Below are 57,671 nucleotides of genomic sequence, written 5' to 3'. Positions count from 1 at the left end.
CATGGAGCCCGTGCCGGCTGGAGCCTTGGCGGCGACCTTCCAGGGAGTCCACATCTCGCCGTTGGCCTGGGCTGCGTAGAGGCCCTTTTCAAGCTTGATGAGCGCGTCGGCCATCAGCCAGTACACCTCGGTCCAGGCCTCGGCGATTTCCGGGGTGATGACCTCGGCCAGGTCTTCGGCGATGGCAGCGAAAAGGTGCTCGTAGACCACCTGGTACTGCGGCTCGGTGATGCCGAGGGAGGCGTGGCGGTGGGCGATGCGGGACAACACAGTCTCCGGCAGAGTGCCCGGGTTGCTCACGAGGTGGCTCGCGAAAGCGGCGATGCTCCCGGCCAGGGCCTGCTGCTGGTTACCGTTGCGCTGGTTCGAGCGGCTGAACAGCCCGTCCAGCAGCTCGGGGTGCGCGGCGAAGAGGCGGGCGTAGAACTTGGGGGTGATCTCCCCGATGCGGGAACCGACCAGCGGCAGGGTGGCCTCGATGACGGGGAAGGACTTGTCCGAGAGCATGCTGACTCCTGAGATAGTGGCCCGGCGTCTTCAACCGGGCCGCGATGAATACCTGCATTTGGAATACGAGTATTTATATCTCTGTTCTACAGGGCGTAGAAAAGTTATCCAAATCGGCGGATTTCCCGGGCGCGGCGGCCGGAGACAATCGGGGTGCCGCGGGGTGCAGTAAGGCAGGGGGCCGAGGTGTGGGGCAGCGGTGTGCCGTGTGGCAGGGTGCCGTGGGTCAGCGGTGCGGGGGTGAGCCCTAGAGCCCGGGGCGCAGCCCGATTGACTGCAGGACCGGGGCCATCTGCCGGGACGTGGGCAGGGATGCGACGACGATGTCATCGAGCTCGCGGTAGAAGGCCTCGCGGGCCCGGGCCAGGGCGCCGCGGAGGCGGCATTCGGTGATGAGGGGACATGTCCCGCCGGTGCCGATGCAGTCGGCCGGGTCCAGGCGGGTGTCCAGTTGCCGCAGGAGCTGTCCCACGGTGGCGCCGCGGCCGGCGCGGCTGAGGCGCGAGCCGCCGTTGCGGCCGCGCTCGACGTCGATCATCCCCAGTTCACGCAGCTTCGCCATCGCCTTGCTGACGTGGTTGTAGGGCGTGCCGACGGCGTCGGCGATGCTCTGGGTGGTCAGCAGGCCGCCGTCGGGAGCGGCCGCGAGCACCATCATGGCTCGCAGGCTGACGTCCGCGAACGCGTTGATCTTCATGACATCAGCTTACGGCCGGTCTAGTCCACCCAGACGACGGCTTCGTTGGTATCGGCGGACAGCTGGCCGAACTCCAACTCGTGCGTCGCGGGATTCGGAGCGTAGGGAAGGACCGCGGCGAAGACGGAACCGTCCCGGTGTTCGGCGGCGACGTGGATGGCGTCCGAGTCTTCCTCCAGCAGCGTGATGTCGCAGACGACGGCCGCGGCACGGAAGTCCTCCCGGTTCTGCCGGAGCAGCTCGTTGAGGTCGCGGATCATCGAGTCGGCATCGAAATCGGCGTCCTCTCCGTCCGCCGCATCGGCCGGGGTCACGGCGACCAGCCGGACCTCGCCGTCGTTCTCGACGACCAGCGCGAACGGCAGGAAACCGCCGTTGCGTTCCAGTTGCTCCTGCGCGGCCCCGACGCCGGTCCCGAGCAGGTTCTCCAGGTCGGTGGCACTGGCTTCGGGCACCGAATCGCGCCAGGAGGCGTGACGGTCTGTGGCTGGTTTGGAGGTTTTCGCCATGGCTTAGCCCCGGACCAGCGCCAGGACGCGGTCACGAACGCGTTCCATGGTGGCGGTGTCCGTGGCTTCGACGTTCAGGCGCAGGAACGGCTCGGTGTTGGAGGGGCGCAGGTTGAACCAGTAGCTGCCGTCCGTGGCGATGAAGGTGCTGCCGTCCAGGTAGTCGACCTCGACGTCCTCGGCGTGGAAGTCGTCCCGGACCCGCTCCACGGCCGCGGTCTTGTTCTCGATCTCGGAGTTGATCTCGCCGGAGGACATGTAGGGCTCGTATTCGCGGCCGAGTTCGGACAGCGGACCGTCCTGCTCGCCGAGCGCCGCGAGCACGTGCATGGCGGCCAGCATCCCGGTGTCCGCGTTCCAGAAGTCGCGGAAGTAGAAGTGGGCCGAGTGCTCGCCGCCGAAGATGGCACCTTCCGCGGCCATGACGGCCTTGATGAAGGAGTGGCCCACGCGCGTGCGGACGGCGCGGCCGCCGTGGCGCTCCACGAGTTCGGGCACGGCGCGGGATGTCAGCAGGTTGTGGATGACGGTCGGGTTTTCCTCGCCGAGGCCCTGGGCACGGGCAATCTCGCGGCGCGCCACCATGCCGGTGACGGCCGACGGCGAGACGGGGTCGCCGTTCTCGTCGATGACGAAGCAACGGTCGGCGTCGCCGTCGAAGGCCAAGCCGATGTCGGCGCCGTGCTCGACGACGGCGGCCTGCAGATCGCGCAGGTTCGCCGGTTCCAGCGGGTTGGCCGGGTGATTCGGGAAGGACCCGTCGAGCTCGAAGTACAGCGGGACGATTTCGAGGGGGAGCTTGGGCAGCAGGGCATCGCCCAGGACGGCCGGGGTCGTCATGCCGGCCATGCCGTTGCCGGCGTCCACGACGACCTTGAGCGGCCGCGATCCCCGGAGGTCCACCAGGCTGCGCAGGTACTCGGAATAGCCCCTGAGCACATCGTGGACACTGATCAGGCCACGGGTTCCGCGGGCAGGGATGGTGCCGGTGTTCAGGTATTCCTCGGCGAGGGCCTGGATTTCCTTGAGCCCGGTTTCGGAGGAGATCGGCACAGCGCCTGCCTTGGCCATCTTGATGCCGTTATATTCGGCCGGGTTGTGGCTCGCCGTGAACGTGGCGCCGGCCGCGTTGAGGGCGCCGCAGGCGTAGTAGAGCTCGTCGGTGGAGATCAGGTCCAGCAGCTGGACGTTGGCACCGCGCGTGGCGGCCCCGTTGGCGAAGGCCTTGGTGAACTCGGGGGAGGAGGGGCGCATGTCGCCGCCCACCAGCACGGTCTGGCCCGCGAGGTCCAGTACGTCGACGAACGCAGCACCGACGGCTTCGACGATTTCCGCGGTGATGGATTCGCCCACAATTCCGCGCACGTCGTAGGCCTTGAACGAAGCCGAGAGGTCAAAAGTCTTTGTCTTGTCCGTAGTCACGCGTCTTATCTTACGGTGCAGTGTCTCGGTTCAAAGGGAATGCCCCTATGAGCCTGGCGGCCGTCCCTGGGGAGCGGGTTGTCCACATGGCGGGGCAGGGGCTGCGTGAGCGTCGGAGCAGGCTGGGATACTGAATCAATGGCCAATAACCAGAACGCTTCAGTCCTTTCCGATTCCGTCCCTTCGCCCGCACCTGCTTCCGCGGCCGGTTCTGCGGGAAACCCCGGGACGCGGGAACAGGCCCAGGAAGTACTGCGGGAGCTCGTCGGCCGCCCGGAGGCCGAGTTCCATGACGGCCAGTTTGAGGCCATTGAGGCGCTGGTCGACGGCGGCCGACGGGCCCTGGTGGTGCAGCGCACCGGCTGGGGGAAGTCGGCCGTGTACTTCGTCGCCTCCCTGCTGCTGCGGCGCCGCGGCGCCGGACCCACACTGATCGTCTCCCCGCTGCTGGCGCTTATGCGGGACCAGGTGGCTGCCGCCGCACGGGCCGGGGTCCGGGCCGTGGCCATCAACTCCGCCAACCAGCTGGAGTGGGACTCCGTCCGCGAGCAGCTCGCCGCTGACGAGGTGGACGTCCTGCTGGTGTCCCCGGAGCGGCTCACCAATCCGTCCTTCCGCGAGAACCAGCTGCCCGAGCTCATCCGCCGCACCGGTCTGCTGGTGATTGATGAGGCCCACTGCATTTCGGACTGGGGCCACGATTTCCGCCCTGACTACCGGCGCATCGCGGACCTGATCACCCGGCTGCCGGACACCGTGCCGGTCCTCGCCACAACGGCCACCGCCAACTCCCGCGTGGTCCATGACATCGAGGAGCAGCTCGGCGCGGGGGTGCTGACCATCCGCGGCGCACTGGGCCGCGAGTCCCTGCGCCTGGGGGTATTGAACCTGCCGGATTCCCGCCAGCGACTGGGCTGGCTGTTGACCCACCTTTCGGACCTGCCCGGCAGCGGCATCATCTACACCCTGACAGTCTCCGCAGCCGAGGACACCGCCCGGCTCCTGGCCGAGGCCGGCCACGAGGTGCTCGCCTACACCGGCCGCACCGACCCGGCCGACCGGGAACGCGCCGAGCAGCTCCTGAAGGACAACCAGGCCAAGGCCCTCGTGGCCACTTCGGCGCTCGGGATGGGCTTCGACAAGCCGGACCTCGGGTTCGTGGTGCACCTGGGGGCGCCGTCGTCTCCCGTTGCCTACTACCAGCAGGTGGGCCGTGCCGGGCGCGGGGCCGCGAATGCCGACGTCCTGCTGCTGCCCGGCTCCGAGGACCGGGACATCTGGCAGTACTTTGCGACCGCGTCCATGCCTTCGGAGGAGAAGGCCGCCGCCGTGCTGACTGCCCTCGCGGAGGCCGGGACCGCGGTGTCCACGGTGGCGCTCGAGGCCCGCGTTGACCTGCGCCGGACCCCGCTGGAGCTGCTGCTGAAGGTGCTCGCGGTGGACGGGGCGGTCGAGCGCGTCGGCGGCGGCTGGCGCTCCACCGGCCAGCCGTGGACGTACGACGCCGAGCGGTACAGCCGGATCGCGGAGGCCCGTGTGGACGAGCAGGATTCCATGGTGATCTACCAGGACACAGCCGGCTGCAGGATGGAGTACATCACCTCGGTCCTGGACGATGAAACGGCCCACGCCTGCGGACGGTGCGACAACTGCGCCGGGCGCTGGTTCCCCGCCGACATCGCCGAGGCCGCCAGGGAAGCTGCCGGCCAGACGCTGAGCCGCGCCGGCGTCGTCCTGGAACCGCGGCTGCAGTGGCCCAGCGGCATGGACCGCCTGGGTGTGAGCGTGAAGGGCAAGATCAAACCCGAGGAAAGCCTCGCCAACGGAAGGGTGCTCGCGCGCCTGACGGACCTGGGCTGGGGCGGTGCCCTCCGGGAGGCCTTCGCTGCCGGCGCGCCGGACCGGGCCGTGGACCCGGGAATGCTGCAGGCCTGTGTCCAGGTGCTGCGCGAATGGGGGACCGGCGGCGCCCGCACCCCGGGCTGGAGCGGAGCAGGTCGTCCCGCCGCCATCATCAGCATCCCCTCGCGGGGCAAACCGGAGCTGGTGGATTCCCTGGCCCGGGGCATATCGGACATCGGCCGCATCCCTTACCTCGGCCAGCTGCAGCTCCAACACGGCGGACCCACGGGCGGCCGCGGCGGCAACAGCGCCTACCGGCTCGCCGGGGTCTGGGACCGCTTGGTCGTGGGGCAGGAACTGGAATCGGCACTGGCCGGAATCCAGGGCCAAAGCGTGATGCTCATTGACGATCTCGTGGACAGCCGCTGGACCGTCACCATCGCCGGACGGGCGCTCAGGCTCGCGGGCGCCGGGGCGGTGCTGCCGCTGGTTCTTGGCCAGGCCGGCTGACCGCGGCTCCGGCATGGCGGGGCAGGGTCAGGCTGTCCACGGTGCTCAGGAGCATGAGGGCGGCAATGGCCAGGAACGCGCCGCGGTACGGTGCGGCCGGATCCGCCTCCCCCGCCGCCGTGCCGGGAAGCGTGCCCGCGAGCGTGCCCGCTGCGCTGAAGATCCGCAGGAACAGGGCGCCGATGGCGATCCCGGTCCCGGCGGCGAGCTGGACCAGGGTGGCGGAGATGGCGTTGGCGGACGGCAGCTGGGCCGGAACGACGTCGGCGTACTGCACGGAGGCGTAGGCCGAGAATCCGATGGACCGGAAGGCTCCGCTGGCCACCAGCAGCGCGACGATCAGCGGCTCCGGAGTTCCGGCGTCGAGCAGGGCGCACAGCGCAAAGGTCGCTGCCGAGGCGAGCGAGGCAAACACAAGGACGGGCCTGAATCCGACGCGGCGGATGATGGGCGTCGTGGCCGGCTTGATGCCGATGTTGCCCACGAACACGGCGGCCACCATGATGCCTGCATGCAGGGGGTCCCAGCCGAAGCCGTTCTGGAACATCAGCGGCAGCAGGAACGGCACGGAGCTGATGGTCAGGCGGTAGATGAAGCCGCCGGTGGCTGTCGAGCGGAAGGTCCTCGTGGCGAAGACGGACAGGTTGAAGAGCGGGGCCCGGGCCCGCCGCATCCACGCCACCGCTCCGGCCAGGAACACCACTCCCGCGGCGACGACCACGGCTGCCGGTGTCCCGGAAGGATGGCCGCCCGCGAGTTCCAGTCCCACGACCAGCGCGCCGACGCCGAGGGTGGTCAGCGCCAGGCCCGCCCAGTCCAGGCGGCGGGTGCCGTCAGCCGCGCCGGCCGGGACCAGGCGCAGGGCGGCCGCAAACGCCGCCAGGCCCAGCGGGATGTTGACCAGGAAAATCCAGTGCCAGGACAGGTATGTGGTCAGGGCGCCGCCTACGAGGGGTGCTAGGACCGGTGCCAGCAGCCCGGGCCACACCAGATAAGCCGTGGCCTGCAGCAGGTCCTTCTTCGGGGTCCCCCGGAGCACCACCAAGGTGCCCACAGGAACCATCATGGCTCCGCCGGCGCCCTGCAGCACCCGGCTCAGGGTCAGGAGGGGGAGGTCCTGGCTGAGCGCGCACAGCAGGGACGCCGCGGTGAACGTGGCGATGGCCAGGCAGATGACCCGGCGGGCGCCGAGGCGCTCCGCCAGCCAGCCGCTGATGGGAATCCCCATCGCCACGGTCATCAGATAGGCCGTCATGGTGATGTTGACGTCGGCGGCCGCCACCGAGAAATCCTTGGCGATGCTGGGAATGGCAGTAGTGAGGACGGTCCCGTCCAGGAACTCCATGAAGAATGTCGCCGCCACCAGAAGGGCCAGCCGCGGGCTCCAGGCCCCAGGGTCGGGGGCTGCGCTGTCCGGGGGCGCGTTCACGTGCGCGTATCCATGTGCCGTTTCAATTCCGGGGGAGCGGAGGACCGGATTCGAGCACGGCACTGGCCGCGTTATGTCCGCCGATGGCACTGACTGCGCCGCCGCGGCGGGCTCCGGAGCCGCATAGCAGCACCTGGGGATCCGCCGTCGCGACACCCCAGCGCCGGGCCGGGGTGTCCAGCGGCGTGCCGTCTTCAACGAACGGCCAGTCCAGGCCGCCATGGAAGATGTTTCCGCGAGGCATGCCGAGGGCCCGTTCGATGTCCAGCGTGGTCTTGGTTTCGATGCAGGGCCGCCCGTCCGCGTCGGTCAGCAGCAGGTCCTCGATGGGCTCGGCCAGGACCGAATTCAAGGACTTCAGGACGGCCGCCTGCAGTTCTGCGCGTCGGTCGTCGTTGTTCTCGGGCGTGATCAGCCGGTCCGGGACGTGCAGGCCGAAAACAGTGAGGGTGTGCGCGCCGGCCGCCTGCAGCTCGGGGGACAGGATACTGGGGTCGGTGAGGGAATGGCAGTAGATCTCGCAGGGCAACGGATCAGGAACGGTGCCGGATGCGGCGGCGACGTAGGCGGCGTCGAGCTGGGACCATGTCTCGTTGATGTGGAAGGTTCCGCCGAAGGCCGCGGCCGGGCTGACGCTGCCATCCAGGAGCCGGGGGAGCCGCTTGAGCAGCAGGTTTACTTTGACCTGGGCGCCTTCGCGCAGGTGGTTGGGGTTCGCCGTGGTGCCCGGTGTGGGGACGCCGACGGCGGTGCCGGTACCCGCGCCCTGCAGCCGGTCCAGCACCACGGGCGCCACGTTGGAGAGGATCCACTGCGCTGCCGCTGTGTGGTCCTGGCCGGCGTGGCGGTACTCCACGACGCCTCCGGCGCGAACGGCTGTCACGTCCGCGGACGTCAGAATGGTGGCACCGGCCTCGCGGGCGGCGCGCTCCAGCTCTCCGGACACGGCGCCCATGCCGCCCACCGGGACGTCCCAGTCGCCCGCCCCGCCGCCGATCAGGTGGTACAGGAAACAGATGTTCTGCTGGAGGTCTTCGTCGTCCGCCCGGGCGAACGTGCCGATCAGGGCATCGGTCAGGACCACGCCGCGGACCAGGTCATTGTGCAGCTCCTTGGCGATAGTGGTCCCGATCGGCCGTTCGATCACCGCTTCCCACGCGTCAGCCGCTCCGGCCCGGGCTGCAAGGGACCTCGCCTCGGCCCGGGTGGGCAGCGGCGAGGTCATCGTGGGCCACAGGGCCTCAGTGAGGGTCCTGCAACGGTCGTAGAACCTGGTGAACGCGGGGAACTCGCCGTCGGGAGCGCCGACAGCGGCAAAGGACGCTGCCGTGGCCGCGGCATTCTCGTTGTCGACCAGGAGCGCACGGCTGCCGTCCTGCGGGTCCGGGGTGTAAGAGGAATAGCGTCGCCGTGCCAGCCGGATCCGCAGGCCGAGGTCATCGATGATCTGCTGCGGCAGGAGGCTGACCAGGTAGGAATAGCGCGAGAGGCGGGCGTCAACGCCGTCGAACGCCTGTGCCGACACCGCGGCGCCGCCGGCGTGCTCCAGCCTTTCCAGCAGCAGGACTTCACGGCCGGCCTTGGCCAGATAGGCTGCCGCGGCCAGGCCATTGTGGCCGCCGCCTACGATGATCGCGTCAAACGCGGGTTTGCTCGACATGGGCCTATCCTGCCATCCGGGCCGGTGAGGAGGCGCCAGGCGTCCGGCACCCGGACAGCGTGGGGACAGGACAGGGCTGGCGCACGGCCGGGGAACGCAAAAGGCCCCGGTCCAAGGACCGGGGCCAAACGCGGAGACGGGGGGATTTGAACCCCCGGTGGAGTTGTGCCCCACACTTCATTAGCAGTGAAGCCCATTCGGCCGCTCTGGCACGTCTCCATTTGCTATGGAACTAGCCAACCAAGGATACGCAGAAGGGGCCATGCAGTGCAAAACGGCCAACGCGGGGTCACTCCGCGCCCATGACGGAGCGCCGGATGGGCCGTAGGTGACCCCGCGTTGCCCCCAGGTGCAGGGATGCAGGTCTAGGCTTCCGCACCGGCCAGCGAACGCCACAGGAAGTGCTGGCTTCGGCTCTGCAGGGCGGCCGCCTGGCGGTTGTCCGAGGCCCCGGCGTGGCCGCCTTCGAGGGCCTCGTGGAACCACACGTTGGGGATGCCCATGGCCTGCATGCGCGCGGCCATCTTCCGGGCCTGCACGGGACCCACCCGGTCGTCCGAAGTGGCCGTCCAGATGAACGTCTCGGGGTAGTCCACCCCGTCCTTGAGCAGGTGGTACGGCGAGAACTTCTTGATGAACTCCCACTGCTCGGGGACGTCCGGATCGCCGTATTCGGCAATCCAGGAGTACCCGGCGGACAGCTTGCTGTAACGGCGCATGTCCAGGAGCGGCACCCCGCAGGAGACCGCGCCGAACAATTCCGGGTACTGCGTGAGCATGTTGCCCACCAGCAGCCCGCCGTTGGATCCGCCCACGCAGCCGAGCCGCTGGCGCGAGGTGACGCCACGGGAGATCAGGTCCTTCGCGACGGCGGCGAAGTCCTCGTAGGCCCGTTGCCGGTTCTCCTGCAGGGCGGCGCGGTGCCAGGACGGCCCGTACTCTCCGCCGCCGCGGATGTTGGCCACCACGTAGACCCCGCCCCGGGTGTGCGGGGCGTCCCCGCCGGGGCCGGCGGACTCCGCGGTGCGCCGTTCCAGCCAGGCCCGGCCGATCGCACCGCTGTACGCAGGGGTCCTGGAAATCTCGAAGCCGCCGTACCCGGAGAGCTGCGTGGGATTCTGCCCGTCCAGCACCAGGTCTTTCGACGCCACCTGGAAGTAGGGGACCCGGGTCCCGTCCTCGGACACGGCGAAGTGCTGCTGGACCTCGTAATCCGCTTCCGTGAAGAACGACGGCGAGGACCGGACCACCTCGTGCGCGCTGACCACGCTAGCGCCGTCGTCGGCCCGCCGGAGAGTCCCCCTGGTGAGGGTGCTCGGCGTCGTGAACCCGGTGGCCACGAGCCAGAAGTCGTTCCCCGCGCCCGGGGCAACTTCCTCCGCCACCTGCCCGCTGCCCCCGGTGCCGTCCTCGTCCGAGTCCTCGGCGTCATCTTCGTCATCGACGGCAAAGGCGTTGACGTCGTGCAGGGGCGGGCAGGCCTCAAGCACGCTGGAGGCCCAGGCGGCGTCCGTGCCGGGCCGCTGCGGATCGAGGACCCGAATCTCTGAGGAGACGTCCCGGAGCAGGTTCAGCAGCAGGAAGTCCCGCGTCCAGCTCCAGGACTGCAGCGAGGTGTGCGCGTCCGGGGCGAACAGCACAGCAAGCTCCCGGCCGCCGGCCAGGAAGTCCTCGAAGTCGGCCACGAGCAGGGACCCGGCCGGGTACGTGGCCCCGTTGAGCGTCCAGTCCTTCTGCGGCCGGAACAGCAGCCACTCGCGGTGTGAGCTCAGGTTCACGTCGGTCGGAACGTCGAGCCGGAGCCACCGGCCGGCGCGCAGCACCGAGGTGCTCCGTTCAAAGAAGCTGATCCAGTCCACGGCAAAGGTCCGTTCGAAACCGGGCGTGGAGTCGTGGGCCACGAGGGCCATCATGTGGTCTTCGGGGATCTCGAAAATCCGCTCGGCCTGTGCCAGGGACTCACCGCGGGCGAGCTTCACCCCGGTCCTGGCGTACGAGGACGTGGTGCGCGGCAGGTCCGCCGCCGTCGTGGCGACCAACAGGGTGTCCGGGTCCAGCCAGGAGGCGTTGCCCTTGGCCGTTGGGAGGTCAAAGCCGCCGGCGGCAGGGTCCACGAAGCTGCGGGACTCGACGTCGAACTCGCGGTACCGGTTCGCATCGCCGCCGTCGGGGGAAAGAGCAAGCAGGGCCCGCCTGTGCGGCTCACCGGCGGCCGGGCGGAGGAAATTGGCGCCGTGGAAAACCCAGTCCTGGCCGTCCGACGCGGCCAGCGCATCCACGTCCAGGAGGATGTCCCACTCGGGTGATCCGTTCCGGTAGCTGTCCCAGGCGGTCCGGCGCCACAAGCCCCTGGGATTCTCCCGGTCTTTCCAGAAGTTGTAGTACCAGTCGCCATGTTTGCCGACCATCGGGATCCGGTCGGTGGAGTCGAGGACCTCCAGGATGCTGGCCTCAAGCGCGGCGTAGTCCGCATCCTCGAGCAGCTCCTCGGTGCGGGCATTCTGCTCCCGGACCCAGGCCAGTTGCTCCTCTCCGTAGATTTCCTCAAGCCAGATGTTCTCGTCGACGGGCTCGGGGGCGGTTCCGCCCGCAGGTCCGGGGCGGCCGGACGCGGGCGGCTGAGCAGCTTCTGTGGTGGTCATTTTTCCATCCAAGCAACATCAGAGCGGCGCTAGCAAGTCACACGGCCGGTAAGGGGCGAATGCCTGATGCCGATACGCTGGATGCCGTGGGCACATCGCATAGCATCCGGACGGCAGTGATAGGCGCCGGACCGCGGGGCACGAGCGTGCTGGAACGGCTGCTGGCCAACTGGGCGCCGGCAAGTCCGGCGGAAACCCTTCATATCGACGTCGTCGACCCCTATCCGGCCGGCCCGGGACACGTGTGGCAGCCCGGCCAGTCCCGGCTGTACCTGATGAACACGCAGTCCTTCTACCCCACGATCGTGCCCCAGGACCCGGAGCTCGCCCCGCCGCTGGCCGGGCACACCTTTGACCGCTGGCGCGAACTCCAGCGGCGGGGCCCACAGGCCCCGCTCACCGCCGAGGAGCGGGCCGCCGAAGCCCCGCTCACCGCCGAAGAGCGGGCCGAACTGGACGTGCTGGGCCCCGCGGACTTCCCGAGCCGCGCCCTGTACGGCCGCTACCTCCGCTCTACGCTCGAACAGCTGCTCACCAGGCTGCCGGACGGCGTCACGGTGGACTTCCACCAGGCGACGGCGACGTCCGTCCGGCACGCCGCGGCCGCAGGGGACGGCGGCACCGGGGCCGCCGGGCATGGCGACGCTCGGGACGGAAGGGGGCGGTTCGACGTCGGGCTCGATGACGGTAGGGTGCTCACCGCAGACTCGGTGGTGCTGGCCCTGGGCCATCTCCACGCGCGGCTGAACGCCGAACAGCGGGACCTTTCGGCCGCCGCGGAGGAACTCGGGCTCCTGTACGTTCCCCCTGCTGCGCCCGCCGATGTCGACTGGTCCCGGGTACCGGCCGTCAAACCGGTCCTGGTGCGCGGCATGGGCTTGAATTTCTTTGATGTGATGGGCCAGCTGACCGAAGGGCGCGGCGGCAGCTTCCTTGCGGGGCAGGACGGCGGCGAACTGAAGTACCTGCCGTCCGGACGCGAACCGTTGATCATTGCCGCCTCACGCCGCGGCACCCCGTACCGGGCCAAGGCCACCCTGGCGGGGTACTACCCTGCCGCGGTGTCGCTGCGGTACTGCACCGAAAGCGCGATCGCGAAGTTCACCGAGGCCGGAATCCGGCCGTCGTTCGATCACGACCTCTGGCCGCTCCTACACCGCGACGCCGTCTGGGCCTATTACTCGACGCTCGCGCGCTCGCAGCCCGGTGCCATCCTGACCGACCAGGCCGAATTCCTGCGGGCCCTGGAGGAGGCGCTGCATCCGCACGCGCACTCCACGGGCAAGTGGGAGGACGCGGCGGAATCGGTAATCGATGTGCATGTCCGGCCCGCGCACCGGCTGAACCTGCTCGGCCTCGCGTCGCCTCTGGCCGGACGGTCTTTCAATTCCCGGGCCGAGCTGGACGCCGCCGTCGTCGATTATCTTCTCGATGATGCCCGGCGCTCGGCGCTCGGCGAGGACGATCCCGTGAAGATGACCATCGGCGCCCTGCACCACGGCCGGGCCGTGCTCAAGACCGCAGTGGCCGACGGCGGCATCACGGACGAATCGTGGGTGGCCGGGCTGCGCGGCTGGTTCGAGTCGTTCGTGGAAGGTCTTGCGAGCGGGCCGCCGGCGCTGCGGTCCGAACAGCTTGCGGCACTTGTCCGCGCCGGCATTGTCCGGTTCGTGGGTCCGGACCCCAAATTCGGTGTGGACCGCAGGGCCCGGACATTCACCGCGGCATCTCCGTGGGTGGGCGGGGGCCCGGACGGTGGGTCCGGGGGAAGCGGGGTGGCGGGCGATGCCGTGGCGGCCGCGGCCATGATCGAGGCCCTGGCGCCGGCCAACAAAGTAGCCGTGAATTCCTCGCCGCTCCTGGAACAGTTGCTTGCCGAGGGGCTCGTGCGTCCGCGCCTCATGATGACAGTGGAAGGTGCCCCGGTGCAGACCTCCGGCCTGGATGTGGCTCCGCACCCGTACAGGCCGCTGGGCGCGAACGGTTCGGTAACGGCCGGCGTCTACGTTCTGGGACTCCAGCTGTCCGCAACCCAGTGGGGCACGGCCATCGCAGCCGAGGCCCGGCAGAAGACCGGCCCCGTCTACCGCAGCGGGCAGCGCACCCTGCGCGACGCCGACGAGATCGCCCGCGACATCCTCGGCCGCTAGGCCACTTCCGCGGCACGCCTTCCGCTCCGCCGCCCGCCCGGAGCCTTGCTCAACGCCTTCCGCCCCGTGGCTTTCGTAAGGAATGGACATGCCCCGTGCCTTCCGCTCCGTGGCTTTCGCAAGGAATGGACATGCTCAACGCCCGGGCTGAGCAATGGGCATACGGGTCTTATGTCCATTGCTGCAACTCGGGGGAGAGCATGTCCAGCGGTGCGCGGCTACAGCTACTGCTGGACGTCTCCGCTGACGCCGTCGCCGCCGTGGCCGCCGCCCTGTCCCGTGTCCTGCACGATCTTGAACATCGCACCCGTGGGATCAGCAAGCGTGGCGAGCCGCCCGAACGGCGTGTCGTCCGGTCCGTCCATGACCTGCGCGCCCAGAGACACGGCCTTGGCTATGGTGGCGTCGGTGTCCGTGACGCCGAAGTAGACCTGCCAGTTGGAGGGAACCTCCGCCGGAAGGTAAGCCGAGGCGTCCATGATGCCGGCCTTAGCGGCGGCCCCGGCGCCCAGAGTCGTGTATCGGAATTCGGGGGTGTCGCTCATGACGTCGGTGTCCCAGCCGAACACGTCCTGGTAGAACTCCACGGCCTTGGCGTAGTCCTTAGTGTGGAGCTCGTGCCAGGCCGGGGCTCCGGCTTCGGCGGCCAGCTCATAGCCCTTCATTTCGGCCGGTTCCCAGATGCCGATGGCCGCCCCGGTGGCATCTCCGATCATGGCCATGCGGCCCTGCTCCGGCACGTCCATGGGTTCCATGTAAACCTGTCCGCCGTGCTCGGCCGCGGCTTTGACGACCGCCCCTGCGTCATCTGTCCGCAGGTAGGTGGACCACATGTCCGGCATGCCCGCCTGTGCCTCCTGCTTCTGCATCATCCCGGCTACGGACTTGCCGTCCTTTGCGGCCGTAATGTAGCCGCCGTATTTCTCCTGGTCGCCGGTCTGGAACGTCCAGCCGAAGACCCCGCCGTAGAATGCTTTGGCCTTCTCAGTGTCCGAGGTCATCAGGTCGATCCAGCATGGTGCACCGTTCGAGTGTTGGGGTGTTGGCATTGCGGGCTCCTGCTCTGTTCGGCGGCAAGTGCCGGCTAAGGCGGCCGCGCTGTGGGTGGTGGAGACAACAGAGAGACTATGCCGGGGGGCGGAGGGTTTCAATGGTCCCGGGGCTGGCGCTGCACTTCGCTCCTGAGCCGCAAGTCCTGAGTCTCGGTGGGACAACGACGGCGAGTACCGCCGTCGTTCCGTGGGCAGATCATGGCGGATGTGCCTGCGGCATTCGCCCTGATCTGCCCACGGAACGGGGCCCCGGGCCCACGGTGGAGGGCCGGGGGCCCCTGGCCTGGTGACTTGGTGCGCGGCGGGCCTACCGGACCTCGCGGGGGCTGTGGATAACCCGCCGCGCCGGCGCCCGTGTTGTGGCCTAATGGTGCAATGGCGACGGCCAAACCCTTACCCGCTGCACTGGCGGCAGGCTCATTCACCCTCGACGAGGCACGGCAGCACGGACTTTCTCCGTGGCGTGCCAAGGCCAAGGACATTCATGTTCCGAGCCGGGGCATCCGGGTTCCCACCCTGCAGGAGCAGTCGATGCTGGCGCGGGCGAGGCCATACACGCGGCTGGGGACCGCCGACACCGTCAGCTTCTACTCGGCCGCGGCAATCCACCACTTCAAGTTGCCCGCTGGCGCCGAGGGCTCCCGGTTGCCGCCCTCGGCCAGGCTCCTTCACCTGACCCGGAGCGGGTCGGCGGCTCCCCGCCGGAAGGGCGTCGTCGGCCACCGCAGCCACTTGCCGCCCGAGGATATCGTGATGCTGCAGGGGGTTCCCGTGACGTCCATGCCGCGGACCCTGCTGGACCTGGCCGGAACGGGAAGCCTGAGCTGCGATGACCTCGTGGTTATTGCCGACGACCTCGTCTGTGAGCATCCTCGGTATCAACACCGTCGCACCGCCGCGCTTCCGTTGAGTGAACTCCTGCTCTACGCCGACCAGAAACGCCATGCCGCCGGTCTTCCACTTCTCCGGAGCGCCCTCGCGCTGGTTTGCGTCGGCGTCGACTCACCGCCGGAGACCCGACTCCGCCTGCTGCTCGGGCGATCAGGACTGCCGCGCTTTGAGCCGAACTACGTCCTCTTGGACGCACTGGGCCTTCCGCTGTGGATCGATCTTGCCTGCCCGGAATACCGGCTGGCCGTGGAGTACGACGGCGGCCACCACCTGACGCCGGCCCAGCAACAGTCCGATGCGCTGCGGAACGAGAGGACCGCCGACGCCGGCTGGCGGCAACTGGTTATCAACCGGCTCGACGTCAGAAACGGGCCGGACTGGGTGCTGGCACGGGTGCGGCAGGCACTGCGCGCGCAGGGCTGGGACGGCTGAACCGTGCCTGAGACGGGGGCGTGGGCAGATCAGGGCGTATGTGCCTCCCGCATCCGCCCTGATCTGCCCACAATCCGGCGCGCAGCGGCCCCAGCCTGCCGCATCCGCCCTGATCTGCCCACAATCCGGCGCGCAGCGGCCCCAGCCTGCCGCATCCGCCCTGATCTGCCCACAATCCGGCGCGCAGCGGCACCGCACCGCATGAAGGGCACCCACAACGCCGGGACGCAAAAATGCCCCCGGCTCCTGCGTCAATCGCAGTAGCCTGGGGCATTTTTCGCGGAAGGTAAGAGATTCGAACTCTTGGTACGGGGTTACCGCACACTGGTTTTCAAGACCAGCTCCATCGGCCGCTCGGACAACCTTCCCTAACCAGTAGTCTTTCATAGGCAGTCGGATGCCACAAAAACGCCGCAGGGCTCGCGGGCGTGTGCGGTTGCCCCCCATATCGTTGCTCCCCATAGTCTGGGAGAAGTTGTTGTCGGAACCTGGGTAGTACCGCGCACCCGCGCACCAGGCCAGTTAGGAATCGGGAGTTCTCCATGAAGGCTGTCTACATCTCAAGGCCCGGCGGACCCGAGGTCCTGGAGGTCCGCGAGGTCCCGGCACCGGTGCCCGGCCCCGGCGAGGTGCTGATCGACGTCGTGGCCGCCGGCCTGAACCGCGCGGACGTCCAACAGCGGAAAGGCCACTACCCCCCGCCCCCGGGCGCCTCGGAGATCCCCGGCCTGGAAGTTTCCGGCAGGATCGCCGGTTTCGGCACCGGCGTGGCCAAGCCGTTTTCCGCGGGGGACAAGGTGGTTGCCCTGCTCTCGGGCGGCGGCTACGCCCAGCAGGTGGCAGTTCCCGCCGGCCAGGTCCTGAGGATTCCCGACGGCGTGGACCTGGTCACCGCCGCATCGCTGCCGGAGGTCGCGGCCACGGTCTATTCCAACCTGATCATGACCGCGCAGCTCCAGTCGGGCGAAACCGTCCTGATCCACGGAGCCACGGGCGGCATCGGCACAATGGCCATCCAGCTGGCGAAGGCCCTCGGCGCCCACGTGGCCACGACGGCGGGCACCGCCGAGAAGGTCGGTACCGCGAAGGCATTCCTCGGAGCGGATATTGCCATCAACTATGCCGAGGAAGACTTCCCTGCCAGTCTGCGCGCGCAGAACGGCGGCAAGGGGGCGGATGTGATCCTTGATGTCGTCGGCGCCAAGTACCTTCAGCAGAACATCGACGCCCTGGCAGACTATGGCCGGCTCGTGGTGATCGGGCTGCAGGGCGGGTCGAAGGCCGAGCTCGACCTCGGACAGCTGCTTAGGAAGCGGGCTGCCATCATTGCCACTGCGCTGCGCCCGCGCCCCGTCGAGGAAAAGACCGTCATCATGACCGCGGTCCGGGACGCCGTGTGGCCGCTGCTGGCCGACGGGCGGATCCGGCCGCTCGTGGCCAAGACCTTTCCCCTCGACCAGGTCGGCGCCGCCCACCGGTACTTCGATTCGGGTGACCACGTCGGCAAGGTCCTCCTGGTGATGTAAGGAGGGTGGGTCCGGCTTCTCGGTGCCGCCGTGACGCGGGTGAGCCATGCCGTGCGGAGCATGCGCGTTTTGCTGCAGGGACGCAAATACCGATAATGTAATTCCATACGCGGTATACACGCGTCTTGGGGCGCGTGTATGCTGTGTCGTTCTGCGATCTCCGGGAGCACAATGTCTATCCGCCACAGCCTCCTCGCACTGCTGCAGGACCGGCCGCGCTACGGCTACCAGCTCAGAATCGAGTTCGAGGACCGCACCGGTTCGTCCTGGCCGCTTAACATCGGACAGGTTTACACCACCCTCGATCGTCTCGAACGTGACGGCCTCGTCCGCAAAGAAGGCGGCGACGGCGACGGTCACGTAATGTACAGCATCACCCAGGCCGGCCAGACGGAAGCCAGCGCCTGGTTTGCTTCTCCTGTGGCCCGCACCAACCCGCCACGGAACGAACTGGCGATCAAACTCGCCCTCGCCCTAACCATCCCCGGGACCGATGTCGGGGCCATCATCCAGGCCCAGCGTGCCGTCTCCATCCGGGCCTTGCAGGAATACACCAAGGCCCGGCGTGACACCGCGGCCCTGCAGCGACCTGCCGACACCGCCCGGCTCCTGGTCCTGGATTCACTCATCTTCCAGACTGAAGCCGAAGTCCGCTGGCTTGATCTCTGCGAAGCCCGCCTCCTGCAGCTGACCTTACCGCCGCGATAACGCCGCTGCGCGACCGCTCCCGCCGCGATAACGCCGCTGCGCGACCGCTCCCGCCGCGATAACGCCGCTGCGCGACCGCTCGCCGCTCCAACCCCGCCGCCCGGCGCACCGCCGTCCCCGTGGCAATGCCACATTGGTAGGGTGCTTGGGGCAGTTCTGTATCGGCAGGTTGCCCAGCAGGGTTTCTCAAGGAGGAGACATGGGCACAATGCCAGATGGCACGCCAAACACCACACAACTCGACGACGGACTCACCCCGGACCCGGCGCTTCCGGCCACCTCCGTGGACCAACCCGTCCAGGACGCAGCAGAGCGCAAGTGGACGCCTGGCAAGATTGCGCTGTGGGCCGCCATCGCGCTGCTGGGCGGCGTCGCCTGGTTCATGCTCGCGGTCATCCGCGGCGAGACCGTCAACGCCATCTGGTTTGTGTTCGCGTCGGTCTGCACCTACTTGATCGGCTACCGCTTCTACTCCAAGGTCATCGAGCGGTACCTGCTTAAGCCGAATGACCGCCGTGCCACCCCGGCCGAGTACAAGGCCGACGGCAAGGACTACGTCCGCACTGACCGCAACGTCCTGTTCGGCCACCACTTTGCCGCGATCGCCGGCGCCGGACCGCTCGTGGGCCCCGTCATCGCGGCCCAGATGGGCTACCTCCCCGGCACCATCTGGATCATCATCGGCGTCGTCCTCGCAGGCGCGGTCCAGGATTACCTGGTTCTGTTCTTCTCCATGCGCCGCGGCGGCCGTTCCCTGGGCCAGATGGCCCGCGAAGAACTCGGCGTTATCGGCGGCACCGCAGCCCTCGTGGCCACCCTCCTCATCATGGTGATCATCGTTGCCATCCTGGCCCTCGTCGTCGTGAACGCCCTGGGCGAAAGCCCGTGGGGTGTGTTCTCGGTCGGCATGACCATCCCGATCGCCCTGTTCATGGGCGTGTACCTGCGCTACATCCGGCCCGGCAAGGTCATGGAAGTGTCAGTGATCGGGTTCGTGCTGCTCATGGCCGCAATCATCGGCGGCGGCGCCGTGGCCGGTACCGAATGGGGCGCCGCGTTCTTCCACCTCGACAAGGTCACCATCGCCTGGGGCCTCATCATCTATGGCTTCATCGCCGCCATCCTCCCCGTCTGGCTCCTGCTGGCCCCGCGCGATTACCTCTCCACGTTCATGAAGATCGGCGTGATCGTGATGCTGGCACTGGCCATCATCGTCGTCCGCCCCGAAATCACGGTTCCGGCCTTCAGCGAGTTCGCCGGCCGGGACAACGGGCCCGTCTTCTCGGGAGCCCTGTTCCCGTTCCTGTTTGTCACGATCGCCTGCGGCGCGCTGTCCGGCTTCCACGCCCTGATCGCCTCGGGCACCACGCCGAAACTGATCGAGAAAGAACGCCAGACGCGACTGATCGGCTACGGCGGCATGCTGATGGAGTCCTTCGTGGCGATCATGGCCCTCGTGGCGGCAATCTCCATTGACCGCGGCATCTACTTCGCCATGAACGCCCCCGTGGCGCTGACCGGCGGAACCGTGGAAACAGCGGCGCAGTGGGTCAACAGCCTGGGCCTGTCCGGAGTGAACATCACGCCGGGCGAGCTCGCGCAGACGGCCAAGGACGTGGGGGAGCAAAGCATCATCTCCCGCTCCGGCGGGGCGCCCACCCTCGCCGTCGGCCTTGCCCACATCATGCAGCAGTTCATCGGCGGCACCGCGATGATGGCTTTCTGGTACCACTTCGCCATCATGTTCGAGGCACTCTTCATCCTGACCGCCGTCGACGCCGGCACCCGGGTGGCGCGGTTCATGCTGCAGGATTCCATCGGCAACTTCGTCCCCAAGTTCAAGGAACACTCGTGGCGTGCCGGTGCCTGGATCTGCACGGCGGTCATGGTGGTTGCCTGGGGCGCCGTGCTCCTGATGGGTGTCACCGACCCGCTCGGCGGCATCAACACGCTGTTCCCCCTGTTCGGCATCGCCAACCAACTGCTGGCGGCTATCGCACTTGCGGTCTGCCTGGCCATCGCGGCAAAGCGCAGCGCCCTGAAGTACGTCTGGATCGTCGCGGTGCCGCTGGCATTCGCTGCCGTGGTGACCATCACCGCCAGCTTCCAGAAGATCTTCTCCCCGGTTCCCGCGGTGGGGTACTTCGCGAACAACGCAGCCTTCGCCAAGGCCCTCGCGGACGGCAAGACCTCGTTCGGCACGGCCAAGACCCAGGCCGCCATGGAAGCCGTGGTGCGCAACACCATGGTCCAGGGCTGGCTGTCGGTGATCTTCGTGGTGCTAAGCATCATCGTCATCATCACCGCGGTGGTGGCAACTGTCAGGGCTGTCCGCAATACCGCCGCCGGAATCGCCAACGCGGAACACGAGGACCGGCCGCAGCCGTCCCGGGTCTTTGCGCCGGCCGGCATCATTCCCACCGCCGCCGAGCGTGAGCTCATGGCGGAATGGAACAAGCTGCCGGCAGCTCAGCGGCTTGAAAAGTCCGGGCACCATTGATGAATCCACTGATCGGGGACAAAAATGAACCCCGTCGTGGCAGGGCTCCGCAGTTTTTCCGACTACCTTAGCGGTGTCCTCGGTGCCGATGCGTACAAGAAGTACCTGGAGCACCATGAGGCCTCCGGGCATGCGGGCCTTCCCTTGACGGAGCGCGAGTTCTGGCGGGACCGGAACGACCGCCAGGACAGCAACCCGCAGGGGCGGTGCTGCTGAGCCGCTCTGGCGACAGCAAGGACAGGCGGAGGGCGTCGCGGGGCACGAGACTGTCCTGCGGCGCCCTCCTCCGCCGTCGATGCGCCGTTGCGATTCCGCGGCAGCTGGGGCAGGCCCGGTCCCCGGTCCCTGCTCATGAGAGTATGAAGCCATGAGCGATCAGAACGACACTCAGTCCGCTGAAGATGTGCCCGTTGAAGGGACCACGCTGGATGACGGCCCGCCCCTGGCAGGCGAGGCGCAGACGACGCGGGCCGACGGTCCGGGCCAGGCAGCCGGGGGAGTGCCGCCCAGGCCCAAAGGCAGCCAGCTCCAGGACCTCGTTGACCAACCGGCCAAGGTCATGCGGATCGGCACCATGATCAAGCAGCTGCTTGACGAAGTGAAGTCGGCGCCGCTGGATGATGCGGCACGTGTCCGGCTGGCCGAAATCCATGAACGCTCCATCAAGGAGCTGGAAGACGGACTGGCTCCCGAGCTCGTGGCCGAGCTCGAACGGATTAACCTTCCATTCTCCGAGGACGCCACCCCGTCGGACGCTGAACTGCGGATCGCCCAGGCGCAGCTGGTCGGCTGGCTCGAGGGCCTCTTCCACGGCATCCAGACCGCCATCGCGGCGCAGCATGCGGCCAGGGAACACGCCTATGGGCAGATGCAGCTCCGCCAGCTGCCGCCCGGAACGGTGATCGCGCCCGGCGTCATCATTGGGGAGAACGGGGAACCGGTTCGTGCCGCCGCGCCGAAACCCGGAGCGAACCCGTTACATCCGCCCGAGCCGGCTGATCCGGACCACGGGCCCGGCCAGTACCTTTAGGCATCCTTGGGATTCTTCAGCACCGCCCGGCAGGGACGCAAAGATGACGCGGAGCTCGGCAAAGGCCTCTGGCGGCGGGCCAACGATCGCTTCAACCGGGGACTGGACCGCTATCACCAGGTCCTGGAAGGCGTGGAGGACGATGTCCTGTATGGCGAGCTCGTGGACGTCGCCAACGAACTTTCCGCCCTGTCCGCGAGGGTCCGGGAGATCTGCGTGGAGGCCCAACGGCGCTCACCCAGCGACGGCCTGGACATCCCCGGAGCGCTGTCCGGTGTCCACCGCTCCCTGTCCACGGCGGGCAATTCCGTCGCGACGACGGCGGAAGCGGCGGCGATGCTCCGCCTCGCCGTCGGGCCGGTGCCGGCGGGTGCGGCATCGGTGCGGCGGCGCGCAGAATCCGTGCTGCAACACGTCAATGACGCCGAACGCCGGCTTGCGGAGGATGCTCCGGGGGACCGGACGCACGGGTGAGTTATGCACCTGTGCTGCGTATTCCCGGTTAAGCGCCTAGCTTAGCTTCGCCCGGGCGCTGGCCGGGCGGCCGCGAAGTTGGCAGGATAAAAGAATGACTTTTTCTCCTGAACTGACTTTCAATGACGGCAACACCATTCCCCAGCTCGGCTACGGGGTGTGGCAGGTTGAAGACGACGTGGCTGAAAAGGTGGTCGTCCAGGCGTTCGAGGCCGGCTTCCGCCACATCGACACCGCGAAGATCTACGGTAACGAAGCAGGCGTCGGCCGGGCCATTGAGCGCTCCGGTTTGAAGCCGGAGGACATCTTCATCACCACCAAGCTGTGGAACGCGGACCAGGGCTATGAGTCCACGCTGAAGGCGTTCGAGGACTCCATGGAGCGGCTCGGCCTCCAGACCCTGGATATGTACCTGATCCACTGGATGCAGCCGAAGCAGGACAAGTACGTCGACACCTGGAAGGCGCTTATCGAGCTGCAGAAGCAGGGGCGCGTGAAGACCATCGGCGTCTCGAACTTCACGAAGGAAGGCCTGCAGCGCCTGATCGATGAGACCGGCGTGGTGCCGGCCATCAACCAGGTCGAGCTGCACCCGTTCTTCAACCAGGCGGCCCTGCGTGAATTCAATGCCTCCAAGGGCATCCTCACGCAGGCATGGTCGCCGCTGGGCCAGGGCGGGGAGCTCCTGGAGAGCCCGGTCATCGCCCAGATCGCTGCCAAGCACAGCGCCACCCCGGCCCAGGTTGTCATCGCGTGGCACCTGGCGATCGGGAACGTCGTCATCCCGAAGTCGGTGACCGAATCCCGGATCCGTGAGAACTACGCGGCCCTTGACGTCGCCCTCGACGAGACCGACATCCAAGCCATCAACGGCCTGGACCGCTCCGCGGAAGGCGCCGGACGCATCGGCCCGGACCCGGCAGTCTCCGACTTCGCCTAAACGGCACCGGGCGCACGATCCGGATGTTCCCAGCAGGGCTTCACCCGCAAGGGTGGGGCCCTGCTGCCGTGTTCCGGGCGTTGCCCGGTCCTTACGGGATCACAGACCCTGCGTGGTTCAGGCGGCCGCCCGGCCTGCTTTCACCGGCACGGCGTCGATGACAGCCCAGCCGTCCGCGTCCGCGATGCGCCTGCTGGCAAACCGGTCGGCCGCGGCGGCATCATCGAAGAGTTCGGTACGGATCCGGCCGCAGTCGGGGTCCAGATAGGTGACTTCATAATATTGGGTGCCGTGGTTGCGGGCACCTTGATATTGGGTGGCGTCGAAATCCTGGTTCTTCTCCATGATTCCAGTGTGCAACTGCCCTCTGACAGTAAGTCTTCATGACCGCGGCGTGTTGCCGAGCCGCAGCAGGCGTTCGCGGGCCAGCGCTTCTTTCCGCCGTTCCTTCCCCGCTGCCCGGGCCGCCTGTTGCGCCTTGGCAGCGGCAAAGTCCACGTGCTTCCGCACAGACTTGAGCTCGTCCTCGGTGCGGGCCAGCTGCTCCCTGAGCGCGCCGGCCTCCTCGGCCAGCCTCGTGGCCTGCGCCGTAGCATCGGCCAGCTGCCGGTCGCAGCGGAGCGCTTCTTCGGCCGCGGTGCGGGCCGTTTCTTCGGCCGCTTGCAGGCCGGCCCTCGCCCGCTCCACAGCCGACGGCGCGGCCAGCCGCGGTTCATCCCGCACGGCCCGCAACCGCGGCTGCGCCGGCAATGAGCCGGGTGCCGGCACGGATTCCGTACCGGTTCCACCGCCAGGCACCGCCACGGCACCCGCCAGATCGACGACGTCGACCCCGTCCGCGCGCAGCGTCCGGAGCAGGCAGCCGCTCCGCACGGCAGCCGCCGCCCCCTCATCCGCCGTGGCCGCCCGCAGGGTCTCCTCCACCTCCGTGGCGACTGCGCTGCTGATCTTCCGGCCCTGCTGCTCCGCCACGGCACAGGCCGTCTTCACTGCCCTGGAGAGCAGTTGCCGCCGCTCCTGCCCCAGCGTGCGCAGTGCCGCCGCCTCCAAGGAAGACTGCGCGGCGCGCATCGAGCCGCCCAGTTCGGCGAGCTCGGCGAGGGTTTCGGGCCGGTGCGCTGCGAGCATGTTCACTGCCCACGCGGCAAGGGACGGCTTGGGAAGGGACCGCACTTCCGCGGCCAGGGACCGCTGTTCCGGGGCGGCTCCGGCCGCTGTCAGTTCCGTCGCCGCAGCGGCCCGGGCGGCCACAAAAGCGCTGTACGGCAAGGCGTACAGCTGCGCCGCAATGCCCGGCAGTTCCTGCGCTCCCATGCAAGAATCATAAGAGCCCTGACCCATCCATGAGGCCGGTCGAGGGTACATCCACCCGAGGAGTGTTCACTTGATCGAAATAGGCGGCCTCCCGGCCCATATCCTGCTTGTCCACGCCGTGGTGGTGCTGGCGCCGATCGCCGGTCTCGGCGCGATCATCTACGCCGTGGCGCCGCGCTGGCGATCATACTTGGCATGGCCGCTGGGTGTGCTGTCCCTTGGGATGGTCCCGGTCTCACTCCTGACGGCGCAGGCCGGCGAACAGTTGCAGAAGACCAGCCCGGCGTCGGCCTTGGTCCACGAGCACGCACAGCAGGGGGACGTGCTCAAGGTCGTGTCCGTGATCTTCTTCGCCGTCGTCGCGGCGATGCTGATCGTCACCCATCAACCCTTCGGCCGGCGCCTGGGATTCCTCGGCGGACTGCGGGAGAACAAGGGTGTCCGCGTCGTGCTCCTGGCCGCAGGGGTTGCCGCTGGTGGATTCTTCATCTATCAGAGCATCGTCACCGGCCACTCGGGTGCGGCCTCGGTCTGGGCCGGCCGCTAGTAAACACGATCGGCACACCGCACACCGCACGCCGGGCGGGCGCCTTTCAGCCTGCCGGCGGCCGCCGGCGGGTGACGCCGGCTAGGACCGCACGCCCGTTCGCGCCTTCCTGAGGGTTAGGACGAGGAGAGCCAGGGCCGCAGCCTGCAGCACGGCCACCACAGTAATGAGCAGCGGCCGGACGCCGTACAACGCCCCGTAGAGAGCCCCGCCGGCCAGCGCTCCGGCCCCTTCGAACGCCGCGAACACTCCATAGGCTGTGCCCTGCCGGACTCCGGGCACCAAGTCCGCGATCAGGGCCTTGACCGTTGAATCCTGGATTCCGATGGCGGTGCCCCAAACCAGGACGCCGGCGAGGACAAGAGTTGCGTCCTGAGCCAGGGCGAGCACCGGCACTGCGGCGGTCAACACCGGCAGCGCCAGCAGCACGACGGCTCCCGAACGGTCGTACATGACGCCGCTTGCGAGGGCCCCCAGCGCGGCCGCGCCCATGGCGCCGGCATAGAGCAGCGGGATCACAGAGACCGGAACGGCCACGGCGGAGGTCAGGTGATACGAGATGACACCGAAGGCCACCAGGCCCGCACTCCAGAAAAGCGCCGCGACCGCAAACAGGGTGAAGTCGCTGGAGAAGACCGACGGCGGCCTGCCGCCCAGGGCGTGGGCCGGCGCGCCCGCGGCGGGGGAGCCGACGACGTCTGCCGCAGCCGCTGGCGGTCCAGCGCCCACGCCCGGACCCTGGACCCGGCGCCGCAGCCAGAGAAGCATCAACAATGCCGCCCCTGCCGGAATGGCCAGCACGGCAAGCGCCGCAGGCAGGACGCCGGTGGCAGCAAGCACAGCTGAAACCAGCAACGGCCCGAGCAGCGCCCCGGCCAGGTCCAGCGACTTGTGGACGGCGAAGCCGCGCCCCCGGCCTACGGGCGTGGCGACGGCGGCCAGGAGGACAGTCTTCGCCGGGCTCCGGACGGCTTTGCCGACCCGGTCACCGATGATGAGCGAGGCGGCGAGGACCAGTCCGGCGGCCCCTGCCGCGGGTGCCACTGCGAGCAGGGGGACGCAGACGGCGGTGAGCACGTATCCGGCCACGGTGAAAGTCCAGTACTTTCCCGTGCGGTCCGCCCACGGCCCGAACACCACCCGCAGCCCCTGCGCCGCGGCCTCCGCGCCCCCCGTGACCAGGCCCACCACCAGGGCTGAGGCGCCGAGCTGGACCAGGAGGGGACCCGCCAACGGGCGCGCGCCGTCGGACACCATATCCGTCGCCAGGCTGACGAGGCCGAACCCGACCACCGCGCCCCAGGTCAGGCGCCGCCGGCTACCGGGCAGGCCGGGCCCATCCGCACCCGGGACAGAGCCGTCCCGCGCACCGGACGGCAGCCTCGCAGCTGGCCTTTTCATGCCACAAGGCTTGTGGACCAGCCAATGAATGGCAAGGGGCTTTTGGACAGGCCGTACGCACGGGGTTCGGACGGGTCAGGCCCCGAGGGCCGCCGGGCAGGTCCCTTCGGAATCCGACGGCGACCCCGGCGGGTGCGCATGGCCCCGGGGGGACCGCTTGGACACGGCGGCAAGAATTCACCCGTCAGACGGGCGCCCGGCCCCACGCGGACCCTAGGATGAGGCTCGTCATCACTTGCGAACAATCAGGAGATCTCTATGACTTATCCTCAACAGACCGCGCCCGCCGGGGCAGTCCCGCTCTGGGCTCCGTATTACGGGGCCCCTATCGGAGAGGCCGCGAGGCGTTTCTGGAAGAAGTACGCCACGTTCTCGGGCCGGGCCAGCAGGAGTGAATACTGGTGGTGGATGCTCATCTCGGTCGGCGTATCCATCGTCCTGCAGATCATCATTGCTGCCGGCAACACCGGGTCCACCACCTCGGCTACCGGCGTAGTGACTGCCACCCCGGGCCCGATAGCCTTCATCGGCTTCATCCTGGCCTTGGTGTGGGGCCTGGCGGCGATCGTTCCGTCACTCGCCCTGACGGCGCGCCGCCTCCACGACGTCAACATGAGCGCGTGGATGATCCTCATCGTGCTCGTACCGTTCCTCGGCGGCCTGGCGTTGTTGGTCATGACCATCTTGCCGTCGAACCCCCAGGGCCAGCGGTTTGACCGGCCCGAAGGCGGCCCCGCCTACGCCGGCAAGGCCTAGGCTGGCAGGAGCGGGCCGGCACCAGGCAGCGCAAGAAAAGAACCCCCGGAAATCGTTGATTTCCGGGGGTTCTTCTCGAGCTTCCTGCCAGAATCGAACTGGCGACCTTCTCATTACGAGTGAGACGCTCTACCAACTGAGCTAAGGAAGCAACCGCATGAATTCCCGGCGAACCGGGCGGATCATGCAAGAGATAACTGTAATGGAGTCCCGGCGCCCGGGTCAAAATGAGCCGCAGGCCGGCGTGGCAGCTGGGCCCCTGCGGGCGCCGGCGGCTGGCGGCAGGTAGTTAGCAGACCGTGTTGTCCGCAGGTTCCTTGCCGTCGATCAGGTACGAGTCCACGGCGTTGCCGATGCAGCTGTTGGAGCGCCCGTACGCCGTGTGGCCTTCGCCCTTCCACGTCAGCAGCGCGGCATTCCCGAGCTGCTTGCGCAGCGCGCTGGCCCATTCCACAGGCGTGGCGGGGTCCCCGGTGGTTCCCACCACAACGATGGGGGCTGCACCCTTGTATTGCACCGGGGCAGGGGTCCTGGTGTTCTTGTACGGCCAGTCCTTGCAGTTGGCACCGCCGTAGGCGAAGTAGTAGCCGAGGGTTGGGGACTCCTGGAGCAGGTGCTGCTCTTCGGCCCGCATCGATGCAGTGTCCGCGTCCATCGGGTAGTCCAGGCAGTTGATGGCGTTGAAGGCGAAGGTGCTGTTGGACGTGTACGCGCCGTTAGGGCCCCGGTCGGCGCCGAAGTCGGCGAGTTGCATCATGCCGCTGCCATCGCCGGCCATGGCCTTGGCGAGGGCCTGGGTGAGGATCGGCCAGTTATCGCTGCTGTACAGGGGGATGAGCAGGCCGTTGACGAACGTGGTCCCCGAGACCAGCCGGCCGTCCTTGGCCCGCAGCGGGCTGGCCGCGGCTTCCTGGATGAGCTTGCCGATCTGCTGGACGCCGTCCTCGGTGCTGCCGCTGAGCGGGCATCCGCTGTTTTGCTGGCAGTTAGCCACGTAGACGCCGAGTTCCCTCTCGAAAGCCTTTGCCTGTCCCCTCGTGAGTTCCTCGTAACTGAGGGACGGGTCCAGGGCGCCGTCGAGGACCATCCGGCCCACGTTGTCGGGGAACATCGAGGCGTACGTGGAACCCAGGAGCGTCCCGTAGGAATAGCCAAGGTAGTTCAGCTTCTTGTCATTGAGTGCCCCGCGCAGGATATCGAGGTCCTTCACGGCGCTGTTGGTGTCAATATGGGCCAGGACCGGGCCGGTCTTCTCCACGCATTTGGCCGCGATGACCTTGTTGTCCGCAAGGCTCTCATCCAGCCCGGCGTCCGTGTCCAGATCGTAGGTCTTGGCCCGGTACGCGTCGCGTTCCTGGTCGGTGAGGCACGTGACCGGCGCGGACCGCTTCACACCGCGCGGGTCGAAGCCCACAACGTCGTAGTTCGCCCGGACCTTCTCGGAAATGCTGGTGGTGCCGGCATCCCTGACGAAGTCGTAGCCCGAGGCGCCCGGTCCGCCGGGGTTGACCAGGAGGCTGCCCTTCTTGTTGCCCTTGGTGGCGACTTTGAGGGCAGCAATTTCGATCGTGGCTCCGTCCGGTTTGCTGTAGTCCAGCGGGACCTTGATCTTGGCGCACTGGAGACTCTTCTCGCACGGCGTCCAGTTGACCTGCTGGGAGTAGAAGCTCCGGAGCTCAGCCGGTGCCGCGGAGGCGATCGACGGGTCGGCCTGCCCCGAATTCCCGGACGTCGTGCCGCCGTCTCCGCTGCCAAAGAGACTGCACGAGGCCAGCATCATGGCCAGGGCCATGGCGCCGAGGGCCCGCACGCCGATCGCCCAGGATCGGAATCTTGCGGGCTGGGGTCGAGCAGGCTTCATGCGGTTCTCCTTGGAGGATAGGAACGAAAGCGGTGGGGCTGGGCGGTTGGTTGGAGTGGCCCTGCGGGCGCCATGTGCCGTCCCGCGGGCAAGAGATCAGGCCGTCAGATGAGGCTGGCAGCCATGGACTCGATGGCCAGCAACGGGGCGACATTGGTGGTGGTGATGCGGTTGCGGGCCTTGTTGATGGCGTCCATGCGGGCGAGGGTGATCTCCGCTGTGGAGCGGGAAGCGAAGTCTTCGAGTTCGCTTCTCAGCTCAAGGTTGACCAGTTCCACGGAGTTCCCCATCTGGATGATCAGGACATCCCGGTAAAAGGAGAGCAGGTCTGTCAGCGTGCGGTCAAGGGAATCAGTGATGGAGCGCTTGGCGCGGCGTTTCTGGTCATCCTCCAGCTGCTTCACCTGGCCCCGCATGGCCGGCGGCAGCGTCCCGCTCTCCGGCGCTCCGAGGGTCGCCAGCAGCGCCGCTTTCTCAGTGGCGTCGCGCTCGTCATTGGAGCTGTTGGCTTCCTCGGTGGCGATCTTGACCAGTTTTTCCGCCATCAGGACCGCCGCGGTGACGCCGCGGAGGGAGAGCGGGAACCGCACGGTTTCAAGCCGGCGCTCCCGTGCCTCCGGGTCCCGGGCCAGGCGCCGGGCGATGCCCACATGGCTCTGGGCCGCGCGGGCCGCGCGGTCGGCGACAGCCGGCTCCACGCCGTCGCGCTTGACCAGGAGGGCCGCGACGTCGGCCGGGGGCGGAAGCCGCAGGGCCACGGCACGGCAGCGGGAGCGGATCGTGACGAGGACGTCGGCAGGGGACGGGGCGCAAAGCATCCACACGGTGCGGGGGGTGGGCTCCTCGATGGCCTTGAGCAGAACATTGGTAGTCCGCTCGGCCATCCGGTCAGCGTCTTCGACGACAATGATGCGCCAGCGGGCCGATGAGGGACGGTTCCCGGCGGTGGACACCAGTTCGCGCGCCTCATCGATGGTGATGGTGACTTTTTCGGTGCGCACGAAGGCGACGTCGGAGTGGGTTTCGCCGAGGATGGTCAGGCAGGCTGCGCACTCGCCGCACCCACGCAAGGTGACGTCCTCCTGATCGCAGTTCAGGGCAGCGGCGAAGGCCTTCGCCGCATTGGAACGGCCCGATCCGGGCGGCCCGGTGAAGAGCCACGCGTGCGTGAGCGCTTCGCCCTGGGCCGCTTGGCGCAGTTGCGCGACGACGGCGGCCTGGCCCTGGAGATCGTCCCAGACGCTCATGCTGTCCTGCTGTGGGGGAGTGCCAGCAAGGACTCGACGCGCTCAAGGATCTGCGCGGCCAGCTCCGCCACGGGAAGCTGCGCGGGCAGGACGAGGTACTTCCCGGGCCGGGCCGCCGCCAGGTCCAGGAAAGCTGCCCGGATCCTGGCGTGGAATTCATCGGCTTCGGATTCGAGGCGGTCCTCGGCGGCTTCCCCCGCGGTCCGCCGTCGTCGGCCGACCCCGGGGTCGACGTCGAGCAACACCGTGAGATCCGGCTGCAGGCCCGACGTGGCCCAGTGGTTGATGTCCCGGACGGCGTCCGCGCCGAGGTCCCGGCCGGCGCCCTGATAAGCGACCGAGGAGTCAATGTACCGGTCGGTGAGGACGACCTCGCCGCGTTCCAGGGCGGGCCGGATGACCTGGTCTGCATGTGCGGCGCGGGAGGCAGCGAAAATCAGGGCCTCCGTGCGGGCATCGATGTGGCCGTGGCCGTGGTCCAGCACCAGGGAACGGAGCTTCTCGCCGATCGGGGTGCCGCCCGGTTCGCGGGTCCGCAGCACCGTGAGGCCGCGCGACTCGAGGGCCCTGGCCAGTTCAGCTGCCTGTGTCGACTTGCCGGCGCCGTCGCCGCCTTCGAAGGCAATGAACAGTCCGGGCAGCGGTCCGGGGTGCTGGGTATTCACGCTCCTAGACTACCGACAATCACCGACGCTTTAGTGTGCGGCGTAACGCCTTGGCCGCCCTGCGGGGCTCCGAAGTACCCTGTGTCCATGAGTCTTTCCGAACAACAGGCAGCAGCGCTCTCCGCAGAAACAGTGGTTGTGGCCGCGGGCCGGCCGCCGCGCCAGCGCGATGAACCGGTCAACCCTCCGCTCGTCCTGTCCTCCACCTACTTCGGCACCGGACCGCTGGGCGACGGGGACCGCGGCTACGGACGGTATTCGAACCCGACGTGGGACCCGTTCGAGGAGGCCCTGGGCCAGCTGGAGGGGGCGGACCTGCCCGGCCTGCTGTACGCCTCGGGGCTGGCCGCCGTGAGCTCGGCACTGTCCCTGGTTCCGGTGCAGGGCGTGCTGGTAATGCCCTCCCACAGCTACGCCGGTTCGCTTGTCATGGCCACGGAACTGGCAGAAAAGGGCTTCCTCGAACTGCGGACAGTGGACATCGCGGATACGGACGCTGTCCTGGCGCAGCTCACGCCGGCCGGCGCGAAACCCGCCAGCATGCTGTGGCTGGAAAGCCCCACCAACCCCATGCTCGGTGTGGCGGACATCCGCGCCTTGACTGCGGCGGCGCATGCGGCCGGAGCAATAGTCGTCACGGACAACACCTTTTCCACGCCCCTCGTGCAGCAGCCCCTGGCCCTCGGATCCGACGTCGTGCTGCATTCGGTGACGAAGTACCTTTCCGGGCACTCCGACGTCGTGCTGGGCGCCTTGGTGACCTCCGACGCGGGGCTCCGCGCCACGCTGCTGCACCACCGCACCATCCACGGCGGAATCGCCGGTCCCTTTGAGGCATGGCTGGCGCTCCGCGGACTGCGCACACTGGCCCTGCGGATCGAACGCTCGCAGGCATCGGCGGCTGTCCTGGCGGAACGCTTGAGCCGGCATCCGAGGGTCGCCAGCATCCGTTTCCCCGGGCTGGCCTCGGACCCGGGCCATGAGCGGGCCACATCACAGATGAAAGGGTTCGGCTCCGTGCTCTGCATCGAGGTTGCCCCCGCGGGCGGCCTCAGCGGCGCCGACGCTGCGGACCGCGTCATCCGCGCCCTCCACCTGTGGCTGCCCGCGACATCCCTTGGCGGGGTGGAATCCCTGATCGAACGCCGGCGCCGGCACACGGCCGAGCCGGCCAGCGTTCCGGACAACCTCGTCCGGATGAGCGTCGGGATCGAAAACGTCGAGGACCTTTGGGCCGATTTGGAACAGGCGTTGGGCACTTTGGACAGCTAGGCTGGGGGAGTGGACGGAAGAATACTCATTTACTATGTCGAAACCGCGATCTACCTGATCCTGGCGGTGGTGGCTTTCGCCATTGAGGCGTGGGCGTTTTTCGACTGCCTCCGCCACAGGGCCAACGCTTTTGAAGCCGTATCGAAGCGGACCAAGACCTTCTGGCTTGCGCTGACCGGCGGCAGCGTGGCCGTCGGCCTGATTTCCCTGGTGTCCCAGCTCGGCGGCGGCGCGGGGGGCATCAGCACCCTGGGCCTGTTCGGACTCGCTGCAGTGACCGCGGCGTCGGTGTACCTCGCGGACGTGCGACCCGCCGTCAAGGACGCGGGCCGCGGCGGTAACCGCGGCTGGTGACCCCCTGACAGCCGGCCCCGAGCGTAGCTCCGCGGTCGTGGCGCCGCGGCACTAACTTCGCGGTCCTAACTCCCCGGGGCCACCGCTTCCCAACCGACCGTCACTTCGCCGAGCCGCCACCGGGACGGCCCGTCCTGGACCGGCCAGCCGCCGTCGAGCAGTGCGCGGCACATGGCTGAGAAGCGCTGCCGGTTTCCGAACGACGCGAGCGGTGCGGCCTCCAGCCACGCCTGGTCCATCGCCTGCAGGTAGGAATGGATCTTCTCGCCCGGCACGTTGCGGTGGATCAGCGCCTTCGGGAGCCGCTCCGCAACGTCCGAGGGCAGCGTGAACGCGCCGAACCGCAGGGACAGGCTCAGGCTCAGCGGCCGCCCGGCGTCGAGCGCCACCCAGGTGACGCGCCGCCCGATCTCGTCGCAGGTCCCGTCGATGAACAGGCCGCCAGGAGCCAGCCGCCCCTGCACGAGCCGCCAGATGTCCTGGACGTCGGTTTCCTCGTACTGCCGCAGTACGTTGAAGGCCCGCACGAGCACGGGGCGGCCGGGCACGGGAAGCTCGAAGCCGCCCAGTTGGAAGCTGAGACCTGGCCGCTCCAGTGACTTCGCCTGCCGGACACGTTCCGGTTCGATTTCGACGCCGGTCACCCGCACGTCCGGACGGACAACGGACAGGCGCTCGAAGAGTTCGACGGCGGTGGCCGGGGAAGCGCCGTAGCCCAGGTCGACCACGAACGGATCGGCCGCTTCACGCAGCCGCCATGCCTGGGGGCCGGCCAGCCAGCGGTCCACACGGCGCATCCGGTTCGGATTGGTGGTTCCGCGGGTCACGTTGCCCACCGGCCTGCCGCTTCGCCGTCCGGGGTTCCTGACCTGCTCCGCTCGTTGCACCACCGCTCCACCCTATCCTCCAACGCGGGGTCACCTACGGCCCATCCGGAGGCCTTGGATGGGTCGTAGGTGACCCCGCGGTGGGGTGGGGTGTGACGGGGATGTAATGCTCGGCGCGGCCAGGGGCGGCTCCGCTAGGATGAAAACCATGACTTACAAGCTGATTCTGCTGCGCCACGGCCACAGCGACTGGAACGCCAAGAACCTGTTCACCGGCTGGGTGGACGTTGACCTCAACGACCAGGGCCGCGCTGAGGCGGTTCGCGGCGGCGAGCTTCTCGTGGAGCACAACATCCTCCCCGACATCCTCTACACCTCACGGCTGAAGCGGGCCATCAATACGGCGAACCTGGCCCTCGAGAAGGCGGACCGCGGCTGGATCGACGTCAAACGCGACTGGCGCCTCAACGAACGCCACTACGGCGCCCTCCAGGGCAAGGACAAGGCGCAGACGCTTGCCGAATTCGGCGAGGAGCAGTTCATGCTCTGGCGCCGGTCCTACGACACCCCGCCGCCGCCCCTGGCCGACGATTCCGAGTTCTCCCAGGTGGGTGACCCGCGCTACAAGGACCTCGGCGACGCCATTCCCCGCACCGAATGCCTCAAGGACGTCCTGATCCGCCTCATGCCGTACTGGGAATCGGACATCAAGGAAGAACTCAAAGCGGGCAAGACCGTCCTGGTTACCGCCCACGGCAACTCGCTCCGTGCCCTGGTCAAGCACCTGGACGGGATCAGCGACGAGGACATCGCCGGCCTGAACATCCCCACCGGCATCCCGCTGGTCTACGAACTGGACGAGAACTTCAAACCGGTCATCCCGGGCGGCACCTACCTCGATCCCGAGGCCGCCGCGGAGTCGATCAAGGCCGTCGCCAGCCAGGGCAAGAAGTAACGCCCAGCCACCGGAAACGACGACGGCGGCCGGTCACCCCCAAGGTGACCGGCCGCCGTCGTTCTGCTTCGTGAGCTAGCTGAAAAGCTAGCTGTGTTCGATGCCGCTCGGCTGCCAGGCCCCTGTGACGAGGTAGGTGACCTTCTGGGCCACAGAGACGCCGTGGTCGGCGAAGCGCTCGAAGTAGCGGCTGGCGAGGGCGACGTCGACAGTCGTGGCCGGGGACTCCTGCCAGTCGCTGCGCGCGATCGCCTTGAAAACGCTCAAGTGGAGATCGTTGACGGCACTGTTGGCCTTCACGATGTCCCGGGCGACGCCGAGGTCGCGGGTTTCCAGCAGCACGGTGAGCTTCTGCGCGATCAGCAGGTCCTGCTGGGCGAAACTCTTGAACGTCGCCTGCAACTGGGCCGGGATCACGTTGGCCGGGTAGCGAAGCCGGGCGAGCTGCGCGAGGTGGCGGGCGAGGTCACCCATGCGCTCCAGCGAGGCACTCATCCGCAGCGAGCCCACGATCATGCGAAGGTCGCTGGCCACCGGGCCCTGCAGCGCCAGGATGTCGATGGCACGCTCGTCGAGGCTGTTCTGCAGGAAGTCGATCCGGGCATCGGCGGCAATGACGTCCTCGGCCAGGTCGATGTCGGCGCCTTCGAACGCCGTCGTGGCCTTCCCGATGGCCTCAGTGACCAGCTTGGAGATTTCTACGAGCTGTTCACCCACCTGGGCGAGCTCTTCCTGAAAAACCTTACGCACGTGTGCGTCCTTTCCTCGGAAATATTGCCTGCCACAACCGTGGCGGACGTATTTCGGTTCACCTCGCGGCGCTTCAACGGCCAACTCTTCCAGTGTCCGGTGAACTGTTGCGCCCCAATAGGTGAACGTTAGCTGAACCGGCGCCGGAATCGCAGGAGATTACGGTTGCGGCCCTGAAGCAGAGCCTAAGCTGGAAGCGTGGACCCAATGCTAATCGGCGTGATCGCCGGCCTGATCGGCCTCTCGCTCGGCATCTTCGGCGTGCTCGCGTTCCGGGTCAGCGAGCAGCAACGGCAGATCGTCGACGTCGACGTCGAGGACCCCTCGCTCCCCGAGGGTGCAGCCGAGGTTCTGGCCGTTGTCGGGAGGGCTTTCGTCGTCGTGGATGCCATCGACGGCGTTGTCCGCGCCAGCCCCGCGGCCTACGCCTATGGCCTGGTCCGCGGGCACACCGTAGTCCACCAGCAGCTGCTGGAAATGACGGCCAAGGTCCGGCGGGACGGCGTCATCCTCGAAAAGCAGCTTGAGCTGCCGCGCGGCCCGCTCGGCCAGGGAACCATCGTGGTCCAGGTCCGGGCAGCCATGATCGCCGAGGACTATATCCTCCTGCTCGCCGATGACCGCACCGAATTCACCCGTACCGAGGAAGTCAGGAACGACTTCGTAGCGAACGTCTCCCACGAACTGAAAACGCCGGTGGGGGCGATTTCCCTGCTGGCCGAGGCGCTGGAGTCATCCGCGGACGACGAAGAGGCCGTCCGGCGCTTCGCCAAGCGCATGCACAAGGAATCGGCCCGGCTCGCGGCACTCGTGCAGGACATCATCGAACTCTCCCGGCTGCAGGGCACGAATGTCACCCAGCAGGGACGCCCGGTGGACATCAACACCGTGGTGTCCGAGGCCGTGGACCGCTCCCAGCTGCCCGCGGAAAGCAAGAACATCCGGCTCGTCGTCGGCGGCCACGCGGACGCGATGGTCTACGGCGACCAGGACCTCCTGGTGACGGCGCTGCGCAACCTGATCGACAACGCCATCCGCTACTCCCCGGACAACACCAAGGTGGGCATCGGCGTACGGTCCAAGGACGGATTGGTTGCGGTGTCCGTCACGGATCAGGGCGAAGGACTCAGCCCGGAAGACCAGGAACGCGTCTTTGAACGCTTCTACCGCGTGGACGCCGCCCGGTCCCGCCATACCGGCGGCACGGGCTTGGGTCTCAGCATTGTCAAACACGTCATCTCCAACCACGGCGGCGAGGTGACCCTGTGGTCGCAGCCAGGGCAGGGATCAACTTTCACCATCAGGCTTCCGGAGATGGAAGGCCAGGACGACGGCGACACCCCCGAGGTCCGCAGACCCGCGGGCCGGCCAGCGGGGCTGCAACGGCCAGCCGGACCACACAGACGGGACGCCGCAGGCGTCCATGAGCAAGGAGCTAGCGCTTGAGCAGGATTCTTATTGTCGAGGACGAAGAGTCCTTCAGCGACCCGCTGTCCTACCTCTTGGGCAAGGAAGGGTTCGAGGTGGAGGTGGTGGACAACGGCCTCGATGCCATCACCGAATTCGACCGCAACGGCGCTGACCTGGTGCTCCTGGACCTCCAGCTGCCCGGGCAGTCCGGCACCGAAGTCTGCCGGCAGCTCCGGCAGCGGTCCAGCGTGCCCGTGATCATGCTGACGGCCAAGGACTCGGAAATCGACAAGGTGGTGGGTTTGGAGCTCGGCGCCGACGACTACGTCACCAAGCCGTACTCCTCGCGGGAACTCGTCGCCAGGGTCCGGGCCGTGCTGCGCCGCCAGGGCGAGCCGGAGGAACTGGTAGCAAGTACCGTGCAGGCCGGCCCTGTCCGGATGGATATCGAGCGGCACGTGGTCAGCGTCGGCGGCGAGCAGGTCTCCCTGCCGCTGAAGGAGTTCGAGCTGCTGGAAATGCTGCTGCGGAACTCCGGCCGGGTTCTGACCCGCGGCCAGTTGATCGACCGCGTCTGGGGCTCGGACTATGTCGGAGACACCAAGACCCTGGACGTCCACGTCAAGCGCCTGCGGAGCAAGATCGAGCCGGACCCCTCGGCGCCGCGGTATCTGATCACAGTCCGCGGGCTGGGCTACAAGTTCGAGCCCTAGCGCCGGAGGCCTTGTGCCGAAGACCCGAATGGGCACATAAAAGGAGGGGCACCCGGCGGGTGCCCCTCCTTTTGGCGAGTAAAGCTAGTGGCCTGCGGTGCTGCTCGGCGTCGGGGACGGCGTCGCGGTGCCGGAGGTGGCAGTCCCCGAGGGGGAAGCGCTCGAGGTGGCCGGGCCGGAGGAGGTGGGCTCCGCCGTCGGCAGGTACTTCTTGTAGTCAACGATCGTCGAGTCCATGACAGGAATCTTGAACTTCGCCTTCTGGCTGGTGCCGTCCTCGACGATGGTGACCTCGACGACGGTACCCGGCTTGCCGCCCGTGGTGCTGAGGATGGCAGCGTCCGTGGAGTCGTTGAGGAGGGTATAGGAGTTCTTCTTGACCGGAACCTGGGTCTGGGATCCGCCGGCGCCGTTGATGGTCAGCTTCACATCGTTCGACGACGAGTTGTACACCGCGCCGACCACGCGTCCGGGCTTGTTCTCCCCCTCGGAGATGATCAACATGTTGCGCAGCTGCAGCGGGCCGAGGTCCGTGCGGGTTCCGTCCGACGCCGAATACTGCTCCGAGGTCTGCTGGGGGTTGATGTAGCCGCAGCCGGTTACCGACAGCAGGCCAATGCCAAGTGCCGCCGTTGCCATTGCCAGCTTGCCGCGCTGGCCCCGGTTCATCGCAGTGAAACGCACGTCACGCACTCCTTGAGAGTCTTGGAACATTATTCAGCCATAGCCTAGCCGCAATCGGCCCCAAACGAGGATTCGGGCGGTACACAGGGCGGTCCGCAGAGCGCTACACCCGGACGTGCGCAGAGGAAGGGTCGGCCGGCTGCCCCGCTCCCGGCCGTGCAAGCCTAAGCCTCTTGGCAGCGGGTGGCCAATGCACTATTATCCGCATCCGTCAAGTAGTTTGAGGGGGTCGATTTGGGCCATTTTCCGCGGATTCATGCGGTTTCAGGGCACGATGCATGGCAGTTGTATGCCTTAATCGTGATAAACTGGTCTGCGGGAAAGGGGAATGTCCACATGGTTTTTGAGGTCGGCGAGACAGTAGTTTACCCTCACCACGGTGCAGCAAAAATTGAAGAAATCAAGATGCGCACTGTCAAGGGCGAAGAGAAAATGTATCTCAGGCTCAAGGTGGCTCAGGGTGATCTGACCATTGAAGTTCCAGCAGAAAACGTTGACCTAGTTGGGGTCAGGGACGTAGTGGGCAAGGAAGGCCTGGAGCACGTGTTTGACGTGCTGCGGGCTGAGTTCACTGAGGAGCCCACCAACTGGTCGCGTCGTTACAAGGCAAACCTGGAAAAGCTTGCATCCGGTGACGTCATCAAGGTGGCAGAGGTCGTCCGCGACCTGTGGCGCCGCGATCACGATCGGGGTCTCTCCGCAGGGGAGAAGCGCATGCTGGCCAAAGCCCGCCAGATTCTGATTTCAGAACTGGCGCTGGCGGAAAAGACGGACGAAGAGAAGGCCGCAAGCGTTCTCGACGAAGTCCTGGCTTCCTAAGACAAGAATCGAACCCCGGTGGCTTAGGCCGCCGGGGCTTCTTTTTGCCCTTTTTCAGCCCCCGCCGCCCCCGGATTTTCGCCTGCCGCCCCAAGTTGCGCGGTCACCTGGAGTCCCTCCGGGCGCCGAGAACGACCACAACCGATGGCTCAGTGGGACGAAGCGCGGCCGGGACGTAGTGTTGTGCGCATGAACACTGCATCGACACCCCCCGTCACCGCGGTCATCGTTGTGGCTGCGGGTTCCGGCCAGCGCCTGGGCTACGGCATGCCGAAAGCCAAGGTGCCGCTGGGCGGGGAGAGCATCCTCACCCACGCGCTGCGGGGCGTCGCCGCCGCCGGGGTTGCCCGGCAAATCTGCGTTGCCATTCCGCAGGGGGATGCCGAACTGCGCGCATTGTGCGAGGAGTTCGCCCGGGAGCTCAAGGCAGCGCATCGCCGCAACGCCGCGTCCGGGCACTCCCTGCAGGATCCGGTCCTGACCGTCGTGGACGGCGGCGCCAGCCGCGCCGATTCCGTCCGTGCGGCAATGGCTGCCCTGCTGCCGGGAACGGAGGCCGTCCTGGTGCACGACGCGGCCAGGGCCCTGACGCCGGAGTCCGTCTTTCACCGGGTGGCCGAGGCACTCGCCGCCGGCGCGGTCGCCGTCATCCCCGTGATGCCGGTGGTTGACACCGTCAAAACCGTCGAATCCACAACGGGCGACGGCGCCGCGGTTGCCCCCGAACTGGTCACCGGGACAGCCCCCCGCGAGACGCTCCGTGCGGTGCAGACGCCACAGGGATTCACCTTGGCCGCCCTGCAGCGTGCCCACGCGGCAGCAGCGGGATTCGACGCCGTCGAGGCCGCCGCCGTCACCGACGACGCCATGTTGGTGGAGCTCCTGGGCATCCCCGTCCACGCCGTACGCGGCGCCAGCCAGTCCCTGAAGATCACGACCCCGCTCGACCTGATCCTTGCCGAAGGACTCCTCGAAGGACCCCTCGGCGCACGGTGGGTGGAAGGCTGATCATGGCCGATACCCAGAGCCGAATGCGCCAAAGCGGCGCCCCCGTCATCCCCCGCACGGGCATCGGAATCGATGTCCATGCCTACGCTGCCGAGCACGAGCCGCGGCCCCTGTGGCTCGGCGGCCTGTTCTGGGACGGCGAACGGGGGCTGGCCGGCCATTCCGACGGCGATCCGGTGGCGCATTCCGCCGCCGACGCGCTCTTCTCGGCCTGCGGAATCGGGGATCTCGGTACGCACTTCGGCACCGACCGCCCGGAATACGCCGGCGCATCCGGAGTCACCCTATTGACCGAGGCCGCCAGGATCGTCCGCGCGCAAGGATTCGAGATCGGCAACATCGCGGTGCAGTTCGTAGCCAACCGGCCCAAGTTCGGCCCGCGGCGGGAGGAATCGCAGCGCGTCCTCAGCGCCGCCGCCGGGGCGCCGGTAAGCGTCACGGCCACGACGAGCGACGGGCTCGGATTCACCGGCCGCGGCGAGGGGATCTCGGCCGTGGCCACGGCGCTCGTCTACGCGGTCCGCTGATCCGCCCATGCTGAACGGCCCTGCTCGCTGGGCCATTCGTCCCCTAGGCTTAAGGGGCAACCCTTCCGGCAACATCAGGAGACTCCCGTGAATAAGCTGCTGCCCGCTGTCGTCGTCGTGGCGGGATTGCTGCTGACCGGCTGTGCCGGCTCATCGACGCCCGCCGCGACGCCGAGCCCGACGCCGAAGATGAGCGTCGACGAAAGCTGCAAGTTCCTCAACACCGATACCTTCGTGCCGACCGGGACTCCGAAGGAACAGGCCGGCCAGATCGGCAAGCACTATCAGGAAGTCGCGGACAAGGTGGCCCCCGAGGTGGGCGCGCCGATCCAGAAAATGGCCGACATCATGAAACAGGTGGCGGACGGTCCCGACGGAAGCAAGACCACCGACCAGACGGCCCAGCTCAAGGAGCAGATCGACAAGATCGGGCAGTACTGCAAATAGACGTTCCGGGTGCCCGCGTGGTGAACCATCACCGGCCGGTCAGGCCAGGAAGCCCCATCGGCTAATCTGGAGCGGTGACCCTGCGCTTCTATGACACAGCATCCGCCGAAGTCCGCGACTTCGTCCCCCTGGTACCGGGCCGTGTGAGCCTGTACTACTGCGGTGCCACGGTCCAGGGCATGCCGCACGTCGGGCACATCCGCTCGGCCATCGCCTTCGACCAGCTCACCCGCTGGCTGCAGTACCGCGGCTTCCGCGCGACCGTCGTCCGGAACGTCACCGACATCGACGACAAGATCCTGGCCAAGTCAGCCGACTCCTTTGAGCAGGGCTTTGACGAGCCCGGAGCCATCCCCAACGAGGAATGGTGGGCGCTGGCCTACCGCTACGAGCAGGAATTCCTCAAGGCCTACGACACCCTCGGCGTCTCCCGCCCCACCTACGAGCCGCGCGCCACCGGCCACATCCCCGAAATGCACGCCCTCATCCAGCAGCTCATGGACCGCGGGCACGCCTATCCGGCCCTCGATGATTCCGGCGACGTCTACTTCGACGTCCGCTCATGGAACAAGTACGGCTCACTGACGCGCCAGAAGATCGATGACATGCAAGGCGCGCCCGACGCCGACCCCCGCGGCAAGAAGGACCCCCGGGATTTTGCGCTGTGGAAGGGCTACAAGGAGGGCGAGCCGACGTCGGCGAGCTGGGCCTCCCCATGGGGCGCCGGCCGCCCGGGCTGGCACCTGGAATGCTCCGCGATGGTCACCAAATACCTCGGCACCGAGTTCGATATCCACGGCGGCGGCCTGGACCTGCGCTTCCCGCACCACGAGAACGAGATGGCGCAGTCCCAGGCTGCGGGCCACGGCTTCGCCAACTTCTGGATGCACAACGGCATGGTCACCTACGCGGGTGAAAAGATGTCCAAATCCATCGGCAACACTGTCAGCCCGGCCGAGATGCTGGAGCTCGCTCCGCCGCGCGTGGTCCGCTATTACCTCGGCCAGGCACAGTACCGCTCGGTGCTGGACTACCAGCCGACATCGCTGCAGGAGGCCGCAGCCGCCGTCGAGCGGATCGATGGATTCATCAGCCGCGCACTTCGGAGCACGATGACGCATGACGGCGCGTCCGTCCCCGAAGGCGCATCTGTCCCCGACGCATTTGCGGCCGCCATGGACGACGACCTGAACGTCCCCCAGGCCCTTGCTGTGCTTCACGAAACCGTCCGCGCCGGCAACACCGCCCTCACTGACGGGGAGCTCGACGCCGCCCGGGCGGCACTTGCCAGCGTCACCGGCATGCTGGAAGTCCTTGGCCTCAGCGCCACTGCGACGCCGGCAGCCGACGAGCAGGCCAACACCGCGCTCGGAGTCCTCGTCGAGGCGCAGCTCGCGGCCCGAGCCCAGGCCCGCGCCGGAAAGGACTGGGCCGCGTCCGACGCCATCCGGGACACCCTGGCTGCGGCCGGCGTCGTGGTCGAGGACGGTCCGGACGGCGCGATGTGGAGCCTCAAGCGCGGCTGACAACGCTCCGCCGCGCGGACTGACAAGCACCCCCGCCACACCCTGCGGTCGAGGATTTAACTCGAGTCAGTAGACTGGAGGTCAGACTTGTCAACAAATCGCGTATTACCAAAGCAGGGGTGGAACTCATGGCCAACAACGGTCGCCGGTCGGTCAAGATGAAGAAGGGCCCCTCCGTCGGAACCGGCGGTCACGGCCGCAAGGCTCTCGAGGGCAAGGGCCCGACGCCCAAGGCGGAGGACCGCCCGTACCACAAGGCCCACAAAAACAAGCAGCTCGCGGAACGTTCCGCGGCCAAGCGTCCGGGCGCCCCGCGCGCAGCCGGCGCCCGCTCCGGACCCAAGGGCCGTGCCACCGAGGAAGTTGTCACCGGACGCAACTCGGTTGTCGAAGCACTCCGCGCCGGCATCCCGGCCAAGGCACTGCACATCGCCGTCCGGATCGAGATGGACGACCGCGTCAAAGAGTCCCTCAAGCTCGCGGCCGAGCGCGGCATCCCGCTGCTCGAAACCGGCAAGCCCGAGCTGGACCGCATGACCGAGGACGCCATCCACCAGGGGCTCGTGCTGCAGATCCCGCCGTACGAATACCAGGACGCGTTCGAACTCGCCGAACACACCCTCGAGGCCTGGAAGAAGGGCCACGTCGCCAACGCTCCGCTCTTCGTCGCGTTGGACGGCATCACCGATCCCCGCAACCTCGGCGCGATCATCCGCTCCGTTTCGGCCTTCAGCGGCCACGGTGTCATCGTCCCGGAGCGCCGCTCCGTCGGCGTCACCGCCTCGGCCTGGAAGACCAGCGCGGGCGCCGCCGTGCGCGTGCCGGTTGCCCGTGCCGCCAACCTCAACAACACGCTCAAGGCGTTCAAGAACATGGGCATCTATGTTCTGGGTCTCGACGGCGACGGCGACGTCTCGCTGCCGGACCTCGCCCTGGCCACCGAACCGGTGTGCCTCGTTGTGGGTTCCGAGGGCAAGGGACTGAGCCGCCTGGTCCGCGAAAACTGCGACCAGATCGTCTCCATCCCGATCGACTCCGCCATGGAATCACTCAACGCCTCGATGGCCGTCGGCATCTCCCTCTACGAGATCTCCCGCCAGCGCGCTGCCAAGTAAGGTAGTTGCTTCTTCGGGTCGGGTCCGCCGGAACCGCAGTCTTCCCGTCGCTTAGGCACCTCCCGACGCTCCGCTCGGCCGCGGCCGGCCTCGCTCCGCTCTGGTCGGCGATGCGCTCCTTAGCAAGACTCCGGTTCCCCCTCTGACGCTCCCTCACCTTTTGCGGGTGGATGGCAAACGCTCCCTCACACCTTGTGAGGGAGCGTTCGGTTTGGGAGTGCGAGACCTGAGGGAGCGTTCGGTTTGGGAGTGCGAGAGGTGAGGGAGCGTCGAAGGTAACCGGGCTCAGAACTTGTGGCGGTTGGCCAGGACCGGGAGTTGGGTGCGGGCTTCCTTGACGACGGCGGTGTCCAGGTCCGCGAACAACAGGCCGGGGGCGCCGTCAAGTTCGGCCAGGATGTCGCCCATGGGCGAGACAACGACCGAGTGCCCGACGCCGGTGGGGGCGGAGCCTTTGACCGGGATGCCCTGGCTGGCGGGGTCGCCCTGGCCACAGGCAAGGACCAGGGTGGTGGAGTCCAGGGCGCGGGCGCGGGCCAGGAGCTTCCACTGCTCGGCTTTGCCCGGACCAGAGCCCCACGAGGCGCAGACGATGTTGACCTGGGCGCCGCGGTCCGCGTTTTCCGTAAACAGGTCGGGGAAGCGGATGTCGTAACAGGTGGCCAGGCCGAACCTCACGCCCCCGGCCTCGAACGTGACGGGCTCGGTGCCGGCGTCGACCGTGTCCGACTCCGCGAAACCAAACGCATCGAAGAGGTGGATTTTGTCGTAGCTCGCCTCCACTCCGGGGCCGGTGGCCAGGAGGGTGTTCCGCACTTTGCGGGCGCCGCCGTCGGTCACTGAGCCTGGCGTGAACATCCCGGCGACGATCACGATTCCGAGTTCCGACGCAATGGCGCGGAGGTGGGAGGCCCATGGGCCGTCCAGCGGCTCGGCAATGTCTACCAGGGAATTGCCGAAGGCACGCATTGCGGCCTCCGGGAACACCACCAGCCCGGCGCCCCCGGTCTTGGCCTGCCGGGCGTATTCCTCCACGAGGGCCAGATTTGTTCCAAGATCGCGTCCGGTGATGATTTGGGCCAGCGCAACTCGCACATTTACCTCCAATTCAGCGCTTCATTCCAGTATGAAGCGTTGCTATTCCGTAGACCGCACAGCGTCCGTACACTGCACAACGTCATGAAAACGAAAACGCGGGGCCGGTTGTCCGTCCCGGCTAAGCTTTAGGCAATGGTTATGCCTTTTGTAGATACAGCTTCCACCGTAGACGCCTCACGGGCGTTTCCGCTGGGGATCAGCGTTCCGCTGTCCGGGTCGCCGGCAATGGACGACCCTCGGGGTGCGTTCGCCAACGTCGCTGTCTACGCGCCCGCCGTGACCACCCTGGAAATCGCCTATCAGGCACCGGGGGGAACCTGGCAGGTGAAGACGCTGCCCAACGTCGCCTCCGGTGTCCACTACGGCATCGTGGAGGGCATCCCCGCAGGTACACGCTACGGTTTCCGGGCTTCCCCGGAACACGAGGCGCTCCCGCTGTCCATGCCCGCCATGGACTTTGACGCCGACGGCGGGCAGCCGCTGCTGCTGGACCCTTACGGGCGGGCCGTGGACGAACGCGACGGTTTCCTCACGAGCGTCCGGATGGCCGGCGGGTTCGACTGGGGCGCAGACGCCAACCCACACACGCCGTGGCGCAACACCATCATCTATGAGGCGCATGTCCGGGGCCAGAGCAAGCTGCATCCGGACATCCCCGAAGACCTGCAGGGAACGTATGCCGGCATGGCGCACCCGGCCATGATCGAGCACCTGATCTCACTGGGCGTGACAGCGGTCCAGCTCCTGCCCGTCCATTTCCACGTGGACGAGCCGCATCTGCAGAACCTCGGATTGACGAACTACTGGGGCTACAACACAGCCGCGTTTTTCGCCCCGCACCCCGGCTACGCCACCGAGGCCGCGCAGGCGGCCGGCGCGCACGCAGTCCAGGACGAATTCAAGGGCATGGTCAAGCTGCTGCACGCCGCCGGCCTTGAAGTCATCCTCGATGTCGTCTACAACCACACGGCCGAGGGCGGCACCGACGGCCCGACCCTGAGCTTCCGCGGCCTCGGGGAGATGCAGTACTACCGCAATGACGGCCACGGCAGGTATGTGGACACAACTGGGTGCGGAAACAGCCTGAACTTCGCAGAGCCACGAGTGGTCCAGCTTGTGCTGGACTCGCTGCGGTACTGGGTGTCCGAGTTCCACATCGACGGCTTCCGCTTCGACCTTGCGGTGACGCTGTGCCGCAACGCAGCCAACGAATTCGACCCCCGGCACCCTTTCCTGGTCGCCATCGCCGCGGATCCTGTCCTGTCCGCCACCAAGCTGATCGCCGAACCGTGGGACGTGGGCTACGGCGGCTGGCAGACGGGCCGGTTCCCGGCCGGCTGGGTGGACTGGAACGACCACTTCCGCGACGCCGTCCGCAGCTTCTGGCTCGCCGACCGCGCCGCGATCGACGCCGGCGGCCACGGCGGCTCCGTGGCCCGGCTGGCGGATGCCCTGTCCGGCTCCGCCAGCCTGTTCGAACCCTCCGGACGGTCCAGGCTCGCCTCGGTCAACTTCGTCGCCGCCCACGACGGCTTCACGCTGGCGGACCTGGTTTCCTACGACCGCAAACACAACGAGGCCAACGGCGAACAAAACCGCGACGGCCACGGCGACAACCGCAGCTACAACCACGGCTTCGAGGGCCGGACGGAAGACGAGGAAATCCTTGCCCGTCGGGCGCAGACGAGCCGCAACCTGATGGCCTCGCTCATGATCTCCCTGGGCGTGCCCATGATCAACGCCGGGGACGAGCTCGGCCGGACCCAGCAGGGCAACAACAACGCCTACTGCCAGGACAACCCCCTCGCCTGGATCGACTGGACCACCACCCCGGAATCCCACTCGATGCTGCGCACCACCAAGCGGGTCATCCGTTTGCGCAAGGAGTTCCTGGCCGGCCAGCCGCACGACTACCCGGCCCGCGAGAACCAGTCCTACCTGCACTGGTTCGATGCCAGCGGCAAACCGATGTCCGGTGAAAGCTGGCAGGATCCCCGCCACCGCGTGGTCCAGCTGCTGCTGGGCTCCGACGACGGCCACGTCGACGGGCTGGTGGTGGTCAACGGCGGCGGCGACGACGTCAAAGTCACGCTGCCCGCCCTCAGCAACGATGACGGCACCGGCCACCGGCTCTTCGAACTGCGCCTGACCACCTCGGAACTCCACGACCGGCGCCAGGGCGTCCGGGTGTCCTCCGGGGAACGGGACGTCGTCCAGGCCAATTCGATCAACATCTACCGCACCTAAGCCCCGCCGCAGGCACGTAAGGACACCATGAAGATCTTCTCTGCAGACACCTGGACGATTGACGAACTGAAGGACCAGGTCGACGACGCCGGCCGCCGCTCCGTCGTCGTCCCCGCCGCGGATACCAGGCCGGCAGTCCTGGAGACATTCCGGGAAATCCTGGACTTCCCGGAAGAGGACGGCGTGGACCTCGACGCCCTCAACGACTCGCTGCACGACTTCGCGGACGCGGTCACGGATGATGGCCAGCTCCCGGTGACGTTTATCTGGCAGGTGCCGGCCGGCTTCCGGGCGGACCGTTCCTTCGGCGTCATCTGCGAAACCCTCCAGGACGCCGAGGCTTACGCCGGCAAGAGCCTGGCCGTCATCGCCGTCTGCCTGTAGCCAGCGGAACCGGTAGCCGGCGGACCCTGGAACTGGGGGACGCTGTAGCCGGCGGACGCTGGAACTAACCGACCGGACGGCAACGACGCCGCAAACCGGTGACCGGTCCGCGGCGCCGCCGACAAGCTAGGCGTTGACGATCAGGCCAAGCTCGGCCTTGGATGCCAGGGCTTCGTGCTTCGGAAGCACGCGCACCGTGTAGCCGAAGGACCCGGAGCGGTCGATCACGAGGGTGCCGCTGAAGAGATGGCGGCCCTTGCCGAGGTCCTCCGCGGCTTTCAGCTCGGCAACTGTGACGTCCGCGAGTTCATCGCTGTCCTCGGCGCGGCCGTAGGCGACCTCCACGGACACATCATCCGGTGAAAGGTCGTGCAGGGCCACATAGGCGTTCACCTGGAGGAGGTCGCCGATCTGCGGGTCCTCCGAGACACCCACCGAGTCCACGTGCTCCACCTGGATCTGGGGCCACGCGGCCCGCACCCGGGAGGACCACGCCGCCAGGGCTTTTGCCTGTGCGTAATTCTCCGCCACGGCGTGGCGCCCGGCGATGGCCGCCGGCCGGTACAGCACGCTGACGTAATCCTTGAGCATCCGGTCCGCGGAGACTGCCGGGCCCAGGTGCGACATCGTGTGCTTGATCATCGAAATCCAGTGCGTGGGGACCTTCTGCGGGCCCGGCTGCGAGGGTCCGGCAGCGCCGGCGCCGTCGGAGACCGTGAGGCCGTAGAAACGAGGCGCCACCTGCGTTTCGAGCAGTTCGTAGAGCGCGGCCGCCTCGATGTCGTCGCGTTCCTCGGGGGACGCGTCGTTGTTGGCGGTCGGAATCGCCCAGCCGTTCTCGCCGTCGTACATCTCATCCCACCAGCCGTCCATGACGGAAAGGTTCAGGGAACCGTTCAGGGCCGCCTTCATGCCGGAGGTCCCGCAGGCCTCCAGCGGGCGCAGCGGGTTGTTCAGCCACACGTCGCAGCCGGGGAACAGGGTCCGGGCCATGGCGATGTCGTAGTTGGGCAGGAATGCGATCCGGTGGCGCACCTCGGGATCGTCGGTGAACCGGACCAGGTCCTGGATCATCTTCTTGCCCGCGTCGTCTGCAGGGTGCGACTTCCCGGCGATGACCAGCTGGATGGGGTGCGTTTTGTGAAGCAGCAGGGCCTTGAGCCGAGCCGGGTCGCGGAGCATCAGGGTCAGGCGCTTGTAGGTCGGCACACGCCGGGCGAAACCGATGGTCAGGACGTCCGGATCCAGCACCGAGTCGGTCCACGCCAGCTCGGCGTCCGCCGCGCCGCGCTTCTTCCAGGCCGCCCGGAGACGGCGCCGGACGTCCTCCACGAGGGACACGCGCATTTCGCGGCGGAGCGCCCAGAGCTCTTCGTCAGTGACGTTGTAGGCGAGGTCCCAGCGGCCCTGCGCCTCCGCCTCTGCGCCGAAGTGGTCCCGGGCCAGCTGGGAGACACGCGGGTCAACCCAGGTCGGGACGTGCACGCCGTTGGTGACCGAAGTGATGGGGATTTCCGAGTGGTCGAATCCGGGCCAGAGGGCCGAGAACATCCCGCGGGAGACAACGCCGTGCAGCTTCGCGACGCCATTGGCCCGCTGGGCCAGCCGCAGGCCCATGACCGCCATGTTGAACACGAACGGGTTGCCCTCGGCGAAGTCTTCCCGGCCCAGATCCAGGATCTTGGCCACCGGGACATCCGGCGCCAGACCGGCCTCGAAGAAATGCTGGATCTGGGAGATCTCGAAGCGGTCGATGCCGGCGGGGACCGGGGTGTGCGTTGTGAAAACGGTCGAGGCCCGTCCGGCAGCCAGGGCTTCGTCCCAGCTCAGTGGTTCCGCGGCCGACATCATTTCCTGGATCCGTTCGATGCCCAGGAAGCCGGCGTGGCCCTCGTTGGTGTGGAACACCTCCGGCGCGGGGACCCCGGTGAGTTTCTGGAAGACGCGCAGCGCCTTGACCCCGCCCATGCCGAGCAGGAGCTCCTGCTGCAGCCGGTGGTCACCGCCGCCGCCGTAGAGGCGGTCGGTGATGCCGCGGGCGGCGTCGTCGTTGCCCGGCACGTTGGAGTCCAGCAGCAGGAGTGGAACGCGTCCGACGTCGGCCCGCCACACGTGCGCCAGCAACCTGCGGCCCTGGGGGAGGGGCAGGGAGATCTGGATCGGCCTGCCGTTGCCGTCCGGGGAGGCCTCCCGCAGCAGCGTCAGGGGGAGCCCATCGGGATCGAGGACGGGGTAGGTCTCCTGCTGCCAGGCGTCGCGGGACAGCGACTGCTTGAAATAGCCGGCCTGATACAGCAGTCCGACGCCGATCAGCGGCACGCCGAGGTCCGAGGCTGCCTTCAGGTGGTCTCCGGCCAGGATGCCCAAGCCGCCGGAATACTGGGGCAGGACTTCGGTGATACCGAACTCGGGCGAAAAGTAGGCGATGCACGACGGCGCGCCGTCGCCCAGGCTTTGGTACCAGCGGGGCTGTTCGAGGTACCGGTCCAGATCGTCCGCAGCGGCGTGGACGCGCTGCACGACGTCCTGGTCCGCTGCGAGGCGCTGGAGTTCTTCCCGGCTGACCAGTCCCAGGAACGTGACCGGATCATGGTCGCTCTCAGCCCAGATCTTGGGGTTCAGCCCCTCGAAAAGCTCCCGGGTGGGCCGGTGCCAGGACCACCGAAGGTTGGTGGCGAGCCGGGCCAGCGGCCGGATCGACTCCGGAAGAACGGTTCGGACTGTAAATCTGCGGATTGCCTTCACCAGCGAAACACTAACGGACAACTCGGTGCCCGGGAACGGGTTTAGGATTCTTTCCGGTAAATGACGGTTTGCCCTCGGCGAAAACCCGAAACGCCCCTAAAAAACCTGAGCAGGCTTAGCATTCTGGCCGTTTTGTAGATAACGTCGAGCCTGTGACGAATAACTCGCGAACCAGTGCCGTGTCCAAGCAAAAGCCAAAGGCCCTGATCACGGATGGCCTGCAATTTGGCCGTTTTCCGATCACAGCCGTGCAGCCTGCTGTCGAGGGCGGGAAGTTCCCGGCCAAGGCCGTTGCGGGCGAAAGCCTCGTGGTCGGTGCCACCGCCTTCCGGGAGGGGCACGACCAGCTAGGCGTCAGCGCCGTGCTGCTCGATCCCCGCGGCAAGGAGCGCCAACGCGTCCGCCTCGCCCCGCCCCGCGGCAACAGGGGCAAGGGCACGGACCGCTGGGAAGGCCTCCTGACCCCGCCGGCCACAGGCAACTGGTCCTTCGTCATCGAAGCCTGGCATGACCGCTACGGCACATGGCACCACAACGCCGAGGTCAAGGTCGAAGCCGGCATCGACGTAGAACTGATGCTCGCCGAAGGTGCCGCGCTGCTTTCGGAAGCGTCCGAAGACCCGGCCCGCCCCTCGGCGGACCGGCGCACGCTGCGGATGGCCGTCGTCGTACTCTCCGACACCTCCCGGACGCCCGAAGACCGTCTTGCCGCCGGGTTCAGCACCGAGGTGGCCGACATCGTCGAACGCCAGCCCATCCGGGAGTTCGTAACCGTCTCCGAGCCGTACCCGCTGCTGGTGGAACGCGAACTCGCCGGCCGGGGCGCCTGGTACGAATTCTTCCCCCGCTCCGAGGGCGCCGTCCGCAACCACGAAACCGGTGAGTGGACCTCCGGAACCTTCCGGACCGCCTCGAAACGCCTTGACGCCGTCGCCGGCATGGGCTTCGACATCATCTACATGCCACCGATCCACCCGATCGGCTCGCAGCACCGCAAGGGGCCAAACAACACCCTCCTGGCCGGACCGCACGATCCCGGCTCGCCGTGGGCCATCGGCGCCAAGGAGGGCGGCCACGACGCCATCCACCCGGACCTCGGAACCTTCGAAGACTTCGACGCCTTCGTTGCGCGGGCGGGCGAACTGGGGCTCGAAGTCGCCCTGGACCTGGCACTGCAGGCCGCGCCCGACCACCCCTGGGTACAAAGCAACCCGGAGTGGTTCACCACCCGCGTGGACGGCAGCATCGCCTACGCCGAGAACCCGCCGAAGAAATACCAGGACATCTTCCCGCTCAACTTCGACAACGACCCCGAGGGACTCTCCAACGAGATCCTGCGCATCGTCTTCCTCTGGGTGAGCCACGGCGTCAAGATCTTCCGGGTGGACAACCCGCACACCAAGCCCGTGTGGTTCTGGGAATGGCTGATCGCCAAGGTCAACAAGAAGTACCCCGACGTCGTGTTCCTCGCCGAGGCATTCACCCGTCCCGCCATGATGCACGCACTGGGCCGCGCCGGCTTCCAGCAGTCCTACTCCTACTTCACCTGGCGGAACACCAAGGAGGAGCTGGAGGAGTACTTCCAGGAGGTCAGCCACGAATCCCCGGCCTATTTCCGGCCGAACTTCTTCGTCAACACCCCTGACATCCTCACCGAGTACCTGCAGTACGGCGGTCCGGCCGCGTTCAAGATCCGCGCCGCATTGGCCGCCACGGCTAGCCCGATCTGGGGTGTGTACGCCGGTTACGAGCTCTACGAACACGTTGCCCGCCCCGGAGCCGAAGAGTACATCGACAACGAGAAGTTCGAATACAAGGCCCGGGACTGGGACGCGGCGGCAGAATCCGGCCGGACGCTTGCACCGTACCTGACCAGGCTCAACGAGATCAGGCACACCCACCCGGCCCTGGGAGACCTGCAGAACCTGACACTGCACCAAAGCACGGACAACGCCACCGTGGTGTATTCCAAGCACAAGACGCTCCCCGACGGCACGAAGGACACCCTCATCATCGCCGTCAATGTGGACCCGCACGGCATCCGGGAGAGCACCGTTTCCCTGGACCTGGCCGCGCTGGAGCTGGATCCGGAGGACCTGACGCACAATGGAGGGTTCGTGGTGGACGATCTCTTAACCGGCGAGAGCTGGGAATGGGGGGAGTACAACTACGTCCGGCTGGACGCACATGTCGAACCCGCCCACATCCTTAGCATCCGGAGGCACCACCAGTGAGTTTCAGCCCGTCAAACCCCAACCAGCACTACAGCTCGAAGGGATCCTTTGAACTGAACGCGCCCGGCCTCCAACACGATCCTCTCTGGTACCGCAAAGCGGTGTTCTACGAGGTCCTGGTCCGGGGCTTTGCGGACGGCAACGGGGACGGCTCCGGCGACTTCCACGGCCTGATCGACAAACTGGACTACCTGCAGTGGCTCGGCGTGGACTGCCTCTGGCTCCCGCCGTTCTTCCAGTCCCCGCTCCGCGACGGCGGCTACGACATCTCCGACTACAACTCCGTGCTGGACGAATTCGGCACCATCAGCGACTTCAAACGCCTCGTGGCGGAAGCCCATGCCCGCGGCGTCCGCGTGATCATCGACCTCCCGCTAAACCACACCTCGGACCAGCACCCGTGGTTCCAGGAGTCACGCAAGGATCCCGACGGGCCCTTTGGGGATTTCTACGTGTGGAGCGACACGGACGAAAAGTACGAAGACGCCCGCATCATTTTCGTGGACACCGAGGAATCCAACTGGACCTTCGACCCCATCCGGCGCCAGTTCTTCTGGCACCGCTTCTTCAGCCACCAGCCGGACCTGAACTTCGAGAACCCCAAGGTCATCGACGCGCTCTTCGACGTCGTGCGGTTCTGGCTCGACCAGGGGATCGACGGCTTCCGCGCCGACGCCATCCCGTACCTGTTTGAGGAAGAGGGGACGAACTGCGAGAACCTGCCGCAGACCCACGAATTCCTCCGCAAGCTGCGCAAAATGGTCGACGAAAGCTACCCCGGCCGCGTGATCATCGCCGAAGCCAACCAGCCGCCCGCGGAAGTGGTCGAATATTTCGGCACCGAAGAGGAGCCGGAGTGCCACATGGCGTTCCACTTCCCGATCATGCCGCGGCTGTACTACGCGCTGCGGGACCAGAAGGCAGCGCCGATCATCGAGACGATGAAGGACACCCCGGACATTCCCGAAGGCGCCCAGTGGGGCACCTTCCTGCGCAACCACGACGAACTGACGCTGGAAATGGTCACGTCCGATGAACGCGCCGCGATGCTTGGCTGGTACGCGCCGGATCCGCGCATGCGCGCCAACATCGGCATCCGACGCCGGCTGGCCCCCCTGCTGGATAACTCCCGCTCCGAAATCGAGCTCATCAACGCCCTGCTGCTGTCCCTGCCGGGCAGCCCGTTCCTCTATTACGGGGACGAGATCGGCATGGGCGACAACATCTGGCTCGAGGACCGCGATGCCGTCCGCACGCCGATGCAGTGGAACCCGGACCGCAACGCGGGCTTCTCCAGCGCCGACCCGGGCAAGTTGTACCTTCCCGTCATCCAGTCGCTCGTCTACAACTACAGCATGGCCAATGTCGAGGCGGAGGCCGCGCACTCGGGCTCGCTTTTGCGCTGGACCCGGCAGATCCTGAGTGTCCGCAAGAACCACCCCGCCTTCGGACTGGGCACGTTCAAGCACGTCGAGGCCGACCATGACGTCGTCCTCGCCTACCTTCGGGAACTCCCCGAAGGTAACTCGGCCGGCGAAGACAGCGAAAGCATCCTGTGCGCTTTCAACCTCTCCCAGCACCCCGTCGCCACCACCTTGCGGGTGCCGAAATATGCCGGGCGGGGCCTCCGGGATGTCTTCGGCGGCCAGGCGTTCCCCGCCATCGGAGAGGACGGCACCCTGACGCTGACCTTGGGCAGCCACGACTTCTTCTGGCTGCGGATCCGCTCGGCGGCCTCCAACCCGGCCTCCCCCTACACGCAGGCGATGCCCATCCTGTCCATCGAAGGCTGAGATGAACCGACCGACCCTCACCCCAGCCCTCAGCGGACTGCTTGGCGCCTGGCTTCCGCGCCAGCGCTGGTTCCCGGTCAAAAGCGCGGAGTTCACGTTCGAGCCGGCCGGCGGCCTGCGGCTCGATGACGGCACCGGGGAGGCGGAGCTGGAGGTCCTGCTGGTAGCAGTGACGTATCCCACGCCCGACGGCGACCGCACCGACATTGTCCAGGTGCCGCTCAGCGTGCGCAGCGCGCCGCTGCCCGGAGCGGAGCCGGCACTGATCGGAGACGTTCCGGGGCAGGGCGCCGCCGGCACGCACGGGCACCGCTGGATCTACGACGGCGTCCACGACGCCGCCTTCGTCGCCGCCTGGCTTGAGCTCATGCGCCAAGGCGGCACGGCGCCCTCCGGTAACGCCACGGGCCACCTCGTCGAGTCCGGCTACCGCTTGCCGTTCGCCACCGGCAAGGTCAAGGTGCTTTCCGGCGAGCAGTCCAACACTTCAGTGATCGTCGACGACGGCCGATCGGCCGCCATCGTGAAGTTCTTCCGCGTACTCTCCGAAGGCCACAACCCCGAAGTGGAAATCGGCGCCGCCTTGACGGCCGGGCGGACCGCTGAGGTCCCGGCCACGATCGGCTGGGTCGCCGGCGAATGGGCTGCCGCAACGGGGGACCAGGCTGGTGGCGCCCGTCCCGCGCAGGGCGAACTGGCTGTGGCCCACGAGTTCCTCGCCGGCGGCCTCGACGCGTGGCGCCTCGCCGTCGACGCGGCAAGTAACGGCACGGCGTTCGTCGACGAGGCGCACGCGCTCGGCGCCGCCACCGCCACTGTGCACCGCAGGCTCGCCCAGGCGCTTGGCACAGCCTCCGAGGCTGTCCCCGGCGCCGACATCGCGCCCGGAGTAGCCCAGCGGGTGCGCCAGTCCTGGGCCCAGGCCGGAAACGCCGTCGGGCCCTACGGGGACGGGATGGACAGTCTCCTCAAGCGGCTGGAAGGAAGCAGCGCCGGACCCCTGCAGCGCATTCACGGCGACCTCCACCTCGGACAGATCCTGCAGGTTCCGGGCGGTGCCGCCAGCGGTCCGCGCTGGGCCATCCTCGACTTTGAGGGGGAGCCGCTCCGGCCGATCTCGGAACGCAATTTCCCCGACGTTCCGCTCCGCGACGTGGTGGGCATGCTGCGGTCCTTCGACTACGCAGCCGGCGCCGCCGTGCGCGAGCGTCCCGGCGCAGAGGTGCCGGCGACATGGGTGGATGATTGCGCCGAGGCTTTCCTGGCCGGCTACGCCGAAGTCATTCCCGGCGGAATCGACCGCGACTCGCCGCTTTTCGTGGCGCTATGGCTCGACAAAGCCCTCTATGAAGTCATTTATGAACTAAGGAACAGGCCGGACTGGCTCTCAATTCCAGTAAACGCATCGCGTCGTCTCCTCGGCAGTACAGGTTCCGGCGTAGTCGCCGAAGCCGCAGCGGAAGGTATAAAAATGACAGGATCAGCACGTATCGAACGGCCCGGCGCTCCACTCCCGGTGGACCCGGAGACCCTTGCGAGGGTCGCGTCCGGCGAACACCACGCGCCCCACTCTGTCCTGGGAGCGCACCTTGACGACCACGGGCACGTCACGATCCGGACGGTAAAGCACTTGGCGGAAGCCGTCTCCGTCGTGACGGCGGCGGGCACAGCCCCCATGACGCACGAATCCGGCGGCGTCTGGGTGGCGGTTCTGGAACCGCTGGAGCAGGGCCACGTCCCGGACTACCGCCTCGAAGTGACCTACGAGGGACACGAGCCGGAAGCTGCCGACGACCCCTACCGCTACCTCCCGACCGTCGGCGAGGTGGACCTGCACCTGATCGGCGAGGGCCGGCACGAGCGACTGTGGGACGTCCTCGGCGCCCATGTCCAGCACTACAAGTCCTCCCTGGGCGACGTGGACGGTGTGTCATTTGCCGTGTGGGCTCCCAACGCCCAGGCAGTGCGCGTCAAGGGCGACTTCAACGGCTGGGACGGCAGGGCATTCTCCATGCGCTCCCTCGGCTCCACCGGGGTATGGGAACTGTTCATTCCCGGCGTTGTAGCAGGGGCGTGCTACAAGTTTGAAATCCGGACCCGCCACGGATACTGGGTGGAGAAAGCTGACCCCCTGGCCTTCGGAACCGAGATCCCGCCGCTGACAGCGTCCCGCGTCGTGGAGCCTTCCTACGCCTTCAAGGACGAAGAGTGGATGCAGGCCCGGGCTGCCCGGGATCCCCACAACTCGCCCATGAGCGTCTATGAAGTCCACCTCGGCTCCTGGCGCGTGGGCCTCGACTACCGTGAGCTTGCCAAGGAATTGGTGGAGTACGTCAAGTGGCTGGGATTCACCCACGTGGAGTTCATGCCCGTGGCCGAACACCCCTTCGGTGGGTCCTGGGGCTACCAGGTCACGTCCTACTTCGCGCCAACGTCGCGCTTCGGGCACCCGGACGAATTCCGGCACCTCGTGGATGAACTTCACCAGGCCGGCATCGGCGTCCTGCTGGACTGGGTCCCGGCCCACTTCCCCAAGGACGAGTGGGCCTTGGCCCGCTTCGACGGCGAACCCCTCTACGAGCACGCCGATCCGAACCTTGGCGAGCACCCCGACTGGGGAACGCTGATCTTTGACTTCGGCCGCAGCGAAGTGCGCAATTTCCTCGTGGCCAATGCGCTCTACTGGCTTGAGGAATTCCACATCGACGGGCTGCGCGTCGACGCCGTCGCGTCCATGCTCTACCTCGACTACTCACGCGAGGAGGGGCAGTGGCAGCCGAACCGCTTCGGCGGACGCGAAAACCTGGAGGCCATCTCCTTCCTCCAGGAGGTCAACGCCACGGTCTACAAGACCCACCCCGGCGCTGTCATGATCGCCGAGGAATCCACTGCCTTCCCCGGCGTCACGGCTCCTACGAGCCAGGGCGGCCTGGGTTTCGGCATCAAATGGAACATGGGCTGGATGCACGACTCGCTCAAGTACATGGCCGAGGATCCTTACAACCGCAAGTGGCACCACGGAACCATCACGTTCTCGATGGTCTACGCCTTCACGGAGAACTTCCTCCTGCCGATCAGCCACGACGAGGTTGTGCACGGCAAGGGATCGATGCTGCGCAAGATGCCGGGGGACCGTTGGCAGCAGCTGGCGAACCTCCGCGCTTTCCTGGGCTACCAGTGGGCGCATCCCGGCAAACAGCTGATCTTCATGGGCACCGAGTTCGGCCAGGAAGCCGAGTGGTCCGAGCAGCACGGGCTCGACTGGTGGCTCGCCGACATTCCGGCGCACCGCGGTATGCAGCTTCTCACGAAGGACCTGAACGAGCTCTACAGTTCCACCCCGGCCCTGTACGAGCGGGACAACGATCCCGACGGTTTCCAGTGGATCAACGGCGGTGACTCGGACCGGAACGTGCTCACCTTCATCCGCCGTGATGCCGACGGGAACCCTCTGGTGTGTGCCATGAACTTCTCGGGCGGCCCCCACAAGGACTACCGCCTGGGAGTACCGGCGGCCGGCGCCTGGCAGGAAGTCCTGAACACCGATGCCGCCACCTATGGCGGTTCCGGCGTGGAGAACAGCGGCACCCTGACGGCGACCGACGGCGGCCTGGACGGACAGCCGGCTTCGCTGACTGTCACGCTGCCCCCGCTGGGAGCTGCCTACTTCAAGCCGCTTGGCTAGACTGTCCTCCTGCTGACGCCAGCAGCGGCCGTGAACGAAGGGCCCGGAATCCGCGTGATTCCGGGCTTTTCGGTGCCTCCACTGCGGGCGCTTTGTCACCGGCGCCGAGTGGTGGTAGAGTTTATTTCCGCGCTGCTCCCCGGAGTTGAACGGCCACAAAGACCCAGAAGCCTATGGCAACACTGAGTCGGAGATGCCGATTTGACTAGGGTGAAGCGGCCGGGTAAGTTTGGGAAGTTGCTCCGGAGCGATCCGCGACCGTGTGGTTGTGGTGGTGCCGGGTGTGTCTGTTGTTTGAGAACTCAATAGTGTGCCAAGTTTGTTGATACCAATTTATTGTATTGAATTGGTTGGATTGGCCAGGTT

Annotated in this window: 47 protein-coding genes and 3 tRNA genes (1 of these 50 running past the window's edge); 28 read left to right on the top strand and 22 right to left on the bottom strand. The window is 67.4% G+C overall.

Annotation, left to right across the window (positions count from 1 at the left end; all coding sequences use genetic code 11):
* The 4 genes from AC1DES_RS03375 to AC1DES_RS03360 all read right to left on the bottom strand — a co-directional run.
* On the bottom strand, positions 1–507 hold the beginning of the coding sequence (locus AC1DES_RS03375; RefSeq protein WP_476894270.1) for a globin domain-containing protein. It extends 654 nt beyond the left edge of the window; the window shows 507 of its 1,161 coding nt (coding positions 1–507); it begins with the start codon at positions 505–507; its stop codon lies off the left edge, out of view.
* 247 nt (positions 508–754) lie between these two features.
* Positions 755–1,204, bottom strand: a complete 450-nt coding sequence (locus tag AC1DES_RS03370; RefSeq protein ID WP_476894269.1) for an RrF2 family transcriptional regulator — start codon at positions 1,202–1,204, stop codon at positions 755–757.
* A 20-nt stretch (positions 1,205–1,224) separates the two neighbouring features.
* Complete coding sequence (locus AC1DES_RS03365) at positions 1,225–1,713, bottom strand: hypothetical protein (protein ID WP_476894268.1); 489 nt, start codon at positions 1,711–1,713, stop codon at positions 1,225–1,227.
* Between the two features lie 3 nt (positions 1,714–1,716).
* On the bottom strand, positions 1,717–3,135 hold the full coding sequence (locus AC1DES_RS03360; RefSeq protein ID WP_476894267.1) for a phosphomannomutase/phosphoglucomutase: 1,419 nt from the start codon (positions 3,133–3,135) through the stop codon (positions 1,717–1,719).
* A gap of 138 nt (positions 3,136–3,273) precedes the next feature.
* On the opposite strand from AC1DES_RS03360, the gene AC1DES_RS03355 reads away from it, so the two are divergent.
* The gene (locus AC1DES_RS03355; RefSeq protein WP_476894266.1) at positions 3,274–5,487 is read left to right on the top strand and encodes a RecQ family ATP-dependent DNA helicase; all 2,214 of its coding nucleotides are present in this window, start codon (positions 3,274–3,276) and stop codon (positions 5,485–5,487) included.
* On the opposite strand, the gene AC1DES_RS03350 is transcribed toward AC1DES_RS03355, so the two are convergent.
* The 4 genes from AC1DES_RS03350 to AC1DES_RS03335 all read right to left on the bottom strand — a co-directional run bounded on the left by AC1DES_RS03350 (position 5,432) and on the right by AC1DES_RS03335 (position 11,218).
* Positions 5,432–6,832 (bottom strand): MFS transporter, encoded by a 1,401-nt coding sequence (locus AC1DES_RS03350; protein ID WP_476894495.1) that lies wholly within the window; start codon positions 6,830–6,832, stop codon positions 5,432–5,434. The two genes, AC1DES_RS03355 and AC1DES_RS03350, sit on opposite strands and share 56 nt — an antisense overlap.
* 106 nt (positions 6,833–6,938) lie before the next feature.
* The gene (locus AC1DES_RS03345) at positions 6,939–8,576 is read right to left on the bottom strand and encodes a phytoene desaturase family protein (protein WP_476894265.1); all 1,638 of its coding nucleotides are present in this window, start codon (positions 8,574–8,576) and stop codon (positions 6,939–6,941) included.
* Between the two features lie 131 nt (positions 8,577–8,707).
* Positions 8,708–8,795: transfer RNA gene (locus tag AC1DES_RS03340), tRNA-Ser, on the bottom strand.
* A gap of 146 nt (positions 8,796–8,941) precedes the next feature.
* Positions 8,942–11,218 (bottom strand): prolyl oligopeptidase family serine peptidase, encoded by a 2,277-nt coding sequence (locus AC1DES_RS03335; protein WP_476894264.1) that lies wholly within the window; start codon positions 11,216–11,218, stop codon positions 8,942–8,944.
* An 86-nt stretch (positions 11,219–11,304) separates the two neighbouring features.
* Here AC1DES_RS03335 and AC1DES_RS03330 point away from each other — a divergent pair, with 86 nt between their 5' ends.
* Positions 11,305–13,368, top strand: a complete 2,064-nt coding sequence (locus AC1DES_RS03330) for an FAD/NAD(P)-binding protein (protein WP_476894494.1) — start codon at positions 11,305–11,307, stop codon at positions 13,366–13,368.
* 224 nt (positions 13,369–13,592) lie between these two features.
* Here AC1DES_RS03330 and AC1DES_RS03325 read toward each other — a convergent pair whose 3' ends face one another.
* Positions 13,593–14,417, bottom strand: a complete 825-nt coding sequence (locus tag AC1DES_RS03325) for a VOC family protein (protein ID WP_476894263.1) — start codon at positions 14,415–14,417, stop codon at positions 13,593–13,595.
* Positions 14,418–14,795: 378 nt separating this feature from the next.
* On the opposite strand from AC1DES_RS03325, the gene AC1DES_RS03320 reads away from it, so the two are divergent.
* Entirely contained in the window at positions 14,796–15,743 is a 948-nt protein-coding gene (locus AC1DES_RS03320; protein WP_476894262.1) for an endonuclease domain-containing protein, read from the top strand.
* 280 nt (positions 15,744–16,023) lie between these two features.
* Here the strand turns inward: AC1DES_RS03320 and AC1DES_RS03315 are convergent.
* Positions 16,024–16,111: transfer RNA gene (locus tag AC1DES_RS03315), tRNA-Ser, on the bottom strand.
* 174 nt (positions 16,112–16,285) lie between these two features.
* On the opposite strand from AC1DES_RS03315, the gene AC1DES_RS03310 reads away from it, so the two are divergent.
* The 7 genes from AC1DES_RS03310 (at position 16,286) to AC1DES_RS03280 (ending at position 22,921) form a co-directional block, all read left to right on the top strand.
* Positions 16,286–17,269, top strand: coding sequence for an NAD(P)H-quinone oxidoreductase (locus AC1DES_RS03310; RefSeq protein WP_476894261.1), 984 nt, complete (start codon positions 16,286–16,288; stop codon positions 17,267–17,269).
* A gap of 171 nt (positions 17,270–17,440) precedes the next feature.
* On the top strand, positions 17,441–17,977 hold the full coding sequence (locus AC1DES_RS03305) for a PadR family transcriptional regulator (protein WP_476894260.1): 537 nt from the start codon (positions 17,441–17,443) through the stop codon (positions 17,975–17,977).
* 199 nt (positions 17,978–18,176) lie between these two features.
* On the top strand, positions 18,177–20,477 hold the full coding sequence (locus AC1DES_RS03300) for a carbon starvation CstA family protein (protein ID WP_476894259.1): 2,301 nt from the start codon (positions 18,177–18,179) through the stop codon (positions 20,475–20,477).
* A gap of 24 nt (positions 20,478–20,501) precedes the next feature.
* Complete coding sequence (locus AC1DES_RS03295; protein ID WP_476894258.1) at positions 20,502–20,693, top strand: YbdD/YjiX family protein; 192 nt, start codon at positions 20,502–20,504, stop codon at positions 20,691–20,693.
* Positions 20,694–20,844: 151 nt separating this feature from the next.
* A complete protein-coding gene (locus AC1DES_RS03290; RefSeq protein WP_476894257.1) occupies positions 20,845–21,507 on the top strand; it encodes a bacterial proteasome activator family protein in 663 nt (220 codons plus the stop codon).
* Between the two features lie 6 nt (positions 21,508–21,513).
* On the top strand, positions 21,514–21,981 hold the full coding sequence (locus tag AC1DES_RS03285) for a hypothetical protein (protein ID WP_476894256.1): 468 nt from the start codon (positions 21,514–21,516) through the stop codon (positions 21,979–21,981).
* 94 nt (positions 21,982–22,075) lie between these two features.
* Positions 22,076–22,921, top strand: coding sequence for an aldo/keto reductase (locus AC1DES_RS03280; RefSeq protein ID WP_476894255.1), 846 nt, complete (start codon positions 22,076–22,078; stop codon positions 22,919–22,921).
* Positions 22,922–23,038: 117 nt separating this feature from the next.
* Here the strand turns inward: AC1DES_RS03280 and AC1DES_RS03275 are convergent, their stop codons facing one another.
* Entirely contained in the window at positions 23,039–23,266 is a 228-nt protein-coding gene (locus AC1DES_RS03275) for a hypothetical protein (RefSeq protein ID WP_476894254.1), read from the bottom strand.
* 36 nt (positions 23,267–23,302) lie between these two features.
* Entirely contained in the window at positions 23,303–24,235 is a 933-nt protein-coding gene (locus AC1DES_RS03270) for a hypothetical protein (RefSeq protein WP_476894253.1), read from the bottom strand.
* 70 nt (positions 24,236–24,305) lie between these two features.
* Between AC1DES_RS03270 and AC1DES_RS03265 the strand changes: the two genes are divergently transcribed.
* Complete coding sequence (locus AC1DES_RS03265; RefSeq protein WP_476894252.1) at positions 24,306–24,782, top strand: hypothetical protein; 477 nt, start codon at positions 24,306–24,308, stop codon at positions 24,780–24,782.
* Between the two features lie 81 nt (positions 24,783–24,863).
* On the opposite strand, the gene AC1DES_RS03260 is transcribed toward AC1DES_RS03265, so the two are convergent.
* Positions 24,864–26,183, bottom strand: a complete 1,320-nt coding sequence (locus AC1DES_RS03260) for an MFS transporter (RefSeq protein WP_476894251.1) — start codon at positions 26,181–26,183, stop codon at positions 24,864–24,866.
* Positions 26,184–26,441: 258 nt separating this feature from the next.
* Between AC1DES_RS03260 and AC1DES_RS03255 the strand changes: the two genes are divergently transcribed.
* On the top strand, positions 26,442–26,939 hold the full coding sequence (locus AC1DES_RS03255; RefSeq protein ID WP_476894250.1) for a DUF805 domain-containing protein: 498 nt from the start codon (positions 26,442–26,444) through the stop codon (positions 26,937–26,939).
* A gap of 78 nt (positions 26,940–27,017) precedes the next feature.
* Here the strand turns inward: AC1DES_RS03255 and AC1DES_RS03250 are convergent.
* The 4 genes from AC1DES_RS03250 to tmk form a co-directional block, all read right to left on the bottom strand.
* Positions 27,018–27,090: transfer RNA gene (locus AC1DES_RS03250), tRNA-Thr, on the bottom strand.
* A gap of 138 nt (positions 27,091–27,228) precedes the next feature.
* On the bottom strand, positions 27,229–28,800 hold the full coding sequence (locus AC1DES_RS03245; protein WP_476894249.1) for an alpha/beta hydrolase: 1,572 nt from the start codon (positions 28,798–28,800) through the stop codon (positions 27,229–27,231).
* A gap of 104 nt (positions 28,801–28,904) precedes the next feature.
* On the bottom strand, positions 28,905–30,047 hold the full coding sequence (locus AC1DES_RS03240; protein ID WP_476894248.1) for a DNA polymerase III subunit delta': 1,143 nt from the start codon (positions 30,045–30,047) through the stop codon (positions 28,905–28,907).
* Positions 30,044–30,712: a dTMP kinase gene (gene tmk / locus AC1DES_RS03235; protein ID WP_476894247.1), complete on the bottom strand. Its 669-nt coding sequence runs from the start codon at positions 30,710–30,712 to the stop codon at positions 30,044–30,046. Before tmk ends, AC1DES_RS03240 begins: the two co-directional genes overlap by 4 nt.
* A gap of 87 nt (positions 30,713–30,799) precedes the next feature.
* Here tmk and AC1DES_RS03230 point away from each other — a divergent pair, with 87 nt between their 5' ends.
* Both AC1DES_RS03230 and AC1DES_RS03225 read left to right on the top strand, forming a co-directional pair.
* Positions 30,800–31,984: a trans-sulfuration enzyme family protein gene (locus tag AC1DES_RS03230; RefSeq protein ID WP_476894246.1), complete on the top strand. Its 1,185-nt coding sequence runs from the start codon at positions 30,800–30,802 to the stop codon at positions 31,982–31,984.
* Between the two features lie 9 nt (positions 31,985–31,993).
* Entirely contained in the window at positions 31,994–32,338 is a 345-nt protein-coding gene (locus tag AC1DES_RS03225; protein WP_476894245.1) for a DUF2516 family protein, read from the top strand.
* A 65-nt stretch (positions 32,339–32,403) separates the two neighbouring features.
* Here the strand turns inward: AC1DES_RS03225 and AC1DES_RS03220 are convergent, their stop codons facing one another.
* Positions 32,404–33,228 carry a class I SAM-dependent methyltransferase gene (locus AC1DES_RS03220; RefSeq protein ID WP_476894244.1) on the bottom strand — a complete coding sequence of 275 codons (825 nt, stop codon included), beginning with the start codon at positions 33,226–33,228 and terminating at the stop codon, positions 32,404–32,406.
* A 145-nt stretch (positions 33,229–33,373) separates the two neighbouring features.
* Here AC1DES_RS03220 and AC1DES_RS03215 point away from each other — a divergent pair, with 145 nt between their 5' ends.
* Positions 33,374–34,120 carry a phosphoglyceromutase gene (locus AC1DES_RS03215; RefSeq protein ID WP_476894243.1) on the top strand — a complete coding sequence of 249 codons (747 nt, stop codon included), beginning with the start codon at positions 33,374–33,376 and terminating at the stop codon, positions 34,118–34,120.
* Positions 34,121–34,207: 87 nt separating this feature from the next.
* Here the strand turns inward: AC1DES_RS03215 and phoU are convergent, their stop codons facing one another.
* Positions 34,208–34,870 carry a phosphate signaling complex protein PhoU gene (gene phoU / locus AC1DES_RS03210; protein WP_476894242.1) on the bottom strand — a complete coding sequence of 221 codons (663 nt, stop codon included), beginning with the start codon at positions 34,868–34,870 and terminating at the stop codon, positions 34,208–34,210.
* Positions 34,871–35,077: 207 nt separating this feature from the next.
* Here phoU and AC1DES_RS03205 point away from each other — a divergent pair, with 207 nt between their 5' ends.
* Positions 35,078–36,316: a sensor histidine kinase gene (locus AC1DES_RS03205; RefSeq protein WP_476894493.1), complete on the top strand. Its 1,239-nt coding sequence runs from the start codon at positions 35,078–35,080 to the stop codon at positions 36,314–36,316.
* A complete protein-coding gene (locus AC1DES_RS03200) occupies positions 36,313–36,993 on the top strand; it encodes a winged helix-turn-helix domain-containing protein (protein ID WP_476894241.1) in 681 nt (226 codons plus the stop codon). The genes AC1DES_RS03205 and AC1DES_RS03200 overlap by 4 nt, the downstream gene beginning before the upstream one ends.
* An 84-nt stretch (positions 36,994–37,077) precedes the next feature.
* On the opposite strand, the gene AC1DES_RS03195 is transcribed toward AC1DES_RS03200, so the two are convergent.
* Complete coding sequence (locus tag AC1DES_RS03195; protein ID WP_476894492.1) at positions 37,078–37,662, bottom strand: hypothetical protein; 585 nt, start codon at positions 37,660–37,662, stop codon at positions 37,078–37,080.
* A 351-nt stretch (positions 37,663–38,013) separates the two neighbouring features.
* Here AC1DES_RS03195 and AC1DES_RS03190 point away from each other — a divergent pair, with 351 nt between their 5' ends.
* The 6 genes from AC1DES_RS03190 to rlmB all read left to right on the top strand — a co-directional run bounded on the left by AC1DES_RS03190 (position 38,014) and on the right by rlmB (position 43,119).
* Positions 38,014–38,496, top strand: a complete 483-nt coding sequence (locus AC1DES_RS03190; RefSeq protein WP_476894240.1) for a CarD family transcriptional regulator — start codon at positions 38,014–38,016, stop codon at positions 38,494–38,496.
* 189 nt (positions 38,497–38,685) lie between these two features.
* Positions 38,686–39,504 (top strand): IspD/TarI family cytidylyltransferase, encoded by an 819-nt coding sequence (locus tag AC1DES_RS03185; protein ID WP_476894239.1) that lies wholly within the window; start codon positions 38,686–38,688, stop codon positions 39,502–39,504.
* A gap of 2 nt (positions 39,505–39,506) precedes the next feature.
* Positions 39,507–40,031 carry a 2-C-methyl-D-erythritol 2,4-cyclodiphosphate synthase gene (ispF, locus tag AC1DES_RS03180; RefSeq protein WP_476894238.1) on the top strand — a complete coding sequence of 175 codons (525 nt, stop codon included), beginning with the start codon at positions 39,507–39,509 and terminating at the stop codon, positions 40,029–40,031.
* A gap of 87 nt (positions 40,032–40,118) precedes the next feature.
* Complete coding sequence (locus AC1DES_RS03175; RefSeq protein WP_476894237.1) at positions 40,119–40,478, top strand: hypothetical protein; 360 nt, start codon at positions 40,119–40,121, stop codon at positions 40,476–40,478.
* 74 nt (positions 40,479–40,552) lie between these two features.
* A complete protein-coding gene (gene cysS, locus AC1DES_RS03170; RefSeq protein WP_476894236.1) occupies positions 40,553–42,004 on the top strand; it encodes a cysteine--tRNA ligase in 1,452 nt (483 codons plus the stop codon).
* A 128-nt stretch (positions 42,005–42,132) separates the two neighbouring features.
* Positions 42,133–43,119 (top strand): 23S rRNA (guanosine(2251)-2'-O)-methyltransferase RlmB, encoded by a 987-nt coding sequence (gene rlmB, locus AC1DES_RS03165; protein WP_476894235.1) that lies wholly within the window; start codon positions 42,133–42,135, stop codon positions 43,117–43,119.
* Between the two features lie 285 nt (positions 43,120–43,404).
* Here the strand turns inward: rlmB and AC1DES_RS03160 are convergent, their stop codons facing one another.
* Positions 43,405–44,214, bottom strand: a complete 810-nt coding sequence (locus AC1DES_RS03160) for a carbon-nitrogen hydrolase family protein (protein WP_476894234.1) — start codon at positions 44,212–44,214, stop codon at positions 43,405–43,407.
* A 135-nt stretch (positions 44,215–44,349) separates the two neighbouring features.
* Between AC1DES_RS03160 and glgX the strand changes: the two genes are divergently transcribed.
* Positions 44,350–46,464 (top strand): glycogen debranching protein GlgX, encoded by a 2,115-nt coding sequence (glgX, locus tag AC1DES_RS03155; RefSeq protein WP_476894233.1) that lies wholly within the window; start codon positions 44,350–44,352, stop codon positions 46,462–46,464.
* A gap of 27 nt (positions 46,465–46,491) precedes the next feature.
* Positions 46,492–46,848: a barstar family protein gene (locus tag AC1DES_RS03150; RefSeq protein ID WP_476894232.1), complete on the top strand. Its 357-nt coding sequence runs from the start codon at positions 46,492–46,494 to the stop codon at positions 46,846–46,848.
* A 126-nt stretch (positions 46,849–46,974) separates the two neighbouring features.
* On the opposite strand, the gene glgP is transcribed toward AC1DES_RS03150, so the two are convergent.
* Positions 46,975–49,593, bottom strand: coding sequence for an alpha-glucan family phosphorylase (gene glgP, locus AC1DES_RS03145; protein ID WP_476894231.1), 2,619 nt, complete (start codon positions 49,591–49,593; stop codon positions 46,975–46,977).
* 152 nt (positions 49,594–49,745) lie between these two features.
* On the opposite strand from glgP, the gene AC1DES_RS03140 reads away from it, so the two are divergent.
* Genes AC1DES_RS03140 through AC1DES_RS03130 form a run of 3 tightly spaced genes read left to right on the top strand, consistent with a single transcriptional unit; the run spans position 49,746 to position 57,305 of the window.
* Positions 49,746–51,827, top strand: coding sequence for an alpha-1,4-glucan--maltose-1-phosphate maltosyltransferase (locus AC1DES_RS03140; RefSeq protein WP_476894230.1), 2,082 nt, complete (start codon positions 49,746–49,748; stop codon positions 51,825–51,827).
* Positions 51,824–53,620 carry a maltose alpha-D-glucosyltransferase gene (treS, locus tag AC1DES_RS03135; protein WP_476894229.1) on the top strand — a complete coding sequence of 599 codons (1,797 nt, stop codon included), beginning with the start codon at positions 51,824–51,826 and terminating at the stop codon, positions 53,618–53,620. Before AC1DES_RS03140 ends, treS begins: the two co-directional genes overlap by 4 nt.
* 1 nt (position 53,621) lies before the next feature.
* A complete protein-coding gene (locus tag AC1DES_RS03130; RefSeq protein WP_476894228.1) occupies positions 53,622–57,305 on the top strand; it encodes a 1,4-alpha-glucan branching enzyme in 3,684 nt (1,227 codons plus the stop codon).
* Positions 57,306–57,671 lie beyond the last annotated feature (366 nt).

Source organism: Arthrobacter sp. 05T442 (assembly GCF_056395945.1).
Note: the sequence above shows the minus strand (reverse complement) of the source record. Positions and strands in the feature narration are given on the sequence as shown.

Coding starts and splice junctions, on each gene's coding strand:
- AC1DES_RS03335 (WP_476894264.1), bottom strand. CDS start 11,218: ATGACCACCACAGAAGCTGCTCAGCCGCCCGCGTCCGGCCGCCCCGGA.
- AC1DES_RS03190 (WP_476894240.1), top strand. CDS start 38,014: ATGGTTTTTGAGGTCGGCGAGACAGTAGTTTACCCTCACCACGGTGCA.
- AC1DES_RS03255 (WP_476894250.1), top strand. CDS start 26,442: ATGACTTATCCTCAACAGACCGCGCCCGCCGGGGCAGTCCCGCTCTGG.
- AC1DES_RS03365 (WP_476894268.1), bottom strand. CDS start 1,713: ATGGCGAAAACCTCCAAACCAGCCACAGACCGTCACGCCTCCTGGCGC.
- AC1DES_RS03290 (WP_476894257.1), top strand. CDS start 20,845: ATGAGCGATCAGAACGACACTCAGTCCGCTGAAGATGTGCCCGTTGAA.
- AC1DES_RS03325 (WP_476894263.1), bottom strand. CDS start 14,417: ATGCCAACACCCCAACACTCGAACGGTGCACCATGCTGGATCGACCTG.
- AC1DES_RS03295 (WP_476894258.1), top strand. CDS start 20,502: ATGAACCCCGTCGTGGCAGGGCTCCGCAGTTTTTCCGACTACCTTAGC.
- AC1DES_RS03205 (WP_476894493.1), top strand. CDS start 35,078: ATGCTAATCGGCGTGATCGCCGGCCTGATCGGCCTCTCGCTCGGCATC.
- AC1DES_RS03355 (WP_476894266.1), top strand. CDS start 3,274: ATGGCCAATAACCAGAACGCTTCAGTCCTTTCCGATTCCGTCCCTTCG.
- ispF (WP_476894238.1), top strand. CDS start 39,507: ATGGCCGATACCCAGAGCCGAATGCGCCAAAGCGGCGCCCCCGTCATC.
- AC1DES_RS03260 (WP_476894251.1), bottom strand. CDS start 26,183: ATGAAAAGGCCAGCTGCGAGGCTGCCGTCCGGTGCGCGGGACGGCTCT.
- AC1DES_RS03370 (WP_476894269.1), bottom strand. CDS start 1,204: ATGAAGATCAACGCGTTCGCGGACGTCAGCCTGCGAGCCATGATGGTG.
- AC1DES_RS03130 (WP_476894228.1), top strand. CDS start 53,622: ATGAACCGACCGACCCTCACCCCAGCCCTCAGCGGACTGCTTGGCGCC.
- AC1DES_RS03230 (WP_476894246.1), top strand. CDS start 30,800: ATGAGTCTTTCCGAACAACAGGCAGCAGCGCTCTCCGCAGAAACAGTG.
- AC1DES_RS03270 (WP_476894253.1), bottom strand. CDS start 24,235: ATGGGAGCGCAGGAACTGCCGGGCATTGCGGCGCAGCTGTACGCCTTG.
- AC1DES_RS03185 (WP_476894239.1), top strand. CDS start 38,686: ATGAACACTGCATCGACACCCCCCGTCACCGCGGTCATCGTTGTGGCT.
- AC1DES_RS03150 (WP_476894232.1), top strand. CDS start 46,492: ATGAAGATCTTCTCTGCAGACACCTGGACGATTGACGAACTGAAGGAC.
- glgX (WP_476894233.1), top strand. CDS start 44,350: ATGGTTATGCCTTTTGTAGATACAGCTTCCACCGTAGACGCCTCACGG.
- rlmB (WP_476894235.1), top strand. CDS start 42,133: ATGGCCAACAACGGTCGCCGGTCGGTCAAGATGAAGAAGGGCCCCTCC.
- AC1DES_RS03215 (WP_476894243.1), top strand. CDS start 33,374: ATGACTTACAAGCTGATTCTGCTGCGCCACGGCCACAGCGACTGGAAC.
- AC1DES_RS03240 (WP_476894248.1), bottom strand. CDS start 30,047: ATGAGCGTCTGGGACGATCTCCAGGGCCAGGCCGCCGTCGTCGCGCAA.
- AC1DES_RS03300 (WP_476894259.1), top strand. CDS start 18,177: ATGGGCACAATGCCAGATGGCACGCCAAACACCACACAACTCGACGAC.
- AC1DES_RS03195 (WP_476894492.1), bottom strand. CDS start 37,662: ATGAACCGGGGCCAGCGCGGCAAGCTGGCAATGGCAACGGCGGCACTT.
- AC1DES_RS03275 (WP_476894254.1), bottom strand. CDS start 23,266: ATGGAGAAGAACCAGGATTTCGACGCCACCCAATATCAAGGTGCCCGC.
- AC1DES_RS03350 (WP_476894495.1), bottom strand. CDS start 6,832: ATGGAGTTCCTGGACGGGACCGTCCTCACTACTGCCATTCCCAGCATC.
- AC1DES_RS03345 (WP_476894265.1), bottom strand. CDS start 8,576: ATGTCGAGCAAACCCGCGTTTGACGCGATCATCGTAGGCGGCGGCCAC.
- AC1DES_RS03280 (WP_476894255.1), top strand. CDS start 22,076: ATGACTTTTTCTCCTGAACTGACTTTCAATGACGGCAACACCATTCCC.
- AC1DES_RS03245 (WP_476894249.1), bottom strand. CDS start 28,800: ATGAAGCCTGCTCGACCCCAGCCCGCAAGATTCCGATCCTGGGCGATC.
- AC1DES_RS03320 (WP_476894262.1), top strand. CDS start 14,796: ATGGCGACGGCCAAACCCTTACCCGCTGCACTGGCGGCAGGCTCATTC.
- AC1DES_RS03305 (WP_476894260.1), top strand. CDS start 17,441: ATGTCTATCCGCCACAGCCTCCTCGCACTGCTGCAGGACCGGCCGCGC.
- AC1DES_RS03310 (WP_476894261.1), top strand. CDS start 16,286: ATGAAGGCTGTCTACATCTCAAGGCCCGGCGGACCCGAGGTCCTGGAG.